The 56,531-nt window shown below is 72.8% G+C and carries 52 protein-coding genes (2 of these 52 only partly in view); 30 read left to right on the forward strand and 22 right to left on the reverse strand.

What is annotated here, in order from left to right:
- Together GVV04_RS16190 and fbaA are read left to right on the forward strand one after the other, a co-directional pair.
- A protein-coding gene (locus tag GVV04_RS16190; protein WP_161688858.1) for a phage holin family protein crosses the window boundary here: on the forward strand, positions 1-382 show its 3' portion. It extends 2 nt beyond the left edge of the window; 382 of the gene's 384 nt are visible here — the last part of the coding sequence; its start codon straddles the left edge of the window (only 1 of its three bases is visible, at position 1); its stop codon occupies positions 380-382.
- 179 nt (positions 383-561) lie between these two features.
- The gene (gene fbaA / locus GVV04_RS16195) at positions 562-1,584 is read left to right on the forward strand and encodes a class II fructose-bisphosphate aldolase (RefSeq protein WP_161688859.1); all 1,023 of its coding nucleotides are present in this window, start codon (positions 562-564) and stop codon (positions 1,582-1,584) included.
- 62 nt (positions 1,585-1,646) lie between these two features.
- Here the strand turns inward: fbaA and GVV04_RS16200 are convergent, their stop codons facing one another.
- On the reverse strand, positions 1,647-2,855 hold the full coding sequence (locus tag GVV04_RS16200; protein ID WP_328822420.1) for an LOG family protein: 1,209 nt from the start codon (positions 2,853-2,855) through the stop codon (positions 1,647-1,649).
- A gap of 323 nt (positions 2,856-3,178) precedes the next feature.
- Here GVV04_RS16200 and GVV04_RS16205 point away from each other — a divergent pair, with 323 nt between their 5' ends.
- The gene (locus tag GVV04_RS16205; RefSeq protein ID WP_161688860.1) at positions 3,179-3,607 is read left to right on the forward strand and encodes a DUF3151 domain-containing protein; all 429 of its coding nucleotides are present in this window, start codon (positions 3,179-3,181) and stop codon (positions 3,605-3,607) included.
- Positions 3,608-3,663: 56 nt separating this feature from the next.
- On the opposite strand, the gene GVV04_RS33155 is transcribed toward GVV04_RS16205, so the two are convergent.
- Entirely contained in the window at positions 3,664-5,526 is a 1,863-nt protein-coding gene (locus GVV04_RS33155) for a MinD/ParA family ATP-binding protein (protein WP_235966337.1), read from the reverse strand.
- A 908-nt stretch (positions 5,527-6,434) separates the two neighbouring features.
- Complete coding sequence (locus GVV04_RS16215; RefSeq protein ID WP_161688862.1) at positions 6,435-7,433, reverse strand: diacylglycerol kinase family protein; 999 nt, start codon at positions 7,431-7,433, stop codon at positions 6,435-6,437.
- 122 nt (positions 7,434-7,555) lie between these two features.
- Between GVV04_RS16215 and GVV04_RS16220 the strand changes: the two genes are divergently transcribed.
- From GVV04_RS16220 to GVV04_RS16240, 5 genes are all read left to right on the forward strand, one after another.
- Positions 7,556-8,845 carry an adenylosuccinate synthase gene (locus tag GVV04_RS16220; RefSeq protein WP_161688863.1) on the forward strand — a complete coding sequence of 430 codons (1,290 nt, stop codon included), beginning with the start codon at positions 7,556-7,558 and terminating at the stop codon, positions 8,843-8,845.
- A 170-nt stretch (positions 8,846-9,015) separates the two neighbouring features.
- Positions 9,016-9,957, forward strand: a complete 942-nt coding sequence (locus tag GVV04_RS16225; RefSeq protein ID WP_161688864.1) for a type IV toxin-antitoxin system AbiEi family antitoxin domain-containing protein — start codon at positions 9,016-9,018, stop codon at positions 9,955-9,957.
- 175 nt (positions 9,958-10,132) lie between these two features.
- Positions 10,133-11,383: a phosphoribosylamine--glycine ligase gene (gene purD / locus GVV04_RS16230; RefSeq protein WP_161688865.1), complete on the forward strand. Its 1,251-nt coding sequence runs from the start codon at positions 10,133-10,135 to the stop codon at positions 11,381-11,383.
- A gap of 57 nt (positions 11,384-11,440) precedes the next feature.
- Complete coding sequence (locus GVV04_RS16235) at positions 11,441-11,959, forward strand: SigE family RNA polymerase sigma factor (protein ID WP_161688866.1); 519 nt, start codon at positions 11,441-11,443, stop codon at positions 11,957-11,959.
- Positions 11,952-12,800, forward strand: a complete 849-nt coding sequence (locus GVV04_RS16240; RefSeq protein WP_161688867.1) for a hypothetical protein — start codon at positions 11,952-11,954, stop codon at positions 12,798-12,800. Before GVV04_RS16235 ends, GVV04_RS16240 begins: the two co-directional genes overlap by 8 nt.
- Before the next feature lie 41 nt (positions 12,801-12,841).
- Here GVV04_RS16240 and GVV04_RS16245 read toward each other — a convergent pair whose 3' ends face one another.
- The 4 genes from GVV04_RS16245 to GVV04_RS16260 all read right to left on the reverse strand — a co-directional run bounded on the left by GVV04_RS16245 (position 12,842) and on the right by GVV04_RS16260 (position 17,695).
- Positions 12,842-14,104, reverse strand: coding sequence for a serine hydrolase domain-containing protein (locus GVV04_RS16245; RefSeq protein ID WP_161688868.1), 1,263 nt, complete (start codon positions 14,102-14,104; stop codon positions 12,842-12,844).
- Between the two features lie 155 nt (positions 14,105-14,259).
- Entirely contained in the window at positions 14,260-15,822 is a 1,563-nt protein-coding gene (locus GVV04_RS16250) for an AMP-binding protein (protein ID WP_161688869.1), read from the reverse strand.
- A 204-nt stretch (positions 15,823-16,026) separates the two neighbouring features.
- Positions 16,027-17,241 carry an acyl-CoA dehydrogenase family protein gene (locus GVV04_RS16255; RefSeq protein ID WP_161688870.1) on the reverse strand — a complete coding sequence of 405 codons (1,215 nt, stop codon included), beginning with the start codon at positions 17,239-17,241 and terminating at the stop codon, positions 16,027-16,029.
- 1 nt (position 17,242) lies between these two features.
- Complete coding sequence (locus GVV04_RS16260) at positions 17,243-17,695, reverse strand: SCP2 sterol-binding domain-containing protein (protein WP_161688871.1); 453 nt, start codon at positions 17,693-17,695, stop codon at positions 17,243-17,245.
- A 74-nt stretch (positions 17,696-17,769) separates the two neighbouring features.
- Here GVV04_RS16260 and GVV04_RS16265 point away from each other — a divergent pair, with 74 nt between their 5' ends.
- From GVV04_RS16265 to GVV04_RS16285, 5 genes are all read left to right on the forward strand, one after another.
- Positions 17,770-18,408 carry a TetR/AcrR family transcriptional regulator gene (locus GVV04_RS16265; protein ID WP_328822421.1) on the forward strand — a complete coding sequence of 213 codons (639 nt, stop codon included), beginning with the start codon at positions 17,770-17,772 and terminating at the stop codon, positions 18,406-18,408.
- A gap of 239 nt (positions 18,409-18,647) precedes the next feature.
- Entirely contained in the window at positions 18,648-19,706 is a 1,059-nt protein-coding gene (locus GVV04_RS16270; RefSeq protein WP_161688873.1) for an NBR1-Ig-like domain-containing protein, read from the forward strand.
- A gap of 274 nt (positions 19,707-19,980) precedes the next feature.
- Positions 19,981-20,844 (forward strand): peptidoglycan-binding domain-containing protein, encoded by an 864-nt coding sequence (locus GVV04_RS16275; protein WP_161688874.1) that lies wholly within the window; start codon positions 19,981-19,983, stop codon positions 20,842-20,844.
- A 53-nt stretch (positions 20,845-20,897) separates the two neighbouring features.
- Positions 20,898-21,680, forward strand: a complete 783-nt coding sequence (locus tag GVV04_RS16280) for a peptidase inhibitor family I36 protein (RefSeq protein ID WP_161688875.1) — start codon at positions 20,898-20,900, stop codon at positions 21,678-21,680.
- Positions 21,681-21,762: 82 nt separating this feature from the next.
- Positions 21,763-22,695 (forward strand): SpoIID/LytB domain-containing protein, encoded by a 933-nt coding sequence (locus tag GVV04_RS16285; RefSeq protein ID WP_161688876.1) that lies wholly within the window; start codon positions 21,763-21,765, stop codon positions 22,693-22,695.
- Between the two features lie 102 nt (positions 22,696-22,797).
- On the opposite strand, the gene GVV04_RS16290 is transcribed toward GVV04_RS16285, so the two are convergent.
- From GVV04_RS16290 to GVV04_RS16320, 7 genes are all read right to left on the reverse strand, one after another.
- Entirely contained in the window at positions 22,798-23,412 is a 615-nt protein-coding gene (locus tag GVV04_RS16290) for a DedA family protein (protein ID WP_161688877.1), read from the reverse strand.
- 42 nt (positions 23,413-23,454) lie between these two features.
- Entirely contained in the window at positions 23,455-24,708 is a 1,254-nt protein-coding gene (locus GVV04_RS16295) for an adenylosuccinate synthetase (RefSeq protein WP_161688878.1), read from the reverse strand.
- Entirely contained in the window at positions 24,705-25,670 is a 966-nt protein-coding gene (locus tag GVV04_RS16300; protein WP_161688879.1) for a hypothetical protein, read from the reverse strand. Before GVV04_RS16300 ends, GVV04_RS16295 begins: the two co-directional genes overlap by 4 nt.
- Positions 25,671-25,680: 10 nt before the next feature.
- Positions 25,681-26,655, reverse strand: coding sequence for a protein kinase family protein (locus GVV04_RS16305; RefSeq protein ID WP_161688880.1), 975 nt, complete (start codon positions 26,653-26,655; stop codon positions 25,681-25,683).
- A complete protein-coding gene (locus tag GVV04_RS16310) occupies positions 26,652-27,404 on the reverse strand; it encodes an NUDIX hydrolase (RefSeq protein WP_161688881.1) in 753 nt (250 codons plus the stop codon). The genes GVV04_RS16305 and GVV04_RS16310 overlap by 4 nt, the downstream gene beginning before the upstream one ends.
- Positions 27,405-27,498: 94 nt before the next feature.
- Entirely contained in the window at positions 27,499-28,362 is an 864-nt protein-coding gene (locus GVV04_RS16315) for a MaoC/PaaZ C-terminal domain-containing protein (protein ID WP_161688882.1), read from the reverse strand.
- Entirely contained in the window at positions 28,362-29,720 is a 1,359-nt protein-coding gene (locus GVV04_RS16320; RefSeq protein ID WP_161688883.1) for a 3-oxoacyl-ACP reductase, read from the reverse strand. Before GVV04_RS16320 ends, GVV04_RS16315 begins: the two co-directional genes overlap by 1 nt.
- A 56-nt stretch (positions 29,721-29,776) precedes the next feature.
- On the opposite strand from GVV04_RS16320, the gene GVV04_RS16325 reads away from it, so the two are divergent.
- Complete coding sequence (locus GVV04_RS16325) at positions 29,777-31,069, forward strand: acetyl-CoA C-acetyltransferase (RefSeq protein WP_161688884.1); 1,293 nt, start codon at positions 29,777-29,779, stop codon at positions 31,067-31,069.
- Between the two features lie 127 nt (positions 31,070-31,196).
- Here the strand turns inward: GVV04_RS16325 and GVV04_RS16330 are convergent, their stop codons facing one another.
- Positions 31,197-32,456 (reverse strand): S1 family peptidase, encoded by a 1,260-nt coding sequence (locus tag GVV04_RS16330; protein ID WP_161688885.1) that lies wholly within the window; start codon positions 32,454-32,456, stop codon positions 31,197-31,199.
- Between the two features lie 348 nt (positions 32,457-32,804).
- Here GVV04_RS16330 and GVV04_RS16335 point away from each other — a divergent pair, with 348 nt between their 5' ends.
- Both GVV04_RS16335 and purB read left to right on the forward strand, forming a co-directional pair.
- The gene (locus GVV04_RS16335; RefSeq protein ID WP_161688886.1) at positions 32,805-34,571 is read left to right on the forward strand and encodes a sugar ABC transporter permease; all 1,767 of its coding nucleotides are present in this window, start codon (positions 32,805-32,807) and stop codon (positions 34,569-34,571) included.
- Between the two features lie 430 nt (positions 34,572-35,001).
- Positions 35,002-36,426: an adenylosuccinate lyase gene (purB, locus tag GVV04_RS16340; protein ID WP_161688887.1), complete on the forward strand. Its 1,425-nt coding sequence runs from the start codon at positions 35,002-35,004 to the stop codon at positions 36,424-36,426.
- A gap of 173 nt (positions 36,427-36,599) precedes the next feature.
- Here purB and GVV04_RS16345 read toward each other — a convergent pair whose 3' ends face one another.
- Both GVV04_RS16345 and GVV04_RS16350 read right to left on the reverse strand, forming a co-directional pair.
- Positions 36,600-37,166 (reverse strand): YbjQ family protein, encoded by a 567-nt coding sequence (locus tag GVV04_RS16345; protein ID WP_161688888.1) that lies wholly within the window; start codon positions 37,164-37,166, stop codon positions 36,600-36,602.
- A gap of 63 nt (positions 37,167-37,229) precedes the next feature.
- Entirely contained in the window at positions 37,230-37,913 is a 684-nt protein-coding gene (locus GVV04_RS16350) for a S1 family peptidase (protein WP_161688889.1), read from the reverse strand.
- A 368-nt stretch (positions 37,914-38,281) separates the two neighbouring features.
- Between GVV04_RS16350 and purS the strand changes: the two genes are divergently transcribed.
- From purS to GVV04_RS16370, 4 genes are all read left to right on the forward strand, one after another.
- Positions 38,282-38,545 carry a phosphoribosylformylglycinamidine synthase subunit PurS gene (gene purS / locus GVV04_RS16355; protein WP_161688890.1) on the forward strand — a complete coding sequence of 88 codons (264 nt, stop codon included), beginning with the start codon at positions 38,282-38,284 and terminating at the stop codon, positions 38,543-38,545.
- Positions 38,542-39,225 (forward strand): phosphoribosylformylglycinamidine synthase subunit PurQ, encoded by a 684-nt coding sequence (gene purQ / locus GVV04_RS16360; protein ID WP_161688891.1) that lies wholly within the window; start codon positions 38,542-38,544, stop codon positions 39,223-39,225. Before purS ends, purQ begins: the two co-directional genes overlap by 4 nt.
- A 64-nt stretch (positions 39,226-39,289) precedes the next feature.
- Entirely contained in the window at positions 39,290-42,139 is a 2,850-nt protein-coding gene (purL, locus tag GVV04_RS16365; RefSeq protein ID WP_161688892.1) for a phosphoribosylformylglycinamidine synthase subunit PurL, read from the forward strand.
- 4 nt (positions 42,140-42,143) lie between these two features.
- Positions 42,144-42,899 carry a 2-phosphosulfolactate phosphatase gene (locus tag GVV04_RS16370; protein ID WP_161688893.1) on the forward strand — a complete coding sequence of 252 codons (756 nt, stop codon included), beginning with the start codon at positions 42,144-42,146 and terminating at the stop codon, positions 42,897-42,899.
- A gap of 123 nt (positions 42,900-43,022) precedes the next feature.
- Here GVV04_RS16370 and GVV04_RS16375 read toward each other — a convergent pair whose 3' ends face one another.
- Complete coding sequence (locus tag GVV04_RS16375) at positions 43,023-45,200, reverse strand: carboxypeptidase-like regulatory domain-containing protein (protein WP_456238323.1); 2,178 nt, start codon at positions 45,198-45,200, stop codon at positions 43,023-43,025.
- Positions 45,201-45,388: 188 nt separating this feature from the next.
- Between GVV04_RS16375 and GVV04_RS16380 the strand changes: the two genes are divergently transcribed.
- The 5 genes from GVV04_RS16380 (at position 45,389) to amcA (ending at position 50,084) form a co-directional block, all read left to right on the forward strand.
- Complete coding sequence (locus GVV04_RS16380; RefSeq protein WP_161689420.1) at positions 45,389-45,724, forward strand: sterol carrier family protein; 336 nt, start codon at positions 45,389-45,391, stop codon at positions 45,722-45,724.
- Between the two features lie 160 nt (positions 45,725-45,884).
- Positions 45,885-47,423 (forward strand): amidophosphoribosyltransferase, encoded by a 1,539-nt coding sequence (gene purF / locus GVV04_RS16385; protein WP_161688895.1) that lies wholly within the window; start codon positions 45,885-45,887, stop codon positions 47,421-47,423.
- A 65-nt stretch (positions 47,424-47,488) separates the two neighbouring features.
- Positions 47,489-48,643 (forward strand): phosphoribosylformylglycinamidine cyclo-ligase, encoded by a 1,155-nt coding sequence (gene purM, locus GVV04_RS16390; RefSeq protein ID WP_161688896.1) that lies wholly within the window; start codon positions 47,489-47,491, stop codon positions 48,641-48,643.
- Between the two features lie 129 nt (positions 48,644-48,772).
- Positions 48,773-49,879 carry a cyclophane-forming radical SAM peptide maturase AmcB gene (gene amcB, locus GVV04_RS16395; protein ID WP_328822457.1) on the forward strand — a complete coding sequence of 369 codons (1,107 nt, stop codon included), beginning with the start codon at positions 48,773-48,775 and terminating at the stop codon, positions 49,877-49,879.
- On the forward strand, positions 49,848-50,084 hold the full coding sequence (gene amcA / locus GVV04_RS16400; protein WP_161688898.1) for a multiple cyclophane-containing RiPP AmcA: 237 nt from the start codon (positions 49,848-49,850) through the stop codon (positions 50,082-50,084). The genes amcB and amcA overlap by 32 nt, the downstream gene beginning before the upstream one ends.
- Before the next feature lie 147 nt (positions 50,085-50,231).
- On the opposite strand, the gene GVV04_RS16405 is transcribed toward amcA, so the two are convergent.
- Both GVV04_RS16405 and GVV04_RS16410 read right to left on the reverse strand, forming a co-directional pair.
- The gene (locus GVV04_RS16405; RefSeq protein WP_161688899.1) at positions 50,232-50,471 is read right to left on the reverse strand and encodes a DUF3073 domain-containing protein; all 240 of its coding nucleotides are present in this window, start codon (positions 50,469-50,471) and stop codon (positions 50,232-50,234) included.
- A 313-nt stretch (positions 50,472-50,784) separates the two neighbouring features.
- Positions 50,785-51,867 (reverse strand): Glu/Leu/Phe/Val family dehydrogenase, encoded by a 1,083-nt coding sequence (locus GVV04_RS16410; RefSeq protein ID WP_161688900.1) that lies wholly within the window; start codon positions 51,865-51,867, stop codon positions 50,785-50,787.
- A 217-nt stretch (positions 51,868-52,084) separates the two neighbouring features.
- On the opposite strand from GVV04_RS16410, the gene GVV04_RS16415 reads away from it, so the two are divergent.
- Complete coding sequence (locus GVV04_RS16415; protein ID WP_161688901.1) at positions 52,085-52,924, forward strand: hypothetical protein; 840 nt, start codon at positions 52,085-52,087, stop codon at positions 52,922-52,924.
- Positions 52,925-53,208: 284 nt separating this feature from the next.
- On the forward strand, positions 53,209-53,418 hold the full coding sequence (locus GVV04_RS16420; protein ID WP_007073996.1) for a BldC family transcriptional regulator: 210 nt from the start codon (positions 53,209-53,211) through the stop codon (positions 53,416-53,418).
- 81 nt (positions 53,419-53,499) lie between these two features.
- On the opposite strand, the gene GVV04_RS16425 is transcribed toward GVV04_RS16420, so the two are convergent.
- Positions 53,500-53,880, reverse strand: a complete 381-nt coding sequence (locus GVV04_RS16425) for a PPOX class F420-dependent oxidoreductase (protein ID WP_161688902.1) — start codon at positions 53,878-53,880, stop codon at positions 53,500-53,502.
- Positions 53,881-53,933: 53 nt separating this feature from the next.
- On the opposite strand from GVV04_RS16425, the gene GVV04_RS16430 reads away from it, so the two are divergent.
- A complete protein-coding gene (locus tag GVV04_RS16430; protein ID WP_161688903.1) occupies positions 53,934-54,713 on the forward strand; it encodes a class I SAM-dependent methyltransferase in 780 nt (259 codons plus the stop codon).
- Between the two features lie 79 nt (positions 54,714-54,792).
- Here the strand turns inward: GVV04_RS16430 and GVV04_RS16435 are convergent, their stop codons facing one another.
- Complete coding sequence (locus GVV04_RS16435) at positions 54,793-55,080, reverse strand: hypothetical protein (RefSeq protein WP_161688904.1); 288 nt, start codon at positions 55,078-55,080, stop codon at positions 54,793-54,795.
- Between the two features lie 163 nt (positions 55,081-55,243).
- Between GVV04_RS16435 and GVV04_RS16440 the strand changes: the two genes are divergently transcribed.
- Both GVV04_RS16440 and GVV04_RS16445 read left to right on the forward strand, forming a co-directional pair.
- Complete coding sequence (locus tag GVV04_RS16440) at positions 55,244-56,098, forward strand: 3-hydroxyacyl-CoA dehydrogenase family protein (RefSeq protein WP_161688905.1); 855 nt, start codon at positions 55,244-55,246, stop codon at positions 56,096-56,098.
- Positions 56,095-56,531, forward strand: the 5' portion of a protein-coding gene (locus GVV04_RS16445) for an enoyl-CoA hydratase/isomerase family protein (RefSeq protein WP_161688906.1). 307 nt of this gene lie beyond the right edge of the window; 437 of the gene's 744 nt are visible here — the first part of the coding sequence; the start codon lies at positions 56,095-56,097; the stop codon falls past the right edge of the window. Before GVV04_RS16440 ends, GVV04_RS16445 begins: the two co-directional genes overlap by 4 nt.

Raw genomic sequence — 56,531 nt, forward strand, 5'->3', positions numbered from 1 at the left:
GGGCTTCCTGATCCGGCTGGCGATCACGGCGATCGCGTTGTGGATCGCCACCCTGATCGTGCCCGGCGTCGAGGTGGGCGGCCGGTACGGCGGCAACACGGTGCTCACCCTCGTGGTGGTGGCGCTGATCTTCGGCGTGGTCAACGCCGTGCTGAAGCCGGTGATCAAGGTGGTGGGCTGCGTCTTCTACCTGCTGACCCTGGGGCTGTTCGCGCTGGTGGTCAACGCGCTGCTGTTCCTGCTGACCGACTGGATCGCCCGCCAGTTGGACCTGCCGTTCCGGGTGGACGGGTTCTGGGCCGCCTTCTGGGGGGCCATCGTGATGGCCGTGGTGACCTGGCTGATCAGCGTCGCCGTGCCGGACCGGTGGGAGGGCCGGTGAGGTTTCGCAGGGGGTGCCCGGCACCCCGGTCACCGGCCCACGCCTCGGGCGGGTCAAGGGTCGGTTACGCCCGTGGCCGCCCTCTACGGGATACTTCCGGTGGAGGACAGCGCGGTCCGGCGCACCCATGGAAGACAGCGGCCAGTACGGCCGACAGCGGTAAGTAAGGAGCGTTCGATATGCCCATCGCTTCCCCCGAGGCCTACGCGGAGATGCTGGACCGCGCCAAGGCGGGCCGGTACGCGTACCCCGCGATCAACGTGACCTCCTCGCAGACGCTGAACGCGGCCCTGAAGGGCTTCGCCGACGCGGAGAGCGACGGCATCATCCAGGTCTCCACCGGTGGCGCGGAGTACCTGTCCGGCCCGTCCGTGAAGGACATGGTCACCGGTGCCGTGGCGTTCGCCGCGTACGCCCACGAGGTCGCCAAGAAGTACCCGGTCAACATCGCCCTGCACACCGACCACTGCCCGAAGGACAAGCTGGACAAGTTCGTCCGGCCCTTGATGCAGATCTCCAAGGAGCGGGTCGCCGCCGGCCAGGAGCCGCTGTTCCAGTCGCACATGTGGGACGGCTCGGCCGTGCCGGTGGCGGAGAACCTGAAGATCGCGTCCGAGCTGCTGGACCGGGCCGCCGAGGCCAAGATCGTCCTGGAGATCGAGGTCGGCGTCGTCGGTGGCGAGGAGGACGGCGTCGAGAACGCCATCAACGACAAGCTCTACACCACCGTCGAGGACGGCCTGGCCATGGTCGAGGCCCTCGGCCTGGGCGAGAAGGGCCGCTACATGGCGGCGCTGACCTTCGGCAACGTGCACGGCGTCTACAAGCCGGGCAACGTCAAGCTCCGCCCGGAGATCCTCAACCAGATCCAGGAGGCGGTCGGCGCCAAGTACGGCAAGGACAAGCCGCTCAGCCTGGTCTTCCACGGCGGCTCCGGCTCGCTGCTGTCCGAGATCCGCGAGGCGCTGGACTACGGCGTGGTGAAGATGAACATCGACACCGACACCCAGTACGCCTTCACCCGGCCCGTCGCCGACCACATGCTCCGCAACTACGACGGCGTGCTGAAGGTCGACGGCGAGGTCGGCAACAAGAAGCTGTACGACCCGCGCGCCTGGGGCAAGCTCGCCGAGGCCGGGCTCTCCGCCCGCGTCGTCGAGGCCTGCGAGCACCTGCGCTCCACCGGCACCCGGGCGAAGTAACACCCACCCGTACGACACGACGGCCGGCACCCGGGAGGGGCCGGCCGTCGTCGTCGCAGTGGTCAGCCGGCGGTCAGCACCCGGACCGCCTCCCGCACGTCGTCAGTGAGGTGCACGGTGCCGGAGAGGTCACCGAACGGCGAGGCGGTCAGCAGGGGGCGCAGCAGCGCCTCGACCGGCAGCTCCGTCGTCCAGTAGGCCCGGTCCAGGAAGACGTACGCGCCGCTCGACCCGTCCGTGCCGTAGTACGTCTTCGTCGCCGCCTGGAACACCTCCTGCACGGTGCCGGCCCGGCCGGGCGCGAAGACGATCCCGCCCCGGGCCAGCCGCAGGATGGTGTCCTCCCGGATGGCGTTCGAGAAGTACTTGGCGATCCGCCCGGCGAACAGGTTCGCCGGCTCGTGCCCGTACAACCAGGTGGGGATGGCGAGCCCGCCGGCCCGCGCCCAGTCCAGGTCGGCGCCGCGCTGCCGGGGCACGGCTGGTGGTGCCCCGTACCGGGCCCGGACCTCCAGCGCGGCGGCGGTGTAGCGCTCGTGGTCGGTGAAGTCCGGCGCGGTCGTCAGCAGGTCGATCGCCGCGGTCAGCTCCTCGGCCGGCCGGCTCGACAGGTACGCGCCCAGGTTGGCCGCCTCCATCACGCCGGGCCCGCCGCCGGTCACCACCAGCCGGTCGGCCCGGGCCAGCTCCCAGCCCAGCACCGCCGCCATCCGGTACGGCACGCTGCCCCGCCGGACGGCGTGCCCGCCCATCACACCGACCACCGACTGCGGGCCGTGCGTGGCCAGCCAGGCGCGGGTGGCGTCGACCAGCGCGTTGTCCACGCCGTGATCGTGCAGCCGCTGGCCGAGCGCCTCCTTGACCTCGGGCAGCGCGCCGCCGTGCGCTCGGAAGTGCGCGTACACCCGGGTGTCGTACATGTTCGCGAAGCCGCCCTCGGCGAAGCCGGCGGCCAGTTCGTCGGGGGTGTAGAGGTGCGACGGCTGGGTCGGGTACGGCAGCCCGGAGAAGGGCGGCACCACGTTCGCACCGCGCCGGACCAGGTCGGCGCCCACCTCGCGGGAGGCGAAGCGGCAGCCGACGAAGAGGGTGCCGGTCACCTCAGTCCCGGTGAGGTCGGGGACCGGGTCGAGGTCCAGGCGCAGGCCCTGGACGGTCAGCCCGGCCAGGGTGCCGGTGGTCAACCGCTGTTCGAAGGTGCTGCGGGTCTCGATCTCGGTGGCGCTGGTGTCGTGCGGGGAGGTGACGTCTGCGGGAGGTGGGGTCGGCACCCGCCCATCCTGCCCACCCGGCGCAACCCGCCAAACCCGCCCGGCGGGGCGCCCCGCCGATCCGCCGATCCGCCGATCCGGCGGTGCGGCGGTGCGCCGGCCTCCGGACGACAGGAGCCCGGTGGCGAGGCCACCGGGCTCCTGCGTGACCGGTTCCTGGGGAGGCTCCGGACCAATAGTTGTAGTGGAGAACGGCTGCCGGCGGCATGGGCCGCAGGTCCCCCGACGTGGGGCCGCAGGCGTGATCAATGCCTCAACCGTTCAGCCAGCCGGGTCTGCCAACCCCCTCGCGCGGCGTAGAGCGAAGCGGGTTGAATGGGACGATGCAGAACCTGTTGCCAGAGCCGCCGGCCACCCTCCTGCCGGTCCACGACGAGGCCGACGCTACGCTCGCCGCCGCCACCGAGGCCGGCACCGACGAGGCGTACGCCGAGGTCGCGGCCCGTTTCCCGACCTACAGTGCCGGCTGGGCCGCGCTCGCGGGCCGCGCCCTGGCCGCCGGCCAGGTCGTTACGGCGTACGCGTACGCCCGGACCGGGTACCACCGGGGCTTGGACCAGCTGCGCCGCAGCGGCTGGAAGGGGCACGGCCCGGTGCCCTGGTCGCACGCGCCGAACCAGGGATTCCTGCGCTGCCTGTACGTGCTCTCCCGGGCCGCCGGCGAGATCGGCGAGGCCGACGAGGCGGCCCGCTGCGCCCAGTTCCTGCGCGACTGCGACCCCGCCGCCGGGGACGCCCTGGCCGGCGCCTGATCCCGGTGACCCGGTGACGGCCGGTCCGGCAACTGCCGGACCGGCCGTCGCGCTGCTCAGAGCCCCTCGGCGACCGATGCGGCGATCTTCAGCCAGGCGTCCCGGGTGGCCGAGGAGAGCCCCCCGTACCGGATCGGCTCGCCGGTGTCGATCAACCGCTCGTACGGGGCCAGCAGCACCGCCCGGGTTCGGGCCGCGAAGTGCTCCTGGATGGCCGGCAGGTCGATCTCCTTGCGCGACGGCGGCATGGACACCACCGTCACCGCCTGTCGGACCAGCCGCTGCCGGCCGCTCTGCTCCAGGTGGTCGAGCATCCGGGCGGCGGTCTCCGCCGAGTCGTTCCGGGCCGACATCGTCACCACGAGCTGATCGGTGGCGTCCATCGCGGCCTGCCAGTTCTGCGCCCGGACGTTGTTGCCGGTGTCCACGAAGATCAGCTTGTAGAACCGGCTGACCACCTCCCGGATCTCGGCGAACGCCGACGCGGTGAGCATCTCCCCACCGGTGGCCGACTCGTCCGAGGCGAGCACGTCGAACATCCCCTCGCCCTGCGAGCGGACGTACTGCGACAGGTCGCCGACCCGCCCGTGAGCGCCCTGGAACTGGCCCAGGTCGCGCAGCATGTCGCGCACCGTGCGGGAGTGGAAGTCCTGCTGGGCGCGCATCCCGAGGGTGCCCTGGGTCTCGTTGTTGTCCCAGGCCAGCACGTACCCGCCGCGCTTCTGCCCGAACGTCATGGCGAGCAGCAGGATCGCCACGGTCTTGCCCGCGCCGCCCTTCGGGTTGACCACGGTCACCTGACGCAGCCCGCCGAAGTTGCGGCGCACCATCTCGATGTCGTGGCGCAACTCCTGCTCGTGCCGCCCTGGCGGGAGCTTGACCAGCCCCGTCTTGTTCACCACGGCCCGTACGCCCATGGTGGCCACCGGGTCGGCCGGGCGGACCTGCCGGCGGCGGGCGAAGTCCTCGGCGGTCGGCGCGGTCCCGAGGTCGGGCGTCCAGCCCACGTCGGGGTAGCCGGGCGGCACCCGGGTCACCCCGTCCGCCTCCTGGTACGGCGGCTGCGTCACCGGGGCCGGCGGCTGCTGGCCGTGCTGCGGCCAGCTCGGGGGATACCAGCTCGGCTGTCCTGCGGTGAGGGGCCCCGGGCCGGGCTGCTGTCCCGGCCCCCACCCCATCGGCGGGCCCGTAACGGCCGCCGGTCCCCCAGCGGCGTACGGGTCGGCAGCCGGGGGACCGGCGGCGTACGGGTCGGCCGGCGTGCCGCCGGTGGCGGGCGGATAGGGGGTCGGGGGCAGCGGCCCGGGCGGGTTCATCACCGGCGGGAACGGCCCCGGCGGGTGCGCTGCGGTCCCCGCCGGACCGGGGGCCGTACTCAGGCTGGCGTGCGGCTCCGGTCCCTTCGGCTCCGGTCCCTTCGGCTCCGGTCCCTTCGGCTCCGGTCCCTTCGACTCCGTCCCGCCCGACCAACCGTCCGCAGCCGGCCCGTCCGCAGCCGTATCCTCCGGACCCGTGTCGTCCGGACCTGGGCCATCCTGCTTCGGCCCGTTCGCGCCGGGACGCCTCGGTGGCAGGGCCCACGGGGACTCGGCCGTTCCCCGCACTCCGCCGTTCGATCCCGGCACCGTTCCGCCGGCCGTACCGTTCCGCCCGCCGTCGCTCCCGGCAGCCCCGCTCATGCCCTGTCCGCCGCTCATGCCCTGTCCGCTAGTCGCGGTCGGGCCGGCTACCGCGGTCGGGCCGGCTACCGCGGTCGGGCCGGCTACCGCGGTCGGGCCGGCTACCGCGGTCGGGCCGGCTACCGCGGTCGGGCCGGCTACCGCGGTCGGGCCGGCTACCGCGGTCGGGCCGGTCACCGCGGAGGCGGCCGGGCCGGCCGTCGGAGGGCCGGCCGTCGGAGGGCCGTGCGGCGGGGCCATGGGCGCCGGAGGCGTCGACGGGTCGGCCGGCCCGGACGAGTCCACCGGCCGACGGGCCGGGATCGGGGCCGGGTGCGCGGTGGCCGCTTGGTCCAGGGTGAAGGGCAGATGCAGATCCACCGGACCGGGTGCCGGCTGCCCGACCCGGGGGGCCGGCACGCCGCCCACGGACGGTGGCGCCCATGCGGTCTCCGACGGCACCGGAGCCCACCCGTCCGGTCCGTCCACCGGCCATTCGCCGGGCCCCGGCGGACTCTGCCCGTGGCCGTGACCCTGGCCGCCCCCGACCTGCCCGCCCTGCGGTCCGGTGGTGGCCGGGTATCCGCCCTGCGGTCCGCCCCCGGGATACCCGCCTTGCGGTCCGGTGGTGGCCGGGTATCCGCCCTGCGGTCCGGCCTCGGGATGCCCGCCCGGCGGCGCGACGGCGGGAGGGTACGCCTCTCGCGGCCCCGTTCCGGGCCGCGCGGCCGGCGAGGCGGCCAACGACGGGTACGCGCTCTGCGCGTCAAGCCCCGGCCCGGGGACCGGTGGAAGGGGTGTCGGCCGCTGGGGTGTCGGCTGCTGGGGTGCACGCACGGCCCACGCCGGGCCGGAGCTGGCCGGCCCGGGATCGGTCGGGTCCGGCGGCCAGAGCGGTTCGATGTCCCGCTCCGGAGCCGGCTGCTGGCCGGGTACGTGGACCCGGTCGGCGTTGTCGTCCACGACGGTTCCTCCCCATTCCTCCTGCCGAGGATAGGCCCCGGGGCCGAACCGCCGGCCATCGACGCGGATCTCCGCCGGTCCGCGCCCCGGAGTCCCTCCCCCGGACACCCCAGCGTGCCGGTGAATCGTCCGGCACGGTGCCCGTACCCCGCATGGTGCCCGTACCCTCGGGGCGAATGTTGCCGGTGGAACGCCGCAGGGGCTCTTCAGGCGGTCCAGACCGCCCAGGCACCCGGCTCGGTCCACCACGACCGCTTCCGGCTCAGCTCCCCCTCGACCCCGTCGTCGAGGTAGGGCACCCGCTCGTCGCGCGGGATGACGGCCACCGCGCGCCCCCGCGCCCGGCGTACCTCGAACCGCATCCGCTTCCTGCCCAACGCCGAGCGGGTCACCACGGGAACGGCCACCGCGACCTCGACCACGCCGTCCGTCGGGTCTCCGGCGGTGAGCAGGGGAAGGCCGTCGAGCTGGGCGTATCCGCCCGCGTTGCCGATGGCACAGGCGAGGAGGGGGTCGTCGCCCGCCGAGAGCACGGCGTCGTCGACCTCGATCCGGCCCCGCCAGTGCAGCGGTCGGCCGGCGTCGTCGGTGGCGCCGAGCAGCGCGCCGTCCAGCGTCACCGAGCCGCCGTCGTTGCGCAGCAGGTCGAGCCGGCGGGGGGTGCCGTCCAGGACCGCGGCGGCCACGTCCGCCGGGTCGCGCGGCAGCCCGAGCTGCGCGGCCAGGTCACGCTGCCCGCCGCCCCGGGCCGGATCGAGCGGGAGTACGCCCACCGGCGGCAAATCCGGCACCGTACGGTTCCCGGGCAAATCGGCGGGGCGGCGGCTGGGCGGTGGGGCGTACCGCCGGACGAGCCGGCGCACGACGGCCCGCAACTGGCTGTCGCTTGCCGTGGCGACGACCAGCCGGATCTTCGAGTCGGGATCGGGCCAGGTGAGCCCGTCGGGGCGGGGCGGGCCGTCGAGCCGCGCCAGCACCTCGTCGATCTCGGCGTCCGAGTGGGCGGTGATGGTCTCCACCCGGGCACCCCGGGCGGTCAGCGCATCCGCGCAGGCCAGCACCGGCACCCGGGGAGTCTCACACCGTTCCTCGGCCCGCCCGGGGGCGTCCCCGTTGGTGTCGCCGCAGCAGGCTCCGTCGCTGCCGCAGCCCCCGCCGGGAGCGTCCCGCTCCGAGCCGAGGGTGAGCAGCACCACGTCGTACACGAAAGATTCTCCTGACTCTCGACGAACCCCTGCTGATCCCGCCCCGACCTCTTGTTAGCCTGACACCCCGGGCTCGCCGACCGGTCGCCACCTGGCACCCGAGCCTTCTGGAGGCGGAAAAGATGCCAGCGATCGTGCTCATCGGCGCTCAGTGGGGCGACGAGGGCAAGGGCAAGGTTACCGACCTGCTGGGTGAGCGGGTCGACTACGTCGTGCGCTACTCCGGCGGCAACAACGCCGGCCACACGGTGATCACCCCTGACGGGCAGAAGTACGCGCTGCACCTGATGCCGTCCGGCGCGCTCTCACCGAGCGCGATGATCATCATCGGCAACGGTGTGGTGGTCGACCCGAAGGTGCTGCTGACCGAGATCGACGGCCTCGCCGAGCGTGGCGTGGACGTGTCCCGGCTGCGGATCTCCGGTGACGCGCACCTGATCATGCCGCACCACCGGGCCCTGGACCTGGTGGTGGAGCGCTACCTCGGCAGCTCCCGGATCGGCACCACCGGCCGGGGCATCGGCCCGGCGTACGGGGACAAGGTCGCCCGGATGGGCATCCGGCTCCAGGATCTGCTCGACCCGGGCATCCTGCACAAGAAGCTGGAACTCGCGCTGCGCGAGAAGAACCAGATCCTGTTCAAGGTGTACAACCGCAAGGCGATCGACGTCGAGGCGACCGTCGAGGAGTACCTGGAGTACGCCGAGCGGCTCAAGCCGTACATCGCCGAGACCCGGGTGATGCTCTGGGACGCCCTCGACCGGGGCGAGACGGTCCTGCTGGAGGGTGCCCAGGCCACCATGCTCGACATGGACCACGGCACCTACCCCTTCGTGACCTCGTCGAACCCGACGGCGGGTGGGGCGTGCGTGGGTGCCGGCATCCCGCCGACCGCGATCAACAAGGTCATCGCGGTGAGCAAGGCGTACACCACCCGGGTGGGCTCCGGCCCGTTCCCGACCGAGCTGTTCGACGACAACGGTCAACACCTGCGCAAGGTCGGCCACGAGTACGGCACGACGACCGGCCGGGAGCGCCGGTGCGGCTGGTTCGACGCCGTCGTCGCCCGGTACGCGTGCCGCCTCAACGGCGTCACCGACCTGGTGATCACCAAGCTGGACGTGCTCACCGGCCTGCCCAAGGTCCCGCTCTGCGTCGGGTACGAGATCAACGGCGAGCGCTTCGACGACATGCCGATGACGCAGACCGACTTCCACCACGCCAAGCCGATCTACGAGGAGCACGACGGCTGGCAGGAGGACATCACCAAGGCGAGAACCGAGGCTGACCTCCCGGAGAACGCGCGCCGCTACATCGCCCGCATCGAGGAGATCTGCGGCACCCGAGTCAGCGTCGTAGGCGTAGGCCCCGGCCGCGAGGAAAACGTAACCCGCCACCCCCTCCTCCCCTAACCCCGGCGCGCTGCCCCCTTCGCCGTGTTGTGTTGATCAAGGGGTTTACGTCAACTTTGATCTCTGATCTGACGTAAACCCCTTGATCAACACTCGGATGCCCTGAGTTATCCACAGGGTTATCCATAGGGGTGGAGGTGTTTCGGGTCTGGGGTGAGGGTGGAGCGGTGATGCCGCTCGAACTCATCAGTCAGGTCGCCGCCGGTCAGGGCGGGATGGTCACCACCGGGCAGGCCCTGGCGGCCGGCCTCAGCAGGGACCAGGTCCGGCAGCTCTGGCGCTCCGGCCGTTGGACGCGGCTGGCACGTGGCTGCTTCGCGCCGTACGGGAAGCCGACCGACCCGTTGGTCAACCGGGCCCGCATCCGGGCAGCGGTGGCGAGCCTGGGCCCGGGCGCCTTCGCGGTCCTGGACACGGCGATGGAGCTGCACGGAATCGCCGGCCTGCGCCGGAGCTCCGCCGTTCACGTCTCCGTGCCCGTGGACCAACCCCGGTCCCAGCGGCACAGCGATCCCCTGCTGGTGGTCCATCAACTGACCGTCTCCGCCGGTGACATCGTCCGCGTGGCCGGCACTCCCGTGACGTCTCCACTTCGTACGGTCACGGATGTGATCCTCCGTCAGAGCCGGTACCCGGCGGTGTCCGTCCTCGACTCGGCCCTGAACGCCGGACTCATCACAGCGGAGGACCTGGCGATGGCACCGGCCCTCCTTCGGGGACGCCGGGGCGCCGTGGCCGCCCGGGGGTACCTCGTCGAGGCGGACGGGAGGTCGCAGTCACCATTGGAGAGCCGGTCGCGGCTCAGATGCGTCGACGGCGGGGTCCCTCCGGACGAGTTGCAACTGGAGGTCCGTGACGAGGACGGCCACCTGCTCGGCATCGGCGACCTGGGCTGGCGCGCCGCGAGGCTGATCGCCGAGGCCGACGGCGGCGGCCCGCACAGCACGCCGGACGCCCTCTTCGCCGACCGCCGCAGGCAGAATCGCTTGATCAACGCGGGCTGGCGAATCCTCCGCTTCACCTGGGCCGACACCCTCCGCCCGGACTACATCCCCTGGACGGTCCGCCAGGCAATGACCCCTAACCCCACCCACCCCTCAACGGGGTGTTGATCAAGGGGTTTACGTCAGGTTAGAGATCAAAGTTGACGCAAACCCCTTGATCAACGCGGCACGGCGCGGCAGGGGCGCGGCAGGGGCGCGGCGCGGCGGGGCAGGGCAGGGCGCGGCGGGGCAGGGCAGGGCGGGGCGGGGGTGGGCGGGGAGGGGGCGGGTAGGGTTCTTTGGCGTGCGCGTACTTCTTTTGGGTGGTGGGGGGCGCGAGCATGCGCTCGCCCTGGGGTTGGCTGACGATTCGGCCGTCGAGCAGGTGGTTGCCGCGCCCGGAAATCCGGGGATCGGTGCGGTGGCCGAGTTGCGGGCCGTCGACGTGGCCGACCCGGCGGGGGTGGCCGCGTTGGCCGTGGAGATCCGGGCCGACCTGGTGGTGATCGGGCCGGAGGCGCCGCTGGTCGCCGGGGTCGCCGACGCCGTGCGCGCCAAGGGCATCGCCGCGTTCGGGCCGTCCGCCGAGGCCGCCCGGCTGGAGGGCTCGAAGACGTTCGCCAAGGACGTGATGACCGCCGCCGGCGTGCCGACCGCCCGGGCGTACACCTGCGTGGACGAGGCGTCCACCGCCGCCGCGCTGGACGAGTTCGGCCCGCCGTACGTGGTGAAGAACGACGGGCTGGCCGCCGGCAAGGGCGTCGTGGTGACCGACGACCGGGCCGCTGCGCTGCGCCACGCGCGGGAGTGCGGGCGGGTCGTCGTCGAGGAATACCTCGCAGGTCCCGAGGTCTCCCTCTTCGTGGTCACCGACGGGGAGGCGGCGGTGCCGCTGCTGCCGGCGCAGGACTTCAAGCGGGTCGGCGACGGCGACTCCGGCCCGAACACCGGCGGCATGGGGGCGTACGCGCCGCTGCCCTGGGCGCCGCCCGGCCTGGTCGACGAGGTGATGGCCGACGTCGTCCACCCGACCCTGGCGGAGATGCGCCGCCGGGGCACCCCGTTCGCCGGCCTGCTCTACGTGGGGCTGGCGATGACCGCCGACGGGCCCAGGGTGATCGAGTTCAACGCCCGCTTCGGCGACCCGGAGACCCAGGTCGTCCTCGCCCTGTTGGAGACCCCGCTCGGCGGCCTGCTGCACGCCGCCGCCACCGGCACCCTGGCCGACCACCCGCCGCTGCGCTGGCGCGACGGCGCGGCGGTGACCGTGGTCGTGGCCGCCGACAACTACCCGGGCGCCCCGCGCACCGGCGACGTGATCACCGGCGCCGACCGCCCGGGCGTGATCCACGCGGGCACCGCCCGCCGGGCCGCCGACGGCGCGTTGCTCTCCGCGGGGGGCCGGGTCGTCTGCGGTACGGCCACCGGCCCCACCCTCGCCGCCGCACGGGACGCCGCGTACGCGCTGGTCGGCGGCATCGGGCTGGCCGGCTCGCACCACCGCACCGACATTGCCGCCGCGGCGGTCGACGGCCGGATCACAATTCCCCGCTGACAGGCAACCCCCGCCCCCCTCGCCTCCGTTTGACCGGTGAGGTGAGGGGGTGGCGGATTGCCTGCCGACATCGAGGGCTACCGCGAGTACGTCGCGGCGCGGCTGGACCCGCTGCGTCGCACGGCGTACCTGCTCTGCGGCGACTGGCACACGGCGGACGACCTGGTGTCGATGGCGCTGGTCCGGCTGTTGCGGCACTGGCGACGGGTCTCCGCGATGGACAACCCGGACGCGTACGCCCGGCGTGTCCTGCTGCGGATCTGGCTGGACGAGCGGCGCCGGCCGTGGCGGCGGGAGGCCGCGTGGGCGGACGTGCCGGACGGCGCGGTGCGGTCCGCGACCGACGGGGCCGCAGACCGGCTGACCATCCTCGCCCTGCTGGCCGAGCTGCCGCCCCGACGGCGGGCTGTCCTGGTGCTGCGTTACTTCTGCGACCTCTCGGTCGAGGAGACGGCCCGGGAACTGGGCTGCACCACCGGAACCGTGAAGAGTCAGGCCGCGCGGGCCATCGAGGCGCTGCGGGGCCGCCTCGTCGGCGTGCCGGCCACCCACGAGGGGGTACGCGCCGATGGATGAGATCACGTCCCAACTGCATGCCGCCGCAGCTGAAGCGCCGGCGACCCGGATCGACGTGGAACACCTGATCAGCGCCGAGCGGCGGCGTCGCCGGCACCGGTCGTGGGTGTGGAGCGGCATCGGCGTCGCGGCTGCCGTCGCTGCGGTGGCCGTGGTGCCGGCGCTGGCGGCCGGAGGCCCGCCCCGTGCGGTCACCCTGCCGGTGCTCAGCCTGCCCACCGGGGCCCCGTCGACCCCCGTGCCACTGTGTGCCGGAGTGACCCCGCAGGCCAGCGGGCCCCTGCCGCCCCTGCAGTCGCACGACACGGTCCGTACCCGGCCGACGGAGGCACCCGGGGCCGGGGTCGCCCGACTGACCGGGGCGCTCCGGGACGCGCTGCCAGCCCTACTGCCCAACGGGGTGCGGATCGTCCCTGCGTTGAAGGGCTGCTCCGAACCGCAGTTCCAGTACAAGTCCCAATACCGGGAGTACATGCTGGACGGGACGGTCCGGCGGGGCGAGGAGTCTGGCGCTTTCCTGCTCCGGGTGACGCCGACGGCCACGGACGAGGCCACGCCCGACTGCCGACATGCGCCCGAGCCGGACGACTGCGAGGTCGTCAACTATCCAGACGGTTCGGCCGCAGTGGTCAGCAGCATGGTCGCGGGGCCGGGTCAGCGGCAGCTGCGGGTGAAGCTGCTGCGGCCGGACGGCACCTCGGTGCTCGCCGTCACCAACAACTCCCGGTTTGAGCCGGTCGGTAACCAGATGCGGCCCTCGAAGACCGCCAAAGAGCCCCTGCTCACCGTGGAACAGCTTGCCGCGATCGCCCGGGCACCCGGCCTGACCCTGTATCCGTGACGTGGGTCGGCCGGGGCCGTCGGACGATCGGCGGGCGCGGGTCAGGCCATGCCGAGGGCGGCGGCGATGACGGCCTGGGCGGTGGCGCTCAGTTCCTCGCCCTTGGCGTTCGTCGCGGTGATTGAGTACTCCACCCGGAACCGGCCGTCCCGGGTGGAGGCCACGGCGGTCAGGTAGCCGAACCGGGAGCCGGTCTTGGCCCACAGGGTCTCGCCGTTCGGCAGCGGCATTGCGGTCAGCCCGGCGCTGTACCGGGCCGGCCCGCCCTCGACGTCGTCCACCTGCGGGAGGGTGAACATCTCGGTGAGCTGTGGCTCCGGCACCACCCGGCCGGTGAACAGCGCCGTGATGAAGGTGTCCAGGTCGGCGAGGCTGGAGATGACGTTCCCGGAGGCCGGGGTGAAGGTCTGGCTCCAGGTGGTCGCGTCCACCAGCTCGGTCGTCCCGCCGCGCACCACGGCCTGGTAGCCGTGCGCGTGCGGGCCACGGATGCGCGGGTCGTCGCCCGGCGCGTACGTGTCCCGCAGGCCGAGCGGCCGGGCGATCCGCCGGTCCAGTTCCGCCTCGTACGAGTGGCCGGTGACCTTCTCGATCAGCAGGCCGGCGACGATGTAGCCCATGTTGGTGTAGTGCTGCTTCTCGCCGGGGTCGAACTCGCGGCCGTTTTCCAGCCCGCGCCGGACGATCTGTTCCGGGGTCCAGCGGTCGTACCGGTGGGCGATCTGCCACTCGATGTCGCCCCGCGCGGTCGGGCTGGGGATGCCGCTGGTGTGGTCGAGCAGCTGGCGGACGGTCACGGTCGGGTAGTCGGCGGGCAGCAGGCCGGGTAGGTATCCCTGCACCGGCCGGTTCAGGTCGACCCGCCCCTCGGCGGCGAGCTGGAGCACGAGGGCGGCGGTGAAGACCTTGGTCGCGCTGCCCACCCGGAACCGTGCGTGCGGCGGCACCGGGGCCTGGGTGCGCAGGTCCCGTACGCCGGTGACGCCCGTCCAGCAGCCCTCCGGGGTGGTGATCCGCACCTGGGCGCTGGTCGCGTCGGCGCTGGGTAGGCCGGCGATCGCCGCCTGTAGAGGGCCGGGGTCGAGGGTGCCGGGCCGGCAGCCGGCGCCGCCCCGGCCGAGCGTCGCCGTCCCGGCGCCCGCGGAGCCGGCAGCCACGGAGCCGGGGGCGGGGGCGGCGGCGGAGCCGGGGGTCGAGGCGTCGGTGGTGCGGGGGGCGGCGGCGACCGCGCCGGGGGCGGTGACGGTCAGCAGGGCGCCGAGCGCCGTGGCGACGAGGACGGTCCGGCGATTCGTGATCTTCATGCCGTCGAGCCTGCCCGCCGGGGAGAGCCGGAGCATCCGGGAGAGTCCCCCGGCGCACCCCGGTCGGCGGCTCGGGTGAGTCCCTGGTGTGCCCGGTCCAAGGCTGGGGGAGGAACCCCTGGGCCGTGCTGGTGGCGCGGCCGGGGGAGAGCCCGTCAGCCGTAGTAGCGGCGCAGCTCGCGGTTCAGCACCTTGCCGGTGGCGTTGCGCGGCAGGTACTTCACGAAGACCACGTCCCGGGGCACGGAGAACCGGGCCAGGTAGTGCCGGACGTACTCGCGGACCGCCTCCGGGTCCAGCGTCTCGCCGGGGTGCAGGGCGAGAAACGCGGCGAGTCGCTGGCCGTACTCCGGGTCCGGCACGCCGATGACGGCAGCCTCCCGGACCTGGGGGAGCCGGGCGATCAGATCCTCCACCTCGGACGGGAAGACGTTCTCCCCGCCGGAGACGATCATGTCGTCGGCCCGTCCGTCGACGAAGAGGAGCCCGTCGGCGTCCAGCCGGCCGAGGTCCCCGGTGTCCAGCAGCCCGTCCCGGCTCTCCCGCCCCGCCCCCGAGGTGTAGCCCTCGAACAGCATCTCGTTGCCCACGAAGATCCGGCCGACCTGGCCGTCGGGGACCGGTCGACCCTCCTCGTCGACGATCCGCAGCCGGGTGCCGTACGGCGGTCGGCCGGCGGTGGTGGGAGCCCGTCGCAGGTCGGCGGGGCCGGCGATGGAGGCCCAGGAGACCTCGGTGGAGCCGTACAGGTTGTAGAGGACGTCGCCGTAGGCGTCCATGAATTTCGTGGCCAGCCCGCCGGGCAGCGCGGAACCGCTGACCGCGACCACCTTCAGCGGCGGCCTCCGGCCGGGCGGGGGCACCTCCATCAGCCGCTGCACCATCACCGGCACCGCGAACATGGCGTCGCAGCGCTGCGCGGCCAGCGCGTCCAGCGTGGCGGCCGGGTCGAAGCGGCGGTGCAGCACGATGGTCGCCCGCAGGGCGAAGCAGACCTGGAGGGCGGCGTACCCCCAGGTGTGGAACAGCGGCGCGGCGATCAACACGGTGTGCCGGACGTGCAGCGGGATGCGGTCGATGATGGAGACCAGCGGGCCGAAGCCGTGCGGGGTGGGCCGGCGGGCGCCCTTGGGCGCGCCGGTGGTGCCGGAGGTGAGCACGATGGTCCGGCCGTCGCGCGGCGGCGGCCGGAGGTCGCCGGGCTGCGCCCCCGCGACCAGCTCCTCCAGCCGGGCCTCGTCGACCCGGTGCAGCTCGGCGGGGAGGCCGGAGAGCCGGTCGGCGAACTCGGCGTCGTGCACCAGGACCTTGAGCGCCTGCTCCTCGGCGACGGTGGCGAGCTGCGCGGCGGAGAGCCCGGAGTTGACCAGCACCGCGTCCGCGCCGAGCAGGGTGGTGGCAACCATGGCCTCGATCATCCCGGGGTGGTTGCGGCAGAGCAGCCCGATCCGGTCCCCGGCCTGGACGCCGAGCACGCCGCGCAGCGACGTCGCCAGCCGCTCGGCCCGGTCCAGCAGGTCCCGGTACGTCAGCTCGGCGCCCAGCTCGTCGACGACGGCGGTGCGGCCCGGGTCCCGGGCGGCGGCCTGGCGCAGCTCACCGGCGAGGCTCCAACCCCATCTGCGCAGCGCGCCGAGCTGGGAGGCGATCCGGATGGGCCGGCCCGGGGTGAGCAGGCCGCGCCGGGTCAGCGTGGCAACGACGAACGGCAGGTCCATGCACGGCCTCCTTCGGCGGTGCGGGGCCCCACCTGTGGGGCTCCTCGCCGGGCGTGTCTGGTCAGGTGCCGCCGGTGTTGCTGGGGCCGGCCACGCCCTGCTCGCGGGCCCCTCCGGTGCCGATCTCCACCGCGCCGGCCCCCTCGGTGACGAGGGGGCCGGCGCGGCGCGCGCGTGGTGGTGCGAGGGTGCTCCGGCGACGGGTCAGCGGATGTGCACGCCGGAGATGGCCCGGGAGATGACCAGCCGCTGGATCTCCGAGGTGCCCTCGAAGATGGTGTAGATCTTCGCGTCCCGGTACCAGCGCTCGACCGGGTGATCCCGCAGGAAGCCGGCCCCGCCGAGCAACTGGACCGCCTTCTCGGTGACGGACACGGCCACCTCGCCGGCCTTGAGCTTGGACATCGAGCCCTCGCCAGCGGTGAACGGACGGTTGTTGCGGCCCATCCAGGACGCCCGCCAGACCAGCAGCCGGGCCGCGTCGATCTCCATCCTCATGTCGGCCAACGCGAACGCGACGGCCTGGTTCTCGATGATCGGCCGGCCGAACTGGACCCGGTCCTTCGCGTAGTCGAGGGCGTACTCGTAGGCGGCCCGGGCCACGCCGAGCGCCTGCGCGCCGACGGTTGGCCGGGACAGCTCGAAGGTGCGCATCGCGGCCTGGCCGGAGGCGCGCTGGCCGGAGCGGGCCCGGTCGAGCCGTTCCAGCAGGGCCTCCCGCCCGCCGAGCAGGCAGCGGCCCGGCACCCGGACGTCGTCGAGGAAGACGTCCGCCGTGTGCGAGGCGCGCAGCCCCAGCTTGCGCAGCTTCCGGGTGGCGCTCAACCCGGCGGTGCCCGGCGGTACGACGAACGCGGCCTGGCCGCGCGAGCCGAGTTCCGGGTCGACGGAGGCGGTCACGACGTGCACCCCGGCGATCCCGCCGTTGGTGGCGTACGCCTTCTGCCCGCGCAGCACCCACTCGTCGGTGGCCTCGTCGTAGACGGCCCGGGTGCGCATCGCGCTGACGTCGGAGCCGGCCTCCGGCTCGGTGGTGCAGAACGCCGCGACGGCGGGTGAGTCGACGTCGCCGAAGCACTGCGGGACCCACTCGACGAGCTGGTCGGGGGTGCCCGCGCCGTAGATGGCGGCCACCGCGAGGGAGGTGCCGAAGATGCCCAGGCCGATGCCGGCGTCGCCCCAGAAGAGCTCTTCGCTGGCGATCGGGAGGGACAGGCCGGTGGGGTCGGCCCAGCAGGTGGCGAGGAACTCGAAGCCGTAGAGGCCGACCTTCGCCGCCTCCTGGATGACGGGCCAGGGGGTTTCCTCCCGTTCGTCCCACTCGGCGGCGGCCGGGCGCACGACCTCGGCGGCGAAGCCGTGCACCCAGTCCCGCAGGTCCCGCTGTTCCTCGTTCAGGTCGAGCGAGAACTCGGCCATGTCAGGCCTTGGGGATGTCGAACAGGTTGGCGATGTTGGCGGCCAGACCCAGGTCGCCCTTGGCCTTCAGCTTGCCCGTCATGAACATCATGACCGGGTTGGCCCCGCCGGAGACGATCTTCAGGAACTCGACCGGGCCCATGGTGAGGCTCAGCTTCGGGTCGAGCTGCGGGGTCTCGTTGACCGCGCAGGCGCCGTCGGCGATGGCGATCTCGTACGTGTCGGTGCCACCGTCGGGGCGGCCGGTGATGTTCCAGTGGATCACCGCGTTGGTGGCGCCGGCGCGGTCGGCGCGGAACAGCGAGGGCATCCGGCCGAAGACCTCGCTCAGGACCTTGCCGCGCAGGTCGCCGGACATCACCTCGGCGATCTTGTCGTCGGGGGTGGACTTGACCAGCTGGGCGAACTCCTTCGGGCCGTAGTTGGCGAAGTTGGCCGGGTCGAAGTCGGTCATGGGAGATGCACCTCTCGGGCGGCGAATGTGGTTACTCAAGCGTAACCCTACGCATGAGTAGGTATGCTCGCAAGGTGTCCAGCACCCCCACCTTCAAGCGCCTGCCCCGGGCCGTACGCGAGCAGCAGATGCTCGACGCGGCCGTCCGGGTCTTCTCCCGGCGCGGCTTCCACGCGGCCAGCATGGACGAGATCGCCGAGGCCGCCGGCATCTCCAAGCCCATGGTCTACGCATACCTCGGCACGAAGGAGGAGCTCTTCGTCGCCTGCCTGCACCGCGAGGGCACCCGGATGACGGAGGCCATCGCCGGGGCCGCCGCCCCGGACCTGGACGCCGACGAGAGGCTCTGGCGCGGGCTGCGGGCGTTCTTCGGCTTCGTCGGGGCGCACCGGGACGGCTGGGCGGTGCTCTACCGGCAGGCCCGGGGCTCGCAGCCGTTCGCCGGGGAACTGGCCGCCATGCGGGCCCGGCTAGTGGAGGTGGTCGCCGGGATGCTCGACCACGCGCTGCGCGCCCGGGGGCGCGAGGTGAGCGGCACCGATCTGGAGGTCGTCGCGTACGCGCTGGTCGGCGCGAGCGAGTCGCTCGCCGACTGGCTCGCCGACCATCCCGGGGCCGATCCGGAGAAGACCGCCACCCGGATGATGAACGTCGCCTGGCTCGGCGCCGACCAGCTCCTGGGCGGCAGCACCTGGCGTCCGCCGCAGCAGTAGCCCGGCAGTGGCCCGGCGGAGCGGTGGCTGTCCGAGGGGCCACGGGCACAGCCAGCCCGGCGGCCGCGAGTGTGCACACACTACGTCAGGAAAGGCTCTTTATCAACGAGCTGCTTCAATGTACCGGGACCGTCGCGCCCGGTATCGTGATCCATCACGATGATGGCCGCCGAGGCCCGTTCGGCATCTTCTTACAGGCTCTGACAACGCCTGACGACGGCGTCTGACATGGGGGATGAATGGAAGACCAGCGTGCCGCCGGCGAGTCGATCCAGGATGGCATGGCGGCCGAGAGATTCGCCGAACAGTTGCGGGTACTGCGGGCCGCCGTGGGCAACCCGTCATTCCGGAAGATGGCTGGATGGTCGGGCCGGATCTCGCACACGACGTTGCACGAGGCTGCCGCCGGGACCAGGTTTCCCTCGTGGGAGACCACGCGCGAGTTCGTCCGGGCCTGCGAGGCGGACGAGGTCCAGTGGCGGTGCCGCTGGGAAGACGCTCAGCGCCCGGGTGCGGTCCACGCCGTCCCGGACGGCGACCTGACGCCGGTCAGCACCGATTCCCCGGCTGCGGCGAAGACCCCGGGCACTGTAGACACGATGACCATCGGCGTCGTGTCCGCTGAGACGTTTCACGCCATGGACACCCCGGCGGCTGGTAGGCCCGTCGTGTCCGGCGTCGCCGCGTTCTCGGACCTGGTGCCAAGGGGCCGGCGCGCGCTGCGGGCTGCGGAGCACCCGCAGGTGGCTGCGGAGGACGAGGTCACGGGTGCGCGACGGCACCGGTTGCGGTGGCTCGCCGCCGCTGCCGCCGGGGCGGCGGTGGTGGTGGTGGTAGCGCTGGTCGCCGCCCTGGGCGTTACCGTCCGCGGCCGGTCGTCCCGGGACGGCTCCAACGCCGTGGCGGCGTCGCCGTCCTCGGCAGGGTTCTCCGACTCGTTGATTCCCGGGGACTCGAGCCAGTTCGTCGCCGACCTCACCCACCCCGACGGCACGCGGGTGAAGGTGAACACCAAGTTCGTCGTGGTGTGGGTGCTCGCGAACGTGGGATCGGTCGACTGGCACAAGCGCTTCCTGGCGCGGATGCACCCCACCGGTGACGATGACGGTTGCCGGGTGCCGGATCGGGTGGCGATCGGCGACACGCCGCCCGGCGAGCAGGTGATGATCAGTGTTCCGGTCACCGCGCCGAGCCGCCCCGGCACGTGCTGGGTCAGCTGGAAGATGGTGGACGAGCACGGGCAGGCCTACTTTCCCAGCCGCCGGCCGGTGCACTTCATGCTCACCGTCACCGCCTGAGCACGCCTGAGCACGCCTGGCGGCAGCCGGGGGCAGCCCCGCCGAGCCGCCGCCCCGGTCGATCTCCCGGGTCCCGGGTCGCCCCGACCGGTGTCAGGTTGCGAACGCTCGATGTCAGCCCCGGTTGCCACCCGAACTGACAACATCGCATTCATCGAGGCCAATGACGTCCTGACGGATCTGACAGGACGGCGGGGGTACCGAACAGCAGACCCCTTCTCGCAGAGTGATGTCCGTTCCGAACGCGACTCACTACCTACGAGGAGGATCGACCATGCGCCTTCCCTGGTTAGCCGTCGGGCTCGCCGCGATCTGCGTGGCCAGTGGCGTCCCGGCCCAAGCGTGGGCCGCGCCACCCGGCGCCACAGCGCAGCGTCCCGGCACCGCGACCGGGCGGCCCGTCGTGGACATGGAGGCCACCGTCCTGGCCTCCCAGATCGACCCCCGTCGTGACGACGACACCCTGACTCCGGGCGCGAAGCGTTCCGTGCTCGCCGTCGAGCAGGCGCTCCAGGACCAGAACCTGCTGGACGCGCAGTGGGTCGACGGCTACTTCGGCACCATGACCGTCTCGGCGTACGCGGCCTACCAGCGCTCGCTCGGCTACACCGGCCTGGCCGCGAACGGGCTGCCCGGCACGACGTCGCTGACGAAGCTCGGGCTGAACCGGTACACCGTCGGCAACACGATCGGCCCGGGCGCGAAGGTCCAGCGTGACGGGTACGTCGTCGACGCCCGTACTCAGGCGATGCTGGCCGAGACCCAGCGTCTGCTCGCTTGCACCCTGGTGCTCGAGCAGGGCTCGTACAACGTCGGGGGCGATCCGACCTCGGCCGGTACGCACGACGGCGGGGGCGTGGTGGACATCGCGGTCACCGGCATGACCGCGGCCAGGCGCACCGCCGTCGTCCGGACTCTGCGCCAGGTCGGCTTCGCCGCCTGGGTCCGTAACCCGAGTCAGGGTGACTGGCCGTGGCACATCCACGCCGTGGCGATCAACGACACGGACCTGTCCAGCCAGGCGCAGCACCAGGTCGGCGACTACTACCTCGGCATGAACGGCCTGGCCAACCGGGGCCCGGACGACGGCCCCCAGATTCCGATCAAAACCTGGGAGCAGTACCAGCGCGGGCAGTGACCCGCACCCGATCCGATCCGCCAACCATCGCTCAAAACCCCCGAGAGGACACCATGAACATCCGCAAGAACCTCGCCGTCATCGGCGCCGCGCTCGCCATGACCACTTCCATCCTGACCGTCGCCTCGCCGGCGTCGGCGGCGGCCCGCGACGGGGCCTGCGACAGCGGCGAGTTCTGCTACTACTACAACAGCGACCAGGCCGGCTCGGTCTCGGACTTCACCGAGTCGCTCGGCGACTACGGCACGACTCAGCCGTCGTGCTACGAGTTCAAGGGTGCCGGCAACGGCAAGGGCGTGTGCGTGAAGAACAACGCCGCGTCGGTGTGGAACCGTACCGGGAAGTCCGTGCGGGTCTACTTCAACAGCAACTTCGCCGGTGCGACTCAGGACTTCGCGTCCGGGGCGAAGGGCAACCTCAACGCCACGCTGAAGAACAACAACGCCTCGCACGAAATCGGCGGCTCCGGCGGCGGCACCTACCCGGCCGACCCGCGCGCGGCCGAGGCTGTGGCGTTCGCGAAGGCGCGGATCGGGCACACCGACTGGAACAACCAGTGCGAGCTGTTCGTCGAGCGGGCGTTCGGCACCAGCGGCCGGTTCGCCACGGCGCTCACACACTACAACTGGCAGAAGAGCAACGGGCGTATTCACACCGGCTCGGTGCCGCCTGCCGGAACGGCGGTCTTCTTCACGTCCACCACGTATGCCGGGCACGTCATGCTCTCCATCGGCGGCAACAGCGCCATCAGCACCGGACCGAGCGTCTACCAGACCAACTCGTTCCGGTCGCGGTCCGACTACCTGGGCTGGGCCTATGTCCCGAGCGGCTGGTGACCCGGCATGCGCTCGCACGTGCACCTGAGCAGCGCCCAGGCCAACCTCCAGCACATGCTCCACTTCTGATCGGCGGCGGCGAATGACCATCCTGAGAAGAGTTCCGGGCATTCTGGCCGTCCTGGTGGTGGCGCTCGCCGGTGTCGCGGTGGCGCCGGGTGCGGCTTCCGCCGCCGGCCGCGACGGGGCCTGCGACAGCGGCGAGTTCTGCTACTACTACAACAGCGACCAGGCCGGCTCGGTCTCGGACTTCACCGAGTCGCTCGGCGACTACGGCACGACTCAGCCGTCGTGCTACGAGTTCAAGGGTGCCGGCAACGGCAAGGGCGTGTGCGTGAAGAACAACGCCGCGTCGGTGTGGAACCGTACCGGGAAGACTGTGCGGGTCTACTTCAACAGCAACTTCGCCGGTGCGACTCAGGACTTCGCGTCCGGGGCGAAGGGCAACCTCAACGCCACGCTGAAGAACAACAACGCCTCGCACGAGCTGCTCGGCACGGGCGGGCCGACGGGCTGCACCACCGACGGCACCAACAGCAAGTTGCCGAGCACCATCCTGGTCTACCGGGTGAATCTCGGGCGGGTCGACCGGGTCGACTTCAAGACGTACGTCAAGAACGTCCTCCCGAACGAGTGGGTGACGAGCTGGCCGAACGCCTCGCTGCAGGCCGGTGCCGTAGCCGTCAAGAGCTACGGCTGGTACTGGGCGCTGCACTCGACCCGGAAGACCTCCGGCGGACAGTGCTACGACGTCCGTGACGACACCGCCGACCAGGTCTACCGGCCGTCGTCGGCGGTGTCGTCGACGTCCGCCGCGGTGGACAGCACCTGGTCGACCCGGATGACCCGGAGCGGCAGCATCCTGCGGGCGCACTACTGCGCGACCACGACCGCGTGCGGTGGCTGGGTGACCGGGGACTGGATGTCGCAGTACGGCTCGCGTGATCTCGCGAACGCGGGCAACAACTACCAGGCGATTCTGCGCTACTACTACAGCAACGTGGTTATCTCCTGACGTAACGCGCCAACCGCGCCGCCCGCCGCAGATCCGCGGCGGGCGGCGCGCTCGTGGCTGCGGCACGTCTCGGCGCCACCCGTCTACCGGCCGGCGGCGCGGCTACCGGCCGGCGGCGCGGCGGCGGGCGTGGCGTCGCAGCTGGCGGATCCCCTCCAGCAGCCCGGTGATCGCGACCGACAGCCCGACGCCGACCAGCACACCCGTGACGGGATGCCGTTCGAAGGCCAGCCCGCCGAAGTAGCCGAGCAGCCCGCAGTAGACCGCCCAGGATCCCGTGGCCAGCGTGTCGAAGAGCAGGAACGGTCGCAGCGGGTACCGCACGGCGCCCATCGTCAGGGTCACGGCCGTGCGCCCGCCGGGCACGTACCGGGCGGTCATGAGGATGATGCCGCCGCGCCGGTCCACCGCCCGGCGGGCCCACTCCGATCCGCTCCGTCGGCGGCTCTCCGCCGGCAGCCGGGCCAGCCGGTTCGCGCCGCCGCCCCGGCCGATGGCGTACGACAGGCTGTCGCCGGCCAACGCGCCGACCGCCGCCAGCACGATCACCGCGGTCAGGTCGGGTTTCCCGGTCGCCGCGAAGACCCCGGCGGTGACCACGACCGTCTCGCCGGGGACCGCCGGGAAGACGGCGTCCACTGCGGTGATCAGGAAGATCACCAGATAGACCCACGGCGAGGTCACCGTGTCGTGGAGCAGGTCGAGCACCGACTGCATGCCTTCATGCTCTGCCGCCGCGCCGCCAGGAAGGGGCCTTTCCTACACAAAAGGCATTAACAAGGTGCCCTTTCTTGCCGCCTTGCCCTCGGCTGTCGGCGAGTGGGAGGTGAGCACGACCGGGGCGGACAGCGCCTCCTCCACCGCCGAGGGCCAGTCGGCCGGCGGGCCGTCGTCGTACACCGGGCGGGCCGTCAGCAGGCGGGCGGTGAGCGCGGCCTGCCGGTCCAGGTCGCCGGGCGGGCCGGGCTCCAGCCGGTCGGCGATGTCGTAGCGGCGGCAGACCCGCAGCCCCCGGTCGGCCAGGTCGAGGTGGGTGAGCGCGAGGCCGTCGACCCCGCCGGCCACCGCCAGGGCATACCGGTGGGCGACCGCGTCGAAGTGGCCGAACCGGAACCGCCCCTGCCACGGGTTGGCCGGGTTGCGCGGGTCGGCCAGCGGCAACGCCGGATCCTCGGTGACCAGCGGCCCGGGGCCGTGCCGGGTGGTCGCGATCCGCAGCACGCCCAGCCGCTCGGCCCCGCCGGGCTGGCCCGCCTCGGCGAGCAGGGCGTCGGCGTTGGCGAACGTGGTGGTGCTCCACGTCGTGTACGGGTGGAAGCCGTGCCACTCGTCGAGCAGCACCCCCTGCGCCCCTTCGAAGACGCAGGTCCCGGCGCGCAGCACCCCGGCCAGGTACGCCCGGTCGACGATCGCCACCCGGTCGGCGAACCCGCCGAACGCGGGCAGGCAGTCCTCCACCGGCGGGGCGCCCAGCGGGCCGAGCTCGGCGGTCAGCCGGTCCCGCAGCGCGGCGAGCCGTCGGCGCAGCACCGCCGGGGTGCGGCAGTCCGCCACCCGTGGCGCCTCGTCGGGGTGGGCGAGACCGTACGAGACGGTCTCGCCCACCCCCAGCCCGCAGGAGCCGTGCCGGTCGGCTCCCCGGGCCAGCTCCCGGGCCCGGTTCGCGGCCCGGTGGTACGGGGTCGCCAGCAGCGCCTCCCCGTCGACCGTGAGCCGGTCGAGCGCGTCGGGCACCCCCACCGAGGCGAGGTGGTCGGCCTCGGCGGCCAGGGCCAGCGGGTCCACCACCACGTGCCGCGCCAGGTGGGTCCGCACCCCGGGACGGAACGTTCCCGCCCCGAACTGCGCGAACGTGTGGTGCCGCCCGTCGCGCAGGACGACGTTGTGCGCCGCCTGCGCGCCCCCGTTGAAGCGGACCACCGTGTGGACCGGCCGGGTCCCGCACAGCCAGTCCACGACGGTGCCCTTGCCGGCGTCGCCGTAGCCGAGGTCGACCACCGTCACGTGGTTCACAGCCGGGTGACCCCCCGGGTCGACGGCGGCGCCGACGGGGCCGGCAGCGCGCTCACCTGGTCCCGCGGGCCGCCGCGGAGCTGGGCCAGCGCCTTGGACACCGTGCCAGCGGCCGTCGAGCCGGCCCGCTCCAGGTCCTGAAGGCCCTGGTCCAGGTCGACGGCCTGCTCGCCGAGGCCGACGGTCAGCGCGATGGTCTCGCAGACGGCGTCCAGGTCGTCCAGCACGACGGCGTTCTGCCCCAGCAGGTCCCGCCAGAAGTCCAGCACCTTGGCGTTGCCGGCGTAGTGGCTGCCGGCGGGGAGCAGGTAGTACGTGTCCCAGCGCCGGGTCACCTCGTCGACGATCTGCCGCAGCGGCACGTCCTCGCCCAGCTCGTCGCCGATCAGCCGGCTGACCTGCCGCCGGTCGACGCGGGGGTACGCCAGCTCGTCGCCGATGATGAACAGGTAACCGCGCCGGCCCCGCTTCTCCCAGCAGTCGGCCACCGTGTGCCGGGCCATGTAGTACATGGCCAGCTCGTACGACTCCGTCATCTGGCCGCCACCGCCGCCCTCCAGCACGATCCGGCCGAGGTCGTCGTCCATCCGGTTGTCGGACTCGAACTGCCCGACCTGCAACGGCACCCGGTCGCAGGTGGCGTCGCCGATCGCGCCGAACATGATCTGCGGGTCGGGGGCGTACCCCTGGCGCAGCAGCAGCCCGAGCAACTGCGGCAGCTTGGTCTGGAGGGTGCGCGGCACCTGCCTCATCGAGCCGGTCACGTCGAAGAGCACCGAGATGGCCGTCGACTGCGGGTGCTCGGCCGAGTCGCGGCTCTCCCGTCCCGCACCGCGCGGGTCGAGGGCGGGGTGCACGGTGCGCGCCCCGCTGTCGCTGTAGGAGAACGCGCTCTTGCCGGTGGCCCGGCGGTAGCGGTCGGCGGCGTCGTACACATCGGTGGACCACATTCCACTGCCCATGGCAGCCTCCCTAGGGGTTGAGGGTGAAGGGTCGGAAGGTGCGCGGCCCGTAGAGCCGTTCCAGCACCTCGTCCAGTTCGCCGAGCAGGCGCCAGGCGTCGTCGGGCCGGGTGCGCAGGGCCGGGCGGCGGCAGCCGTCGGCGAAGGCCCGCAGCTCGCGTGGGGCCCGGTCGCCCATCAGCCAGGCCATGCATCCGGCGGCCATCGCCAGGTCGGTGCCCGGCCCGCAGGGCCGCCTCGCGGCGACCTCGGGCGGGTACCAGTCCTCGTGTCCGGGCACCAGAGCCGGGACCGCGCCCTCGCCGACCACCGAGAAGCACCAGTCGACGAGCACCACGCCGTGCCCGTCCGGCTCGATCAGCACGTGCCGGGGGAGCACTGCGCCGTGCACCACCCCGGCCCGGTGGGCCAGGCCGAGGGCGACCAGCAGCCGCCGCCACATCCAGGCCGCGTCGCGGGCGTCCAGCCCGTCCGGGTACGCCCGGCGCACCTCGTCCAGGCTGTGCAGGCCGGGCGCGGTGGCCAGCACGCTGATCTGCCGCTGCGCGCCGGTCGCCGCGTCCCGGTGCCGGAAGGCGTCGACCAACCGGGGCACGTACGGCAGGTAGCGCGGGTCGCCCCGCTCCTCGACGGTGCGCAGGGCGTGCGCCTCGCGGGCCATCAGGTCGTTGTCGGTGGGGTTGCGGGGCAGCTTGAGCAGCCGGTCCTCGCCGACGTCGTACAGGTCGGCCAGGTCGCCGGTGTGGGCGAGCGGGCCGAGCCGGTACGCCCCGAGGACGAACACCTGGCTGGCCCGCCAGCGGGTGGTGACCCGCACGAACGCGTCGGTGGCCTCGGCGCGTACCGCCTCGTCGAGCGCGCCCAGCCGATCGGGGTGCAGGGCCGCGACCAGCTCGCGGTACCGGTGTGCCGGCGCGGCGGCGCCGAACAGGTCGGCGTCGGTGCGGGCCGCCGCGACCAGCCGGATGGCCTCGTCGGTCCTCATCGCACCGTCTCCTCCCGGGCCGGGCGCAGCAGCGCCGGGTGCAGCAGCCGGGCGTCGCCGGCGCGGTAGAGCTTGGCGCGTGGGCCGCCGCGGCTGCCGCCGCGCTCGGTGCTGGCGCCGGTGCTCTCCACGAAGCCCGGCACGGAGAGCACCTTGCGGTGGAAGTTGCCCGGGTGCAGCGGGTGCCCCCAGACCGTCTCGTAGACGGCGCGCAGCTCGGTGACGGTGAACTCGGCGTCCAGGAAGCGGGTGGCCAGCGGGGTGTACTCCAGCTTGGACCGCGCCCGCTCCAGCCCGTCCTCGATGACCCGGGCGTGGTCGAAGGCGAGCTGCCGGCTGGCCAGCGCGCTGACCGGCAGCCAGAGCGCCTCCTCGGCGTCGCTGCCGGCGGCCGGGTCGGGCAGGTCGGGGGCGAACGCGAGGTGGGCCACCGAGACGACCCGCATCCGGGGGTCGCGGTCGGGGGCGCCGTAGCTGCCGAGCTGCTCCAGGTGGATCCGGCGCAGCCGCTCCCCGCCGAGCCCGGTCTCCTCGGCCAGCTCGCGGCGGGCCCCGGCGATCAGGTCCTCGTCGGGGTGGACGAAGCCGCCGGGCAGCGCCGAGTGGCCCTCGAACGGTGGCGCGCCCCGGCGGACGAGCAGCAGGTGCAGCGCGCCCTCGCGAATGGTCAGCGCGACCACGTCCACGGTCACGGCGACGGCCGGGTGGTCCCGCGGGTCGTAGGCGGCAAGGAACTCCTGCTCGTTCACGTCTTCTCTCTCACTCTGAGAACAACTCAATGTGAGAACAACCTAGCCCACGGAAGAGTGAACGGCAAGCCCCCGGGTCGGCAGGGGTGAGCGGTCAGCGGACGGCGCCCGCCAGGTGTGGGCGGCCGGTGCGCGCGTCGTGCAGCGCGAACGCCCAGGCCGCGCCGTCGGCGGTGGCGCTGAGGGCCACCGTGGACGGCAGCGGCACCGGCAGCTTGAACGCCACGTCGACCGTGTACGCGTCCGGCAGCCGGCTCTCCAGGGCGGCCAGGCAGCGCGCCTTGCTCCACATGCCGTGCGCGATCGGGCGCGGGAAGCCGAACAGCCGAGCCCCGAGCCGGGAGGTGTGGATCGGGTTGTGGTCGCCGGAGACCCGGGCGTAGTCGGTGCCCACCCGGGGCGTCACCCGCCAGTGCGCGGTGGCGGCCGGCGCCGGGGGCCGCTCGCCCCGCTCGCGCCGCTCGCCGCCGCCGGCCGTGCGTTCCCTGCCGAGGTACGTCGAGACGCCCCGCCACACCTCCTCCCCGCCGACCGACCCGACGAGCACCACGTCGACCTGCCGGCCCCGGTCGTGCGGGCGCAGATCCTCGGCGTACGCCCGGAAGTCCAGCGTCTCGCCGGCCCCGACGGGCCGGTGCACGGTGATCCGGTTGGCCACGTGCACCAGGCCGACCAGCGGCATCGGGAACTCTGGCGCGGTCATCAGCCGCAGCGCCAGCGGGAAGCCCATGACGTGCGGGTACGTCGCCGGCAGCCGGTCGGTCAGCCGGAACCCGCAGACCCGGTCGTAGTCGGCCAGGTGCGCCCGGTCGACGGCGACCCCGGCGACGGTCAGCTCGACCCCGGGCAGCACGTCGCCGCGCCGGCGGCCGATCCCGGGCAGGGCCCCGAGCAGGGCGCGGCGGTACAGCGGGCCGGCCTGCGGCAACCGGGGCAACTCCACGAGCGTCCTGGTCATCACGCCCCCAGCAGGCTCTGGCCGCAGACCCGGACGATGTTGCCGCTGACCGCGCCGCTGGCCGGCCAGGACAGCCAGCCGATCGTCTCGGCCACGTCCACCGGCAGGCCGCCCTGGGACATGCTGTTCATCCGGCGGCCCGCCTCCCGGATCACCAGCGGGACGCGGGCGGTCAACCGGGTCTCGATGAAGCCGGGCGCGACCGCGTTGACGCTGATCCCGCGCTCGCGCAGCACCGGGGCGAGCGACTGCACCAGGCCGATCACCCCGGCCTTGGAGGTGGCGTAGTTGGTCTGGCCCCGGTTGCCGGCGATCCCGGCGATCGAGGAGACCGAGACGAGCCGCCCGCCGGCCGGGATCAGCCCGCGCTCCAGCAGCACGTCGTTGATCCGCTCCTGGCTGGAGAGGTTCACGTCGAGCACCTGGTCCCACCGGTCGGCGTCCATCCGGCCCAGGGTCTTGTCCCGGGTGATGCCGGCGTTGTGCACCACCACGTCGACGTGTCCGTGCCGGCCGGCCAGGTGGTCGGCGAGCCGGGTCGGTGCGTCCGGGGCGGTCAGGTCGAGCTGCACGGCGGTGGCGCCGATCTCGTTGGCCACGGCGGCCAGCTCGTCCCCGGCCGCCGGGACGTCCAGCGCGACCACCTTCGCCCCGTCGCGGGCCAGCACCCGGGCCAGCGCCGCGCCGATGCCCCGGGCCGCCCCGGTGACCAGGACGACCTGGCCGTCCAACGGCCGGTCCCAGTCGGCCGGCGGCTCGGCCTGGCCCGCGCCGACGCGGATCACCTGCCCGGAGACGTACGCGGACCGGCCGGAGAGCAGGAACCGCAGGGTGGCCTCCAGGCCGGTGGTCGTGCCCGCGTCCCCGGCCGGGGTGACGTGGACTAGCTGGGCGGTCACGCCCCGCCCGAACTCCTTGCCGATGCTGCGGGTCAGCCCTTCGAGGGCCCGCTGGGCGGTCGCCTCACGCGGCGAGCCGCACTCCTCGGGCGGGGTGCCGAGGACGATCACCCGCCCGCTGGGCAGCACCGATCGGGCCTGCGGATGGAAGAAGTCGTAGAGCTGGCGCAGGCCGGTGGAGTCGGTGATGCCGGTGGCGTCGTACACCAGGGCGGCGTGCCGCCGCTCCGGGCCGGGCGCGGCGGCCGGGTCGGCCAGCTCGACCCCGGCGGTGGTCATGATCGTGCCGACCTGCTCGGCGAGCCGGCCGCCGGTGGCCGCGCCGAGCAGCACCGGCCCGGGGACCAGCGGATCGCCGGGGGTGTGCCGGCGCAGTCGTGGCGGGTCGGGCAGCCCGAGGCGCTTGACCAGCGCGCGGCCGGCCCCCGATCGGACGAAACTCGCGTACCTGTCGGTCATAGGCGTAGCCTACTGGCCAGTAGGTTGTGGGCAAGCCCTGAATTGGAGGTGGGATCGTGCAGAGCATCCGGCGGGTCGCGGTCATCGGCGGCAACCGCATCCCCTTCGCCCGGTCCAACTCCCGGTACGCCAGCGCGTCCAACACGGACCTGCTCGGCGCGGCACTGGACGGCCTGGTGGCCCGGTTCGGGCTGGCCGGGCAGCAGGTCGGCGAGGTCGTCGCGGGGGCGGTGCTGAAGCACTCGAAGGACTTCAACCTCACCCGTGAGGTGGTGCTCGGTTCCCGCCTCGACCCGCGCACCCCGGCGTACGACATCCAGCAGGCCTGCGGCACCGGCCTGGAGGCGGCGATCCTGGTCGCCAACAAGATCGCCCTCGGGCAGCTCGACGTCGGCATCGCCGGCGGAGTGGACACCACCTCCGACGCGCCGCTCGCCGTCAACGAGGAGATGCGCCGCACCCTGCTCCGGCTCAACAGCGCCCGGACCCTCGGCGAGCGGCTGAGGATAGCCGCGAAGCTGCGCCCGGCGCAGCCGTTCCGGCCGGAGATCCCGCGCAACGCCGAGCCACGCACCGGGCTGTCGATGGGCGAGCACGCCGCCCGCACCGCACTGCGCTGGGACGTCGACCGGCAGGCCCAGGACGAGCTGGCGCTGCGCTCCCACCAGCGGCTCGCCGCCGCGTACGAGCGGGGGTTCTTCGACGACCTGATGACGCCGTACCTCGGGCTGACCCGGGACCAGAACCTGCGGCCGGACACCAGCCTGGAGAAGCTCGGCTCGCTGAAGCCGGCCTTCGGGCACAGGGGCCCGGACGCCGACCGGGCCACCATGACCGCCGGCAACTCCTCGCCGCTCACCGACGGCGCGTCGACGGTGCTGCTCGCGTCCGAGGAGTGGGCGCGCGAGCACAGCCTCCCGGTGCTCGCCTGGTTCAGCTGGTCCGAGACGGCCGCCGTGGACTTCGTGCACGGCGACGAGGGGCTGCTGATGGCCCCCGCGTACGCCGTGCCCCGGATGCTGGCCCGGGCCGGGCTGACGTTGCAGGACTTCGACCACTACGAGATCCACGAGGCGTTCGCCTCCCAGGTGCTGGCCACCCTGGCCGCCTGGGAGTCGCCGGAGTTCTGCAAGGACCGGCTGGGCCTGGACGCCCCGCTCGGCGCGATCGACCGGGACCGGCTCAACGTCAACGGCTCGTCGCTGGCCGCCGGGCATCCGTTCGCCGCCACCGGCGGGCGGATCGTGGCCACCCTGGCGAAGCTGCTCGCCGAGAAGGGCAGTGGGCGGGGGCTGATCTCGATCTGCGCGGCCGGCGGCCAGGGCGTGACGGCGATCCTGGAGCGCTGACGGCCGGGTGTTTGCACCTGTCGTACCGCGAAGGGCGGACGCGGGATCGCCCCGGACGCCTCTTGACGGTGACCGCGTTTCGATGGTGGCAGGGGAGGCGGGCCGTAGCCCGTCTCCCCTGCGTCAGCTACCCGAGCTTGATGATGCCCGGAAGGGCATCCTCGGCCAGCTTCGTGTCGGTGAAGTAGTCGTAGCAGTTGCCGCTGGTGTTGGTGGATCCCCCGCTCAGGATGCCCCTGGCGGTGACCGATCCGTTGCTCTTGATGTTGTAGATGGGCGCTCCGGAGTCGCCGCCGCGGGTGCATTTGCCGTTGCGGTAGCCCTCCATGGCGTTGCGGAGGGTCGAACCATCGCTATAGCGCACGGTCACGTAGGTCGCCTGCACACGGAAGCCGCACATCTCACCGGTGACCTGGCCGCTGACACAGTAGGTGTCCCCGACGTACGAGCGCCTCGTCATGCGGGAGGTGACCGCCCGTGAGGTGCTGGACGTCGTCGAGCCCTTGTAGACGCGGCCGGCCGAGTACTTGGTCAGCTTGATCGTCGACGCGTCACCGGAGTAGTAGGACTTGCCGTTGACCTTCACGGAGCCGGTGGTGTTGTTCCAGTTGTCGGCCGAGACGGTGCCGAGAGTCGCGCTCGGGGCGTACGCCTTGGCGTTGAGCGAGGTGCAGTGGCCGGCGGTCAGCATGTAGTTGACGCCCTCGTGGGTCCAGCCGAAGGCAGTGGAGCATCCGCTGGCCGCAGCGGTGTAGAAGTAGGCACCGCCGTAGTACGGCGACGTGTCGTCCTGCCGCCCGACCTTGGCCGACGGGGCCGTCAACCCCGGTACCAGGTGCAGAGCGACACGGTCGGCGCCGTAACGGGCGGCGAGTGCCTGACGCATCTCCTCCGTCACCGTCTCGGCCTTGACGACCACCCGGTTGTTCACCGCGTCGATGCCGGCTGTCCGGAGGTTGGCGACGCCGACCAACTGACTGTCGGCGAGCGTGAGCACCTCGTCCTGCACGGCGGTCAACTCACTCATCGAGTAGGACACCCGCTCGACGGCAGCCTCGATCATCACCTCGGCCTTGGCCGGGGTGATGATCCCACCCGGCGACTCGACCGGCACGGAGTCCTTGTCGACCTCTGTGCTCGGGGTGTTCGGGTCGTCGGTGATCGTTTCGGCGGGGGCCGGCGAGACGGTGATGCTGGCAGCGGCGGCCGCAATGGTCTCCGCCGATGCCGTCAGCGACACCGGAATCCTGAGCTCGTTGTTTTCCACGTACGGCATGGAGTATTCGGTCGGGCTTTCATACGCCCGCTCGACCGCGACGTCCAGGGCCTCGGCGTAGCCGGGCAGAAGAGGCGCGTCGGCGGCTGGTTCGGCGGTCAGCACCGCCACCGCGGACTGGGTCGCGGGACGAGCAGAGGTGACTGCGGCAGTCGCTGGCGGGGAGATCCAGATTACGCCGCTGCCAGCGGCGAGTGCCGCGGTCAAGCATCGTCCTACAGATTTGATCATGCGAGGAGCATGATCGTCTAGGAGATCATGGGCAATCGATTTATCGATCGGACAGCCGAGCCTCCCGGCACGGCTCGTGGCGCTCCCGGTCGACCGCACCCGCGAGGCCGGGGCAGCGGTGCAGGTGGCGTCGCCTGGTTGTCGATGGTGGATTGCTCGTCGCAACCCCGAGGACACCTGACTAGTCTGAGATCCGTCTCGCTGCTGTCCAGTCGGAGGTTCACCCCGATGCCTGCCCGCCCGACGCCTCTGCCCGACCCGAAGATCCACCACGCGCCGTCGTCCTCGGTCCCGTCCGAGCCGAGGTTGCCTCTCGGTGGCATCGGTCGGGGCGGCCAGGTCGTCATCGGCCTGCTGTTGCTCGCGCCGGCCGCTGTCGCCCTGCTCTGGTCCTATGTGCTCCCATCGGTCCGCACATTGACTGAGAGCTTCCAACGGGGCAGCCGGCCGGGCGGGACGCCCGAGCCCGCCGGCGGCGACAACTACGCACAGGTGTTCGAGCGCGGATTCGTCGGTGACCTGGGCTTCGCGCTGTTGCTCGCGCTGGTGCCGCTGTTGCTCGCACTTCTCGTCGCGCCGCTGCTCGCCCTCGCGGCACAGCGCGCCGGTCGGGTGCCCCGCCTGGTCACCCGGGCGCTGCTGGCCCTGCCGCTGGCCACCTACGCCCCACTCGCGGTGGGAGTTGCCTCGAATGTGGACCGGGTCGAGGCCGATGCCGGTGGCTGGGCGCAGGCGACCACGCTGACCGCCGTACGCGCCGTGGCGCTGCTGACCGCCGGGCTGGTGGTCGCGGTCGGCGCCACGTTCTTCCTCGCCGCGCTGCGCCGCCCCGGGGGTGGTGTCGCCGACGGCGGTCAACCCGGGGGCGGCCGGCCCTCCGGTGGTCGTTCCTGGCCGACGATGCTGGTCGTCGGTGGTGTGTTGGGGCTCGCGGTCGTGGCGGTGACCGTGCAGTCCTGGTCCCTTCAGTGGCCGGTGCTCGTCGGACCCAGGGAACACTCCGGCCCGCTGGTGCGGCTGGTCCGGGCCAGCCTGGTGCAGTTCGACTTCGGCGTCGGCGCCGCCGGCAGCGTGTTGCTGCTGGCGCTGCTGGCCGTGCTCGGCGTCCTCGCCGTCGTCCTGCTCCTGGTCACCCGGACGGAGATCGCCTTCACCGGGTGGCGGGACCGCGCGGCGAAAGCCGGGCCCGGCACGACGAACTCGACCGCGCGCGTCCTGTTGGTGGCGGGGCTGCTGGTGTTCCTCGGGGTGCTCGGCTACGTGCTGGCGCCATGGCTGCGGTCCCTCACCTCGGGCGCCCCGGAGCTGCCCGGCAATCTCTCCACCGGCCAGATCCAGGCCAACACCTGGCTCCCGCCGCTGGTCTCCACGGTGGTCGGGGTGGGGCTCGCCGCCCTGGCCGGTTTCGCCATCGGTGGTCTGCGCCCGCTCGGCCGTGCCAGCGAGCTGCTGCTGCTGCCGTTCGCGCCCTGGTTCTTCGTGGGCGACGGCCCGCTGGCCATCGCCCACTTTCTCCGCGCCCGGGAGGCTGGCCAGCTCGACACCTTCGTCGGGGCGATCCCGCCGGGCTGGCTCTGCATCCCCGCGCTGGTGGCGTTCACCCTCTTCTTCCGGGGCCAACGGGAACGCTGGGCGGCCGGCGGCCGGTTCGGCGCAACCATGCTGTTGCCCACCCTTCCCCTGCTGGCGGCCGTCGGGCTGATCGACTGGCTGGTCCGCGCGCAGAGCTGGCTCTGGCCGCAACTGATGATCCTGGACGTCGAGCGCGCGCCGGCGAGCAACCTGCTCGTCATGCGGCTCGCTCAGGGCTTCGGCGCCGACGGGTCGACGCAGGGGCTGGTGGCCCAGGTGCTGCCGCTGCCGATGCTGGCGCTCTTCCTGGTCGTGTTTGTGGCGTTGCAGGTGGGCTATCTGGACCGGCTCGTCGTACGGGCGGGGTCGGCAGGATTGCCGCCGTCGTCACCTTTGTCTGACAAAACGTCCGAAACCGCATAAATAGCTCCGAACCTCTCGACGATGGACGCACCCGTCGTCCACGAGGAGGTTCGTAGTGAATTTCACGCAATGGCTGATCGCCGCGCTCTCCGGCACGGCGCTGGTCCTGGTACCCGGTGCGGCGTACCAGGTCACCGCCCCCGGCTCGGTGGCCCAGGCCGCCAAATTCTCCGGTGACGGCCGGTCGCAGCCCGAGGGTTGTCCACAGGACCGACGGGACAAGGGTGAGTGTGCAAATCTTCTCCGACGATGGGCACCTGCTCAGCGTCGAGCAGATGATCGGCATCGCGCTCGACCGGGCCATCGCCCTTCCCGGCCGGTAGCGGAACGATCGGGCTGCCGGCGGGTTCTCCCCGCCGGCAGCCTCCGGCCGTCCGGCCCGGGTCGACATCGGGAGGGCCCAGGTGGGAGGCATGAAAGACTGAGGTACGTGACGACGATCCCGAACGTGCTCGCCAACCGATACGCCTCGCCCGATTTGGTCGCCCTCTGGTCACCGGAGGAGAAGATCCGGATGGAGCGGCGGTTGTGGCTAGCCGTCCTCCGCGCCCAGCGTGATCTCGGCGTGGCCGTCCCCGACGGGGTCGTCGAGGCGTACGAGCGGGTGCTCGACGACGTCGACCTGGCCTCGATCGCCGAGCGCGAGCGGGTCACCCGGCACGACGTGAAGGCCCGGATCGAGGAGTTCAGCGCGCTCGCCGGGCACGAGCACGTGCACAAGGGGATGACCTCCCGGGACCTCACCGAGAACGTCGAGCAGCTCCAGGTGCGCGCCTCGCTGGAGCTGGTCCGGGACCGGGTCGTCGCCACGCTCGCCCGGCTCGCCCGGCTCGCCCACGAGCACTCCGGGCTGGTGCTGACCGGCCGCTCGCACAACGTCGCCGCGCAGGCCACCACGCTGGGCAAGCGCTTCGCGTCGGCCGCCGAGGAGCTGCTGATCGCGTACGAGCGGCTGGAAGACCTGATCAACTGGTACCCCCTGCGTGGGATCAAGGGCCCGGTCGGCACCTCCGCCGACCAGCTCGACCTGTTCGACGGTGACGCCGCGAAGGTCGCCGAGCTGGAGCGCCGGGTCGCCGAGCACCTCGGCTTCTCCCGGGTGCTGGACAGCGTCGGTCAGGTGTACCCGCGCTCGATCGACATGGCGGTGCTGGCCGCACTGGCCCAGGTGGCCGCCGCGCCGTCGTCGCTGGCCACCACGATCCGGCTGATGGTCGGCCAGGAGCTGGCCACCGAGGGCTTCAAGCCGGGCCAGGTGGGCTCCAGCGCGATGCCGCACAAGATGAACACCCGGTCCAGCGAGCGGGTGAACGGCTTCGCGGTGATCATCCGGGGGTACCTGTCGATGGTCGGCGAGCTGGCCGGCGACCAGTGGAACGAGGGGGACGTCTCCTGCTCGGTGGTCCGCCGGGTCGCCCTGCCGGACGCGTTCTTCGCCGCCGACGGGCTGTTCCAGACGTTCCTCACCGTGCTCGACGAGTTCGGGGCGTACCCGGCGGTGATCAACCGGGAGCTGGAGCGCTTCCTGCCCTTCCTGGCCAGCACGAAGATCCTGGTCGGGGCGGTCCGGCGGGGCGTCGGCCGGGAGGCCGCGCACGAGGCGATCAAGGAGCACGCGGTCGCCGTGGCGCTGGCCATGCGCGAGCGGGGCACCACCGAGAACGACCTCTTCGACCGCCTGGCCGGTGACGAGCGACTCGGCCTGTCCCGCGCCGACATCGACGATCTGGTCGCCGACCGGACCGCCTTCGTCGGCGCCGCCGAGGCCCAGGTCAACGCGGTCACCACCCGCATCGCCAAGATCGTCACCGCCCACCCCGCCGCCGCCACCTACTCCCCACCCCCCATCCTCTAACCCCACCCCCACCCCACCCCCCTTCGCCCCGGTGATCAAGAGGTTTGCGTCAGAGTTGATCTCCAGATTGACGTAAACCTCTTGATCACCGGGGTGGGCCCGGGCGGGGCGGGCCCGGGCGGGGTGGGCCCGGGCGGGGCGGGCCCGGGCGGGGTGGGCCCGGGTGGGGTGGGTTAGGAGTTGCGGGTGGGGGTTTCGGCGGCGGAGCTGAGGTTGGGGGCGCTGGCCGGTTCGGCGATGCCGCCGGGGGAGCCGGTGATCGCCGGGTCGTTGGCCGTCTCGGCCGCGATCATGGGCTGGTCCGGGGGCATGATGTCCGGGGTCTTGGGGGCCACGATCACCGCCGTGCCGTACGCGCAGATCTCCATCCACATCTCGCCGCAGTCCCGGCTGTCGAAGCGCATGCCGATCACGGCGTTCGCGCCGAGGCGGCGGGCCTCCTCGCCGAGGCGGGCCACCGAGTCCGTCCGCCAGCGGGTCAGGTTGTCCGGCGCCATCGGGTCGTACGCGCCGCCGCGGAGGTTCTTCACCCCCTCGCGGTACGGGTTGCGCGTCCTGGCCATCGAGGACACCACCTCGCCGAGGATCTGGCGGATCTCGTAGCCGGGCAGTTGATCCGTCGTCACGACCAGCACGGTTCGATGCTGTCGCACCGGCCGGGGGCCGGTTCGTCGGCCGTGGTCAGCTGACCGGATGCTGCAAAACGAGGCGGCGCGGACGGCCGGCGTTCCGCCGACCATCCGCGCCGCCCTCGGTGTCAACCACCCGACATGCCCCAGACGGGGTGCCGGGAGGGGTGACCGTCAGACACCGGCCACCGAGGTGATCCAGGCCCTGTTGTACGCGACACTGCCGTAGTTCTGGATGCTCGACCCGTCGGCGGTGGAGGCCACGCCGACCTGGAGCCCGTTGTAGAACTCCGGGCCGCCCGAGTCGCCCCGCCACGCGTTGCCGTTGATCCGGGTGCTCCGGATCGCCTGCCCGCCGTACGCGTCGGTCACGCTGGTGCTGGTCACCCGGACGCTGGCGGTCTTGAGCTGGCTGGAGGCGGAGCAGCCGCTGTAGCAGGTCATGCCCCAGCCGTAGATCGTGTTGGTGGAGCCGACGGGCGGGTTGGCGCTGGCCAGCGTGACGGTGGACGTGCTGACCGTGCTGGACAGCTGCAGCAGGGCCAGGTCGGAGCGGGTGTACGAGGCGCTCACGGTGCGGGTGGTGCCGCCCGAGGCGTAGTAGACGCTGCCGACCCGCACGGACATGGTGCCGCTGACGCAGTGCCGGGCGGTGAGCACCCACTGCGCGGCGATGACGCTGCCGGAACAGGTGAACGAGCCGTTGCTGAACACGGCGGCCGCCCACGGGGCGGAGGAGACGGTGCCGCCGCCGATGATCGGCTGGGGGCCGGCCGGGGCGGCGACTGCGCCACCGGCGGCACCCAGGACGCCGACCAGGGCGGTGCCGACCACGGCGAGCAGGGAACGGATACGCATCGGGACGTACTCCTTGCCTCTCGGACCCGGGATCGCCGGGTCGGTCGCGCCGGTGGGGTCACGGGTCACCCCGCCGACTCTGCATTGAGTCTTGTCGATGGATAGTAGGGGTCGGCGCATCTTGCGGCAAGGTTGCGATCGAGGTCAACCGATGTAACAATTTGGCTCTCCCTGGCGTGGCGAACGGCCTGCTCCGGGACGTTTCACGCAGGACCGGACACCGGGCGGCCCAGAGCTCCGCCGGTTATGTTGATCACTGCCTGAACTGCCCCCGGCCGGTGCGGCTGAGGCGGTATCTGCCAGGTAGGCTGGCTGCGCTCGCCCGTTGTGGGTCGGCACCCAACTGCGTACACAGTCAGGAGTGCCCAGTGCCTCGCGTCGTCGTCGACGTCATGCTCAAGCCCGAGATCCTCGATCCTCAGGGCCAGGCCGTCGCAAACGCGCTGCCCCGGCTCGGCGTCAGCGACGTCGCCTCTGTCCGGATCGGCAGGCGGATCGAGATCGAGTTCACCGGTGAACCGGACCTGGACCGGGCCCGGGAGATTGCCGACAAGCTGCTCGCCAACCCGGTCATCGAGGACTTCAGCGTCCGCGTGGTCGAGACCGACGAGACCGTGGGCGCACGCCCGTGACCGCCCGGGTCGGTGTGGTGACGTTCCCCGGCTCGCTCGACGACGGGGACGCCGCCCGGGCCGTCCGGATCGCCGGTGCCGAGCCGGTCCGGCTCTGGCACGGCGAGGCGGACCTGCGCGGGGTGGACGCCGTCGTCCTCCCCGGCGGCTTCTCCTACGGCGACTACCTGCGCTGCGGTGCCATCGCCCGGTTCGCCCCGGTGATGGAGACCCTGGTGGACGCCGCCCGGGGCGGCCTTCCCGTGCTCGGCATCTGCAACGGCTTCCAGATCCTCTGCGAGGCTCACCTGCTGCCCGGCGCGCTCACCCGCAACCAGCACCTGCACTTCCGTAACCGGGATCAGGTCCTGCGGATCGAGGCCGCCGGCACGGCGTGGACGAACACGTTCCAGCCGGGCCAGGAGGTGCTCATCCCGGTCAAGAACGGCGAGGGCTGCTACGTCGCAGACGCCGCGACGCTCGACCAGCTCGAGGCCGAGGGCCGGGTCGTCGCCCGCTACGTTCGCGGCAACCCCAACGGGTCGCAGCGCGACATCGCCGCGATCACCAACCCGGCCGGCAACGTGGTCGGCATCATGCCGCACCCCGAGCACGCGGTGGAGGCGCTCACCGGCCCCTCCCTGGACGGCCTCGGCTTCTTCACCTCGGTGCTCAAGCACCTGGTGGGGGCCCCGGCGTGACAGTGCGCGGCACCATCGGTCGGCTCAACCGCCCCGGCGGCGGCGAGCGCAGCGAGGAGAGGTCATGACCACCCATCCGGACCCGGCGGTACGGGAGAACCCGGGCGGCTTCCCGGCCGTCCCGGCGGAGCCGTTCACGGCTTCCGTGGCGCCGCAGCCCGGCCCGGTCGCCCCGGCCCGGCCCGTCGAGGTGGTTCGCCACCCCGACCAGGCCCGGTCCGCGCCCGCGCCGGCCGGCGACTGGTCGCACGGCCCGGACACCGTGTCGCGTGCCACGGACACCCCCGGCGAGCTCCAGCCGTACGCCGAGCTGGGCCTGCGCGACGACGAGTACGACCGGATCCGGCACATCCTCGACCGTCGCCCCACCCAGGCCGAGCTGGCCATGTACTCGATCATGTGGAGCGAGCACTGCTCCTACAAGTCGAGCAAGGTGCACCTGCGCCAGTTCAGTGAGAAGGCCCCGCCGAGCGACCGGCTGCTCGCCGGCATCGGCGAGAACGCCGGTGTGGTCCAGGTCTCCGACGAGCTGGCGGTGACCTTCAAGGTCGAGTCGCACAACCACCCGAGCTTCGTCGAGCCGTACCAGGGCGCGGCGACCGGCGTCGGCGGGATCGTCCGGGACATCCTCGCCATGGGCGCCCGCCCGGTGGCCGTGATGGACCCGCTGCGCTTCGGCGCGGCCGACCACCCCGACACCGCCCGGGTGCTGCCCGGCGTGGTGGCCGGCGTCGGCGGTTACGGCAACTGCCTCGGCCTGCCCAACATCGGCGGCGAGGTCGTCTTCGACCCCTGCTACCAGGGCAACCCGCTGGTCAACGCGCTCTGCCTCGGTGTGCTGCGGGTCGACCGGCTGCAGAAGAAGGAAGCCACCGGCCCCGGCAACGTCGTGGTGCTGATGGGCGCCCGGACCGGCCGCGACGGCATCGGCGGCGTGTCGGTGCTGGCCAGCGCCACCTTCGACGAGGGCAGCGAGCAGCGCCGCCCGTCCGTGCAGGTCGGCGACCCGTTCATGGAGAAGCTGCTCATCGAGGCGTGCCTGGAGCTGTACGACGCCGAGCTGGTCGTCGGCATCCAGGACCTCGGCGGCGCGGGGCTGACCTGCGCGCTCACGGAGACCGCCGCCTCCGCCGGCACCGGCATGCGGGTCTGGCTGGAGCGGGTCCCGCTGCGCGAGGCCTCGATGGAGCCGCAGGAGATCCTGGCCAGCGAGTCCCAGGAGCGGATGCTGCTGGTCGTCGCCCCGGACAAGCTGGAGGCGGTGCTCAAGACCGCCGAGAAGTGGGGCGTCTGGGCCACCGCGATCGGCGAGGTCACCGCGCCGTCCCCGGACGGCCAGCCGGGCCGGCTGGTGATCACCTGGCGCGACCAGCTCGTGGTGGACGTCCCGCCGGGCTCGCTGGTCGACGACGGACCGGTCTACGCCCGCCCGATGCGCGAGCCGGCCGACCTGATCCTGCTCCAGGCCGACCGGGCCGAAACGCTGCCCCGGCCGTCGACCGCGGAGGCGCTGCGCGAGACCGTGCTGCGCATGATCGCGTCGCCGAACCTGGCCGACAAGACCTGGGTCACCGAGCAGTACGACCGGTACGTGCTGGGCAACACCGTGCTCGCGCAGCCGGAGGACTCCGGCGTGATCCGGATCGACGAGCGCACCGGCTTGGGCGTCGCCCTGTCGCTGGACGGTAACGGCCGGTACGCCCGGCTCGACCCGTACAACGGCACGAAGCTGGCGCTGGCCGAGGCGTACCGGAACGTGGCGGTGACCGGCGCGAAGCCGATCGCCGTGACCAACTGCCTCAACTTCGGCTCGCCGGAGGACCCGGGCGTGATGTGGCAGTTCGCCGAAGCCGTGCGCGGCCTGGCGGACGGCTGCCTGGAGCTGGGCATCCCGGTGACCGGCGGCAACGTCAGCTTCTACAACCAGACCGGCGCGGCGGCGATCCACCCGACCCCGGTGGTCGGCGTGCTCGGCGTGCTGGACGACGTGGCCGAGCGCATGTCGATGGGCTTCGTCCCGCGTACCGGCGGCGATCACGACCAGCTCTTCCTGCTCGGCGAGACACACGTGGAGCTCTCCGGCTCGGAGTGGGCCTGGGTGACCCACGAGCACCTCGGTGGCATCCCGCCGCAGGTCGACCTGTCCCGCGAGCGGCAGCTCGCCGAGCTGCTGGCCGAGGCGGTCCGGGTGGGGCACCTCAGCTCGGCGCACGATCTGTCCGACGGCGGCCTCGCGCAGAGCCTGGTCGAGTCCTGCCTGCGGCGCGGGGTCGGCGCGCAGATCGCGGTGCCGGAGCACTTCGCCGGCGGCTCGATGCCGTTCGTCTTCCTGTTCAGCGAGTCCGCCGGGCGGGTCCTGGTCTCGGTGCCGCGCGGCCACGAGAAGGCGTTCACCGCCCTCTGCGCCGAGCGCGGGGTCCCGTGGGAGCTCATCGGGGTCACCGACCAGGCCGGTGGCGCCCTTGAGGTGCGCGGCCAGTTCCGGATCGGCCTGGACGAGCTGCGCACCGTGCACGGCGCCACGCTGCCCCGGCTCTTCGGCGGGTCTGAGCCTGCCGAGGCAGCCCCGACCGGGCGGGGCGCCGCTCCGGCGGCGACCACGGCCGCTTCGGCCCTGACGCCGGCGGTCGACACGCCCGAGAATGACCGGGCGGCGGCGGCCCCCGTCGCCACGCCGGCCGATCGGGTGGCTCCGGAGCACACCGGGCCCGCCCCGGCCAGCCGGTTGGCCGCCGACACGACGGCGGCTGCCGAGGCCGGGTTCACCGCCGACGCCCCGGGCGGGGCGTCCGGGCAGCCGGTCGACGGCGGGCACGAGCGGGTCGACGGCCCGGAGCGGTCCACCGGTCCGTCCGGGGCGACCGAACCCGACGCCGGTGGCGCCGACCGGTCCGCCGTGCCCGATCAGCGCTGAGGCGATGGCCGCGGCCGTCTTCGCCCAACCCGGCTCCGGCGCCCGGTTCGACTGGGGGCTGACCGGCGCGGCGGAGCTCGGTCGCGTCTGCGCCGTCCTGGTGGTGGTGGATGTGCTCTCGTTCACCACCGCCGTGGAGGTCGCGGTCGCCCGGGGGATGCGGGTGCACCCGTTCCCCTGGGGTGCGCAGGCGGCGGAGTACGGGCGCCGGGTTGGCGCGGTCGCCGCCGTGGGCCGCCGGCAGACGACCCCGGAACATCCGTGGTCGCTCTCCCCGGCGGCGCTGCGTACCGCGCCGGTCGTCGCCGACCTGGTGCTGCCGTCGCCGAACGGCTCGGCGATCAGCGCCGCCGCCAGTGCCACCGGGCTTCCGGTGGTCGCCGCCTGCCTGCGCAACGCCCGCGCCGTCGGGCGCTGGCTGTGCGAGCGGGGGTACGGCTCGGTCGACGCCCCGATCGGCGTGATCGCCTCCGGCGAGCGTTGGCCCGACGGCGCCCTGCGACCCTCGGTGGAGGACCAGCTCGGGGCGGGGTGCGTGCTCGACTCCCTCTCCGGGGTGCCCGGCGGGCTGTCGGTGGAGGCCGCGATGACCCTCGCCGCGCTGGCCAGTACCCCGGACGTGCCGGCCGCCGTGCGCGGCTGCGTCTCCGGCCGGGAGCTCGCCGAGGGCGGCTTCGCCGGCGACGTGGAGGTCGCGGTCCAGGTCGGCGTCTCGGACGTGGTCCCGGTGCTGCGTCAGGGCGTCTTCTCGGCCGCCTGAGCCGGTTCGACCGGCCCTCGGCCGGTCCCTTTCTACGTCATTCCTGGCCCCGACGAGTGAGAGCGGCTGCCCGACGGGGCAGCCGCTCTCTGCGTCGCGGTGCGGGCGGTCGACCCGCGAGGGTCAGTCGTCCAGCCAGTCCAGCCGGCGCCCGCCCCGGTCCTGCTGCGGCGGGCCGTCGGGCCGGGCCCGATCCGGCTGGGCCTGGTCGCCGTAGTAGCCGCCGCCCTGCTGCTGGTCGTAGCCGGCCGGCTGGTCGTATCCGTGGCCCTGCGGTGAGGGCTGCTGGCCGTAGCCGCCGCCCTGCTGCGGGGGCTGCTGGCCGTACCCCCCGGCCTGCGGTGAGGGCTGCTGACCGTAGCCGCCACGCTGTTGCGGGGGCTCCTGGCCGTAGCCGCCGCCCTGCTGCTGGTCGTACCCGCCAGCCTGGCCGTAGCCGCCCTGCTGGCCGTAGCTCTCGCCGCCGTAGCCGCCGCGCTGCTGACCGGCGTCGTAGCCGCCGCGCTGGTCGTAGCCGCCGCCCTGCTGGCCGGCGTCGTAGCCGCCCTGCTGGCCGTACCCGCCGCCGGTGGGCTCGCCGCCGCGGCCGTACTGCGGAGGCGACTCCGGCTGGCCGTAGCTGTGGCCCTGGTCGGCCTGGTAGGTGCTGGTCGGGTACGGGTCCGCCGGGGGGGTGTACGAGCCGGTGGACTCACCGGTGTACCGGCCGGTCGGCTCGTCGTAGCGCTCGCCGTAACCACCGCCCTGGGCCGGGTAGCCCCCGGTCGCCGGGTCCGCCGGTGCGCCGTAGCCCTGGCTGCCGTAGCCGCCGCCGGACGCCGGTGCGTCGGTGCCGTACCCGCCGGGCGTGCCGCCGTACCCGCTCCCGGAGCCGTACCCGCCGCCGGAGGCCGGGGCGTTGGTGCCGTGCGCGCCGTACCCGCCGGTGGAGGTGGGGGCGGGCGGGTTGCCGTAGCCGGCCCCGGAGGCGGGCGCGTTGCCGTAGCCGGCGCCCGAGGCGGGCGCGTTGCCGTAGCCCCCGGCCGCGCCGTAGCCGCCGCCCCGGGGTTCGTCGCCGTAGCCGCCGCTGCTGCCGGCTCCCCAGCCGCCCTGCTGGCCACCGGGGCCGTACGCGGGCGGCGGGGCACCGTACGGGTCCGGCGGGACGTCGTCCACGATCGGCTGGTGCATCATCGTCGGCGCGTCGCTGAGCGAGGTGCCGCCGACCATCGTCGGGTCCGGCCCGGTGCCGACGCGGTTGACCACCCGGGTCTTGTCGTCCGCCCCGTGGTACGCCCCCCGGGCGGCGGGCACCGCGCCCGCCCCTGCGGCACCGGCCGGGTCGTCATCGTCGTCGGTGTCGTCGCCGTTCTCCCGGCGCTTCATCCAGAGCAGCACGATGGTGCCCACGCCGACAGCCACGAACAGGCCGCCGAGCAGGATGAGCAGCAAGGTTCCGAAGCCGGACTCCTTCTCGGTGGCGGTGTTCTTCTGCGCGACTCCCGGGGAGGCCGCGGCGCTCTCGTCGGCGGCATCCTCGGTCGGCTCGTCGGTGGGCAGTGGCTCCTCGGTGGCCGACGGAGTCGGACTCGGGCTCACCTCGACCTTGATCGCCAGGCTGATCCGCTGCCCGGTCACGCTCTGTCCGGCGCTCGCGTCGAACGACTTGGTGGTGCGGATCTCACCCTGGACGGCGCCGATACCGATCCGGCCCGGGGTGATCGGCCGGTCCTTGCTCCCGGTGAAGCGGAAGTTCCCGCTGCCCTCGCTGGTGGTCTCGTAGTGGTGGCCGCCGCTGTCCTGAAGCATGACGATGGCGTTCGGCACCCCCGCGCCGTTGGCTGCGGCCACCACCTTGCCGGAGACCGACTTGACGGTCTGCACCTGCTCCTGCGTCGGCTCCGGGGCGGCCTTCGCCTTCACGTTGACCTGGAAGCTCCCGGTGCCCGGGTTGGACTTGTCGGGCTGCACCCGGACCGTGACGGTGACGCCGCCCGCCTCGGGTGCGCTGTCGCTCGCCTTGATCGTCAGCAGCTGGGTCTTCGGCGACTGGCCGTTGAAGTTGATCTGGCCACAGCCGTCCGCGCAGCTCACCCCGGAGGGCAAACCGCTGAGGCTGATCCTGGCGGTTTCGTCGCCGTCGCGCGGGGTGACCTGGACAGTCACGGTGGCGTCGCTGCCAGCGTTCAGGTTGAGCGAGCCGGGCGAGACCGCGACCTCGGCCGCCAGGGCAGGTGCGGCGGGGGCGGCGAGCAGGACGCCGACCACCAGCGCCACGACCACACCGGCCCGCTGCTTCCAGGCACGTCGGTGCGTTGACACGTCCACCGCCTTCCGGTCTGACTTCCCTGGCCGGCGGGGCGCCGGGCCGGGGATCATCACGGTACGAATACGCCGTGGGCAACTATGCCTTGTCTGACCGGATCGGCGCGACCCAGGGCCGCGTCGAAAGCGCCTGAGCCAGGTCGTATCGTCCCGTCGTGTCCTCTCCGCACACAAAGTCCGCAGCCGTGGCCGCCGCGCTCGCCGCCCTCGACGAGGGGCGTACGCCCGAACGGCCGGTGTTCCGGGAGGCGGTTCGGGCCCTGTTGGCGAGCCTTGCGGACCGAGCCCCTGGCCGATCGGTGGAGGTACGTGTCCCACCTTACGGCGCAGTTCAGTGCATTCCCGGTCCCCGACACACCCGTGGCACCCCGGCGAACGTCGTCGAGCTGGACCCGACCACCTGGCTGGAGCTGGCGACGGGCCGCCTGAGCTGGGCGGACGCGGTCGCCGAGGGGCGCGTACGGGTCAGTGGCGTCCGCGCTGACCTCTCCGCGCACCTCCCGCTCCGACCGAACGACTAGCCCTCGCAGTGGTCACGTTGCGGCGCCATGCCGTGACTGTCTGCATTGACGCCCGTTCGCGTACACTTTGAGGCGACGACAGTGGTCCCGGCCGAGCAAGCGTGGATCCGAACCCGAGATCCCGCCCGGCCAGTCCAGACCCAGCATGAGGGAGCGGTAAGTGCCCCGAGGCGACGGCCGGCTGAGCCACGACCTTGATCCCCAACGGCCCGGCCCGCAGGACGCGTGTGGCGTCTTCGGCGTCTGGGCGCCCGGGGAGGCGGTCGCCAATCTGACCTACCTCGGGCTCTACGCGCTCCAGCACCGGGGCCAGGAGGCCGCCGGGATCGCCGTCAGCGACGGCTCGGGCGTGGTGGTCTACAAGGATCTCGGCCTGGTGGCCCAGGTCTTCGACGAGCCCACCCTGGCCAGCCTGCGCGGGCACCTGGCGATCGGGCACGCGCGCTATTCGACGACGGGTGGCTCGACCTGGGAGAACGCCCAGCCGACCATCCGGTCCACCAGCGCGGGCACCACGATCGCGCTGGCGCACAACGGCAACCTGGTCAACACCGCCGAGCTCCAACGCGAGGTCGCCGAGCGGGGCCTGGTCGCCGACGGCTCGACCAACGACACCTCGCTGGTGACGATGCTGCTGGCCAGCCGGCCGGACCTCTCGGTCGAGGCCGCCGCGATGGAGGTGCTGCCCCAGCTCCGCGGCGCGTTCAGCTTCGTCTTCATGGACGAGTCGACGCTCTACGCGGCCCGCGACCCGCACGGCGTGCGGCCGTTGGTCCTCGGCCGGCTGGAGCGCGGCTGGGTGGTGGCCAGCGAGACGGCCGCGCTGGACATCGTCGGGGCGAGCGTGGTCCGCGAGGTGGAGCCGGGTGAGCTGATCGCCATCGACGAGGACGGCCTGCGGTCCAGCCGGTTCGCCGCGCCGGAGCCGAAGGGCTGCATCTTCGAATACGTCTACATCGCCCGGCCGGACGCCACCATCGCCGGGCGCAACGTGTACGCCACCCGGGTGCAGATCGGCCGCCAGCTCGCCAAGGAGCACCCGGTCGAGGCCGACCTGGTGATCCCGGTGCCGGAGTCCGGCACGCCGGCGGCGATCGGCTACGCGGAGGAGTCCGGGATCACCTACGGCGCCGGCCTGATGAAGAACCCGTACGTGGGGCGCACCTTCATCCAGCCGTCGCAGACCCTGCGCCAGCTCGGCATCCGGCTGAAGCTCAACCCGTTGCGGGAGAACGTGCGGGGCAAGCGGCTGGTCGTCGTGGACGACTCGATCGTGCGGGGCAACACCCAGCGGGCTATCGTGCGGATGCTGCGCGAGGCGGGCGCCCTGGAGGTCCACGTCCGGATCTCCTCCCCGCCGGTCAACTGGCCGTGCTTCTACGGCATCGACTTCGCCACCCGGGCCGAACTGCTCGCCAACGGGCTGGACAACGAGGGCATCCGGCGCTCCATTGGTGCCGACACGCTGGGGTACGTCTCGTTGCCGGGCCTGATCGCCGCGACCGAGCAGCCGAGGACCCGGCTCTGCCGGGCCTGCTTCGACGGGGAGTACCCGATCGATCTGCCGGCCGGGAACCTGATCGGCAAGCACGTGCTCGAAGGAGTGGGACGCCGGGTCGCTGGTGCCTCGGACGCCCCGGAGCACGCCGCCGCACCGCTCGTCGCCGCTCCGGGCGGCGCGACCGTACACCGCCCATAGCACCGCCCGACGCGGGCCCGCCGGGTCAGCCCCGGCACCCCGCGAGAACCACAAAGGGGAGAACCGTGACGCACGTGTCCGAGCGCAGCGGCACAGGAAGCAGTCCGACCGGCGCCGGCGGCGACCGCCAGCCCTGGACGGCCGGCACCGGCCGCCCGGCGCGCAAACGCTCGGTCTCGTACGCGGACGCCGGCGTCTCGATCGAGGCGGGCGACCGCGCGGTCGAGCTGTTCAAGTCCAAGGTGAAGCAGACCCGTCGCCCGGAGGTCATGGGCGACCTGGGCGGCTTCGCCGGCCTGTTCCGGCTGGACACCAAGAAGTACAAGAACCCGATCCTGGCGTCCTCGACCGACGGCGTCGGCACCAAGCTGGTGATCGCCCAGCAGCTCGACATCCACGACACGATCGGCATCGACCTGGTCGCGATGGTCGTCGACGACCTGGTGGCCTGCGGGGCCGAGCCGCTGTTCCTGCTCGACTACATCGCCTGCGGCGAGGTCGTCCCGGACAAGGTGGCCGAGATCGTCGCCGGCATCGTCGACGGCTGCCGGTACGCCGGCTGCGCGCTGCTGGGCGGCGAGACCGCCGAGCACCCCGGCGTGCTGCGCCCGGACGAGTACGACGTCTCCGCCACCGGCGTCGGCGTGGTCGAGGAGAGCGACATCCTCAGCCCGGACCGGGTCGAGATCGGCGACGTGGTCATCGCCATGCGCTCCTCGGGCCTGCACTCCAACGGGTACTCCCTGGTCCGGCACGTGCTGCTCGGGGCCGGCCGGATGCGGCTGGACGTGGTGATCGACGACTTCGGCCGGCAGCGCACCCTCGGCGAGGAGCTGCTCACCCCGACCAAAATCTACGCCCAGGACTGCCTCAAGCTGATCGCCGAGGCCGAGGTGCGCTCGATCGCCCACGTCACCGGCGGCGGCATCCCGGGCAACCTGGTCCGGATCCTGCCGGAGCACGTCGACGCGGTGGTCAACCGCTCCACCTGGAAGCCGCAGCCGATCTTCGACCTGATCCAGTCCAAGGGCCGGATCGAGGACCAGGAGATGGACGCGGCCTTCAACATGGGCGTCGGCATGTTCGCGATCGTCTCCGCCGAGGACGCCGACCGGGCCCTGGCCACGCTGACCGGCCGGGGCGTCGACGCCTGGCAGGCCGGCGAGATCATCGAGGGCACCGGCAGGGTGCAGATGGTCGGCCAGCACACCCGCGGCTGATCACCCAGCGCTGATCATCCGAGTACCTGATCAGGGGTTCACCCGAGTGGCCATCGCCGCCTAGCCTGAAGGACACACTTCTGGCCAGGAGGGAGGGCGATGGCTGCTCGGGAACGGCCGGTGAACGGGATGCGAGGGCTCTCCCCGATCCCGTCGTACGTCGTGATGCAGCCGACCACCCTCTGCAACCTGGACTGCGCGTACTGCTATCTGCCGTTCCGGGCGGCGGACCGGCGGATGCCGGTCGCGGTGGCCGAGGCGGTCGCCGCGTCGGTGAATCCGTGGGCTTCGGCCGGCCGGTTCTCCGTGGTGTGGCACGGCGGGGAGCCCCTCGCGGCCGGGCGGGAGCACCTTGCCGCGCTGCTCGCCCCGTTCGGGCCGGAGGTCGAACACCATGTGCAGACCAACGCCACCCTGATCGACGACGCCTGGTGCGAGTTTCTCACCGCGCACCAGGTGCGGGTCAGCGTGAGCGTGGACGGGCCGCGCGGGCGCAACGGCGACCGGGTCACCCGGGCCGGCCGGCCCGCGTACGACCGCATCGTGCGGGGCATCGAGACGCTGCGCCGGCACGGGCTGCCGTTCTCGGCGCTGGCGGTGGTCAGCGACCCGACCCCGGGCCGGGCCGCCGAGCTGTACGACTACTTCCTCGGCCTCGGCTGTGACGTGCTGGGGGTCAACATCGAGGAGACCGAGGGGGTCAACACCCGCGGCAACGCCCACGAGGCGGCGCCGGTGCGGGCGTTCTGGGCCGAGCTGGTGGCCGCCTGGCGCCGGGACCCCCGGATCCACCTGCGCGAGGTGGAGTGGTCGCTGCGGTACGCGGCGGCGGTGCTCGACGGCACCGCCGACGACCTGCTGCCCCGGCGGCTCGACCCGATCCCCACGGTCGGCCACGACGGGTCGGTGACCGTGCTCTCCCCGGAGCTGGCCGGCTTCAGCGACCCCAGGTACGGCGACTTCAGCAGCGGCAACGTGTTGACCACCCCGCTGGCCGAGATCCTGGCCGGGGTGGAGCTGCGGACCCCCTGGGTGGGTGAGTTCCTGGCCGGCGTGGAGGCGTGTCGGTCGTCCTGTCCGTACTTCGGCTTCTGCGGGGGTGGGCACGCCGCCAACCGTTACTTCGAGCTGGGGCGTTTCGACGGTACGGAGACCGAGCACTGCCGCAACAGCAAGATCCGCTTACTGGAGGGAGTGTTGGACCATGCCCGAGACCATCGAAAACCGGCAGGCTGAACGTGTCGGGGGCGACACCGGGCAGCCGGTCGCGGACCGGGTGCGGGACACCGCCGCCGGGCTGGCCGACCTGCTCCAGGAGGCGGAGGACGCGCGCCGGTTGCGTTCGGAGGCGGCGGGAAGCGAGGGTGCCGGCGCGGTCTGCGCCTGGAACCACTTCGAGAACATCCCGACGTTCTACAACTGGAACAACCGGCCCCGCTGAGGGGCGGTTCCGAGATCAAGGACCTGCCGCGGCGACCGGATCGGCTCCGGCACGGCAGGCCCCTGATCATCGGGTGGGCACGCCGCATCCCGATGGGCACATGCGTGAGCACGCGGGGCTTGCCGCGTGCTCAGATGTTCCCGGAGGTCAGCGGGTCGGACGGACCCAGGGGTCCGGGTCTTCGTCCGGGTGATCGTCGTCGTCGACATACTCTTTGTAGTCGTCATCGACGACGGCGTGGTCCGACTTACCAGCACCGACGGCGTGGTCCGACTTACCAGGACCCGCCAGTTCGCGCTGCAAGGCGGTGAGGTCGGTGTTCGGGGAGTGGTACTTCAACTCCCGGGCCACCTTCGTCTGCTTGGCCTTAGCACGGCCGCGCCCCATGGCTCGACCCCCTCGCACAGAATGCGGGGCAGCCCGAAGGCGGGCCCCGATGACGTCAGGCATCTCTCGTGGCTCTTACGGTACATGGGGATGCCGCTGTTCGGCACCTCGGGTTACCGTCTGCCGGCCCTGCGCGTCGCAGTGACCCGGCTGTCACCAAGTGTACCGGGGTAAGGGTCGAATGCCGAACCACCCATGACGCCGGACAGATGGGCGGCAATCACCCCGATTCCCAGCTTAACGCCGCCATCCGTCCCACTCCACCCGAGGGGCCCGACCCGGCGCGTCTTCCGTACCGGGTCGGGCGGGACGCTCAGCGCAGGTGGATGGTGCGCAGCCGGCCGACCTCCGCCATCCGGCGCTCGGCGAGCCGGTCCGCCGCCACTGCCGGGGGGACGCCCTCCTCGTCGGCCAGCCGCAGGATCTGCCGGGTGGTGTCGTAGATCTTCGTGGCCCGCAGCTTGGCCCGCTCGAAGTTGAAGCCCTCGATCTCGTCCGCGACCTGGATCACGCCGCCGGCGTTCACCACGTAGTCGGGGGCGTAGAGGACGCCCCGGTCGGCGAGCAGCTTCTCGATTCCCGGGTGGGCGAGCTGGTTGTTGGCCGCCCCGGCGACCACCTTCGCCCGCAGCGCCGGCACGGTCTCGTCGTCCAGTGCGCCGCCCAGCGCGCAGGGGGCGTACACGTCGATGTCGGCGGCGACCAGCGCGGCGGCGTCGTCGACCAGCTCGACCTGCGGGTGGTTGGCGCGGACCCACTCGCGCGCCCGCGGGTCGACGTCGGTCGCCACCACCTCGGCGTGGTCGTCGAGCAGGTGCCGGCTCAGGTGCTTGCCGACCTTGCCCAGCCCGGCCACGCCGACCCGCCGGCCGTTCAGGGTGGGGGTGCCCCAGACGTGCTCGGCGGCGGCCCGCATGCCCTGGAAGACGCCCCACGCGGTGAGCACCGACGAGTCACCCGCGCCGCCGTGCTCCACGCTACGGCCGGTGACGTAGCGGGTCTCCCGGGCGATCACGTCCATGTCGGCGACGTAGGTGCCGACGTCGCACGCGGTGTAGTAGCGGCCGTTCAGCGACTCGACGAAGCGGCCGTACGCGCGCAGCAGCGCCTCGCCCTTGAGCTGTGCCGGGTCGCCCCAGATGACCGCCTTGCCGCCGCCCAGGTCCAACCCGGCCAGAGCGTTCTTGTACGCCATGCCGCGGGACAGGTCGAGCACGTCGGCCAGCGCCGCCTCCTCGCTGGCGTACGGGTAGAACCGGGTGCCGCCGAGCGCGGGGCCCAGCGCGGTGGAGTAGATCCCGATGATCGCCCGGAGCCCGGTCTGCGTGTCCTGACAGAACACGACCTGTTCGTGGCCGGTGGATGACGGGCCGTCGGTGCTGGCGAATACGCCCATGGCTGACTCCTGTGTCGGTGTGCGTCCTTGTGGGACGGAACCTGTGGCACGCCGGCGGGATGGTGCCGGTGGGTCGAGCCTAATGTCGTCCTACGCCGTACTGTCGTCCCAGCATGTCCGACGTCCGACGTCCGGGCGTCCGGCGGGTGAGCGGGGACGTCGGGCGCGCTCGGGGCGCTGCCCGCGTCCGGATTCCGTCTCGTGGGAGGATCGCGCAGTGCCGTCGCTCTTCGCTTCGTACCTGCGGGTGTACGAGCCGCTGACCGCCTTCGACCGGGACCGCCAGTCGTACTGGCGGCGCTACGTGTCCGAGGGGCGGGCGGTGCCCCCCTCGGAGGGGCCGGGGCGGCAGCGTACGGCGGTCATCGAGGCGCTGGGCGCGGGCTGGACCCGGCTGCCCGACCTGCCCGAAGAGGCGTACGTCCTGGAGTCCGACGACACCCTGCTGGTCTGCCCGTGGAACCTGCGGATCCGGGTGGCCGAGGCGGCGCTGAGCGCTCGGGACGGCGTGCCGGCGGTGCTGGCCGACGCGTTCGTGCCGCCGGTCCTCGCGGGCCAGGCCAAGGCGGCGGTGGAGGACTGGCGCAGCGGGGCGCGGGTGCTGGAGCACGGTGTCCCCCGGGTGCACGAGCAGATCGCCACCTGGGGCGTGCCGCTGCGCTGGTTCGTCCTGTTCGACGCTGAGGAGCGGGACCTGGTCGCCCACCCGGGGCGACGCGCGCTGCGCTACCGGACGGAGATCTCCAAGGCCCGGAGCCGGTCGTCCCGGGCGCTGTCGGTGCTGGGCAAGACCGTCGGCGAGGCGCCGATCACCGAGGCGGTCGAGGAGGCCGCCCGGTGGCTGGAGGAGTTCCACCCGCGCTCGGTGGTGGAGCTGGACTACGGCGGCCTCGTCGAGTTGCTCTCCGACGAGACCCTCGCCGCGGACGACTCACCGACGCTCGTCGCGACCGGGCTCGCCGGGCTCTCCAAGGGGGAGGCCGAGGAGGCGTCCACCGCCTACGACACGCTGGTCGCGCGCTGGCGAGCGGTCCAGCTCCTGGAGCGCTGCAACTAGTCCCCACCTGGGCGTAGGCCACTCAGGAGGCCGTAAAACGCCCTTGGGAGCGCTCCCGTTTTGAGGTGTGCTCGTAGTTGGAGCATCACGACCAGTGATTATGAGTCCGAATAAGGTGGTTCCTGCCGTGTATTAGTCGTATAAATCGGGCATGGTTCATCCGTCCGTCTAGGGACCTTCGGCCGTTCGGCCCATGTCGGACATCGGGGACTAGCCGGACCATGGGAGACGCGTCGGCCGGCGGGACCCCGGCCGATGTCTATACCTGTGGAGGAGTGACCGATATGGCATCGCGAACGCACGAACCGGAGCCGCTGCTCACACCGGCCGAGGTGGCGTCGATGTTCCGTGTCGACCCGAAGACGGTGACCCGTTGGGCGAAGGCTGGCAAGCTCAGCGCCATCCGGACCCTCGGGGGGCACCGCCGTTACCGCGAGTCGGAGGTTCGGGCTCTGCTGCAGGGGCAGATTCCCCAGCAGCGCCAGGGAGACTGACCGCCGGGAATTCTACAGACACACGGAGCAGGGGCGGCGGACAACGGTCCGCCGCCCCTGCTCCGTGTCCGGCCCGGGCGGTCACTCCGACAGGCTGATCCGGATGCCCACCGTCCCCCGCTCGCCCCGCCGCAGCCGGCTGCCCAGCAGGCTGAGCCGCCCCACCAGCCGGTACTTCTGCTTCAGCAGCTCGCGGATCCGTAGGGTGTCCGCCGGGCCGCAGATGGTCGCGTGACCGGGCACCGCCTCACCGTGCGGCCGGCCCCGCAGATCGCACGGTGCCACCGTCACCTCGCCACTGCGCCGGATCCGCTTCACCTTGCCCGAGTCGGCGACGGTCCAGGCGGCCAGCGCGTCACCGTCGCGGGCTGCCCACACGGGGGTGGGCACCGCCCGCCCGTCCCTGCGGAACGTGGTCAACAGCACGTACTTCTCCGCGGCGAGGCGGTCCAAGGTGGTCACGCCGCAAGGATACGGCCGCGCGACCCGACGCCCAGGGGGTTAGCGTGAACCCCGTGACCGGGGAACCCAGGATCGGCGACGTATTCGGCGAGCTGCTGCGGGACGCGCTCGCCGTGCAGACCGGGATCGGCCCCCGGCCGATGGCCGGTGGGCGGCTGCCCCGGCCCGTCATCGAGATCATCGAGCGGGACGACGGCCTGATCAACGGCGCACCCGCCGCCCACTACCTGGCCGGCCCCGCCGAGTGGCAGCCGTACGACCACCGGGCGGTGGACCAGGTCCGGGGCGAGACGCTGGACATCGGCGCCGGCGCCGGCCGGATCGCGCTGCTGCTCCAGGAGCGCGGAGTGCCGGTGACCGGGCTGGACACCTCCCTCGGCGCGTTGAGGGTGTGCCGCCGGCGCGGGGTGCGGGACCTGGTACACGGCACGATCGACGAACACGTCGCCGACGGCCGGCGGTACGACACCTTCCTGCTGCTCGGCAACAACCTCGGGCTGATCGAGGGGCGGGACCGGGCACCGGCGTTCCTCGCCGCGCTCGCCGCGCTCGCCAGGCCCGGCGCGCAGGTCATCGCGCACGGCACCGACCCGTACGGCACCACCGACCCGGTGCACACCGGCTACCACGAGCTGAACCGGAGCCGTGGCCGGCTCGGCGGGCAGCTGCGGCTGCGGCTGCGGTACCGGGAACTGGGCACCGATTGGTTCGACTACCTGGTCTGCTCGGTGGCCGAGCTGGCCGAGCTGGTCCGGGGCACCCCGTGGCGGCTGACCGACGTGGACGACCGGGACGCCCCGTACTACCTGGCGACCCTGACGCTGGCCGGCTGACCGGCCCGGGGTCGACTCCGGTACGCGGAAGGGGCCCGTGTCGGGCGGGAAGCCTCGGCAGGGGCCCCTTCCGCGCGCCTCAGACCTGGACGGTCGGGGGGAGCGGCTCCGGCGGGAGGCCACCGTCGCCGTCGACCACCTCGTCGGGGGTCCCGTCCTCGTCGATGTCGACCATGGTGATGTCCACCTTGCCGTCGCCGTCGGTGTCGAACTGGAACAGGTCGGCCCGACCGTCGCCGTCGGTGTCGACGACCCAGACGTCGGTCTTGCCGTCGTTGTTGGTGTCCGCGCGGAGCAGGTCGACCCGCTCGTCCCCGCGGGTCTCCACCGTCGCCGGGTTCTCCACACTCTCCGGTGCCTGGCTCATGTTCCGGTCCTTCCCTCGGTTGACGGCGCAGTACCCGGTTCGGCATGCCCCCACGCATGCCGCCGGTGTCCGTGCTGCATAGGGTCGCACCCATGAGCCAGTGGAGCGGGCTGCCCGGTGCGGGGGAGACCCCGTACACGGCCGCACGCAGCGAGGAGATGTCATGAGTCGTTTTGTCGTCGTGGGGGCCGGCACGATGGGCCTGGGCATCGCCTACGTGGCGGCCGGCGCGGGATACCACGTCGAACTGGTCGAGGTCGACCCCGACCGGGCGACCGCCGCCGAGGCGCGGCTCGGCGAGCTGTGGGACCGGGCCGTCCGGCGGGGAAAACTCGCCGCGGACGAGGCGGCGGCGCACCGGGGGCGGGTGACGCTGGTCGCCTCCCTCGGTGCCGTCGCGCCCGAGCCCGACGTGGTCGTGGAGGCCGTGCCGGAGCGGCTGGAGCTCAAGCGCGCCGTCCTGCAGGCCGCCGCCGCGCTGCGCCCCGCACTGCTGGGCAGCAACACCTCCAGCATCTCCATCGGCGAGCTGGCCGCCGGGCTGGACCGGCCGGAGCGCCTCGTCGGGCTGCACTTCTTCAACCCCGTCTGGGCCATGGTGCTGCTGGAGGTCGTGGTCGGCCCGGACACCGCCGAGGAGACCACCGCGGCGGCCGTCGCGCTCGCCGGCCGGCTGGGCAAGGACCCCGTCGTCGTACGCGACCTGCCCGGCTTCGCCACCTCCCGGCTCGGGGTGGCCCTCGGGCTGGAGGCGATCCGGATGGTCGCCGACGGGGTGGCCGAGCCGGCCGACATCGACAAGGCGATGGTGCTCGGCTACCGGCACCCGGTGGGCCCGCTGGAGCTGACCGACATGGTCGGGCTGGACGTTCGGCTGGACATCGCCCGCACCCTCCAGGCCGCCTACGGGGACCGGTACGCGCCGCCGCCGCTGCTGGAGCGGATGGTCGCCGACGGCAGGCTGGGCAGGAAGTCCGGGCAGGGCTTCTACCGCTGGGAAGGGGGCGAGAAGCGATGAGCGGGTTACGGATCGACGAACGGCCGGACCGGCTGGTGGTGACGCTGGACCGGCCGGAGAAGCGCAACGCGATCGACGCCGACCTGATCGGTGAGCTGCATGCCGTCTGCGCCGAACTGGAGGCGCGGCCCCGCCTGCTGCTGCTCACCGGCGGCGCGGAGGGGATCTTCGCGGGCGGGGCGGACATCAGCCAGCTCCGCGAGCGGGGCCGGCTGGACGCGCTCGCCGCGATCAATTCCGCCGCCTTCGCCCGGATCCGGGCGTTGCCGATGCCCACCGTCGCCGCCGTCGACGGCCCGGCGCTGGGCGGTGGCGCCGAGCTGGCGTACGCGTGCGACCTGCGGGTGTGCACGGCACGCGCCGTCTTCGGCCAGCCGGAGGTGCGGCTGGGCATCCTGGCCGGTGCGGGCGCGACCCACCGGCTCCCGGCGCT

The sequence above is a fragment of the Micromonospora rubida genome, assembly GCF_009908295.1.
GTDB classification, from domain to species: domain Bacteria; phylum Actinomycetota; class Actinomycetes; order Mycobacteriales; family Micromonosporaceae; genus Micromonospora; species Micromonospora rubida.

Bases quoted from the DNA above. Each gene is read 5' to 3' on its own strand.
- fbaA (WP_161688859.1), top strand. From the start codon at position 562: ATGCCCATCGCTTCCCCCGAGGCCTACGCGGAGATGCTGGACCGCGCC.
- GVV04_RS16205 (WP_161688860.1), top strand. From the start codon at position 3,179: ATGCAGAACCTGTTGCCAGAGCCGCCGGCCACCCTCCTGCCGGTCCAC.
- GVV04_RS33155 (WP_235966337.1), bottom strand. From the start codon at position 5,526: ATGGCCCCGCCGCACGGCCCTCCGACGGCCGGCCCTCCGACGGCCGGC.
- GVV04_RS16220 (WP_161688863.1), top strand. From the start codon at position 7,556: ATGCCAGCGATCGTGCTCATCGGCGCTCAGTGGGGCGACGAGGGCAAG.
- GVV04_RS16225 (WP_161688864.1), top strand. From the start codon at position 9,016: ATGCCGCTCGAACTCATCAGTCAGGTCGCCGCCGGTCAGGGCGGGATG.
- GVV04_RS16240 (WP_161688867.1), top strand. From the start codon at position 11,952: ATGGATGAGATCACGTCCCAACTGCATGCCGCCGCAGCTGAAGCGCCG.
- GVV04_RS16245 (WP_161688868.1), bottom strand. From the start codon at position 14,104: ATGAAGATCACGAATCGCCGGACCGTCCTCGTCGCCACGGCGCTCGGC.
- GVV04_RS16250 (WP_161688869.1), bottom strand. From the start codon at position 15,822: ATGGACCTGCCGTTCGTCGTTGCCACGCTGACCCGGCGCGGCCTGCTC.
- GVV04_RS16255 (WP_161688870.1), bottom strand. From the start codon at position 17,241: ATGGCCGAGTTCTCGCTCGACCTGAACGAGGAACAGCGGGACCTGCGG.
- GVV04_RS16260 (WP_161688871.1), bottom strand. From the start codon at position 17,695: ATGACCGACTTCGACCCGGCCAACTTCGCCAACTACGGCCCGAAGGAG.
- GVV04_RS16270 (WP_161688873.1), top strand. From the start codon at position 18,648: ATGGAAGACCAGCGTGCCGCCGGCGAGTCGATCCAGGATGGCATGGCG.
- GVV04_RS16275 (WP_161688874.1), top strand. From the start codon at position 19,981: ATGCGCCTTCCCTGGTTAGCCGTCGGGCTCGCCGCGATCTGCGTGGCC.
- GVV04_RS16280 (WP_161688875.1), top strand. From the start codon at position 20,898: ATGAACATCCGCAAGAACCTCGCCGTCATCGGCGCCGCGCTCGCCATG.
- GVV04_RS16285 (WP_161688876.1), top strand. From the start codon at position 21,763: ATGACCATCCTGAGAAGAGTTCCGGGCATTCTGGCCGTCCTGGTGGTG.
- GVV04_RS16290 (WP_161688877.1), bottom strand. From the start codon at position 23,412: ATGCAGTCGGTGCTCGACCTGCTCCACGACACGGTGACCTCGCCGTGG.
- GVV04_RS16300 (WP_161688879.1), bottom strand. From the start codon at position 25,670: ATGGGCAGTGGAATGTGGTCCACCGATGTGTACGACGCCGCCGACCGC.
- GVV04_RS16305 (WP_161688880.1), bottom strand. From the start codon at position 26,655: ATGAGGACCGACGAGGCCATCCGGCTGGTCGCGGCGGCCCGCACCGAC.
- GVV04_RS16315 (WP_161688882.1), bottom strand. From the start codon at position 28,362: ATGACCAGGACGCTCGTGGAGTTGCCCCGGTTGCCGCAGGCCGGCCCG.
- GVV04_RS16320 (WP_161688883.1), bottom strand. From the start codon at position 29,720: ATGACCGACAGGTACGCGAGTTTCGTCCGATCGGGGGCCGGCCGCGCG.
- GVV04_RS16335 (WP_161688886.1), top strand. From the start codon at position 32,805: ATGCCTGCCCGCCCGACGCCTCTGCCCGACCCGAAGATCCACCACGCG.
- GVV04_RS16345 (WP_161688888.1), bottom strand. From the start codon at position 37,166: ATGGTCGGCGGAACGCCGGCCGTCCGCGCCGCCTCGTTTTGCAGCATC.
- GVV04_RS16350 (WP_161688889.1), bottom strand. From the start codon at position 37,913: ATGCGTATCCGTTCCCTGCTCGCCGTGGTCGGCACCGCCCTGGTCGGC.
- purL (WP_161688892.1), top strand. From the start codon at position 39,290: ATGACCACCCATCCGGACCCGGCGGTACGGGAGAACCCGGGCGGCTTC.
- GVV04_RS16370 (WP_161688893.1), top strand. From the start codon at position 42,144: ATGGCCGCGGCCGTCTTCGCCCAACCCGGCTCCGGCGCCCGGTTCGAC.
- amcB (WP_328822457.1), top strand. From the start codon at position 48,773: ATGCGAGGGCTCTCCCCGATCCCGTCGTACGTCGTGATGCAGCCGACC.
- amcA (WP_161688898.1), top strand. From the start codon at position 49,848: ATGCCCGAGACCATCGAAAACCGGCAGGCTGAACGTGTCGGGGGCGAC.
- GVV04_RS16405 (WP_161688899.1), bottom strand. From the start codon at position 50,471: ATGGGGCGCGGCCGTGCTAAGGCCAAGCAGACGAAGGTGGCCCGGGAG.
- GVV04_RS16410 (WP_161688900.1), bottom strand. From the start codon at position 51,867: ATGGGCGTATTCGCCAGCACCGACGGCCCGTCATCCACCGGCCACGAA.
- GVV04_RS16420 (WP_007073996.1), top strand. From the start codon at position 53,209: ATGGCATCGCGAACGCACGAACCGGAGCCGCTGCTCACACCGGCCGAG.
- GVV04_RS16435 (WP_161688904.1), bottom strand. From the start codon at position 55,080: ATGAGCCAGGCACCGGAGAGTGTGGAGAACCCGGCGACGGTGGAGACC.
- GVV04_RS16440 (WP_161688905.1), top strand. From the start codon at position 55,244: ATGAGTCGTTTTGTCGTCGTGGGGGCCGGCACGATGGGCCTGGGCATC.